The sequence below is a fragment of the Salinisphaera sp. C84B14 genome (genome assembly GCF_040361435.1).
Taxonomy (GTDB): Bacteria; Pseudomonadota; Gammaproteobacteria; order Nevskiales; family Salinisphaeraceae; genus Salinisphaera.
Genome location: NZ_APNL01000002.1, coordinates 113,675 through 170,857, shown reverse-complemented (window position 1 = coordinate 170,857; position 57,183 = coordinate 113,675). Strand labels below are relative to the sequence as shown.

Here is a 57,183-nt window from a genome sequence, read left to right as displayed (position 1 = left end):
GGCGTATCCACGTGATGAATGAGGGTGACCGGCACTTCGGCCCCGTCGGCCGCGGTGGCGTGCAGTCGCCGCACGATATAGTCCTGCGGGTTGAACCCGCTGGGCACCGCGCGCCGCTTGCGTAACCGACGCTCGTGCGTGGCCATGTCGTAATCGTAGGTTTCGTCGGGCGTATTCGGCGCGCTGTAGATGAAGCGCAGGGTGGACGTGTCGTGTTCGTAGCCGGGTGCGATGCCCAGGCTGTAGGCCTCGGCATCGAAACGAATGGCATGGTCTGCGCCACTGGCCTTGTCGGTGATGACGATGCGCGGCAGGGCGTCGGCGCGTTCCATGCGTACGCGAAACCCGGCGAATTCGACATGATCGAGCAGCAGCCGGCCCGGCACGTGTTCGACAATCGTTTGCCAGTGCTCGCGTGCCGGGGTGGCGATGGGCGTGCGCACGATCTTGAAGTCTTCGGCGCCGTCGGCGTTGGTCATCAGCACGAAGTATTCGCCGTCGTCCTCGACGCTGTATTCCTGGCCCTCGACCCGTTCGGCGATCAGGCGCGGTGCGGCCCAAGGCGTGGCCGAGTCGATGACCCGCGTTTCGCTGGTGGCATGATCGTGGGCGTGGATCAGGATGAAGCGATCGCTCTGGGTGGTATCCACCGATACGAAAAAGCCCGGGTCCGCCTCGGCATAGACCAGCTCCGCGCTTTCCGGCGCATCGCCGAGCGCCAGCCGCCAGACCTTGCAGGGACGGTGGTTGTCGTCGAGCGTGGTGAAGAACAGCGTGGCGCTGTCGGCGGACCACATCAGGTTGCCGGTGGTGTTGGGAATCGGCGGCTGAACTTCACGCTGGGTTTCGATATCGCGTACGTGCAGCGTAAACGCTTCGGAGCCGCGTTCGTCCAGGGCAAAGGCCAGCAGGCGATGGTCGCGGCTGTGGTTGACCGCGCCGAGGCTGAAGTAGGCCCGGCCCCGCGCTTCGGCGTCGCCATCGAGCAGAATCTGTTCGTTGTTCAGGCCGTCTTCGGGCATGGGCGCATCGGCGGGCCGATCGTCGTTGCCGGCTCGCGGCGCCCGACAGAAAATCGGATGCTGGCCGGCCTCGCGAAAGCGCACGTAGTAGTACCAGTCGCCGTCCGGGGTGGGCACGCTGGTATCGCGTTCGGCAATACGGGCGCGCAGCTCTGCCACCAGACGCTGGCGAAACGCCGACAGCGGCGCCATATGCGCGTCGGTATGGTCGTTTTCTGCCTGCAGATAGGCGGCAATATCGGCATGCAGCAACGACGGGTCATGCATGGCCTCGCGCCAGTTCTCGTCGCGCAGCCAGGCATAGTCGTCTACCAGCATGACGCCGTGGCGTTGCTCGCTAACCGGGGCCCGTCGGGCGATCGGGGGCTGGCTGGGTTGGGGGCGATCGGTGCGTGCGTCGGTCATGCGGCTTCGTTCGGAAAAGGCCAACCCGATAACATCGGGCTCGAACGGCGCGTAATCAAGCCGGGTTCAGCCGAAGTCGCGTTTATCGATCAGGCGCACGGCCCGGCGGTAGGCCTGTTCGACCGCCCGGCGATCGAGTTCGCTGGTCATGGCGGCCACCGCCGCCTCGTGCAGGGCGTCCGCCTGGTTCTGCATGAGTCGGCGCTGATCGGAGCCCCTCAGGAACTCGCCGGCATCGCCGATGCGCATCAGCATGTGCACGGCGGCGTTGCGGTCGCTGGCGAAATAGGCGCGCAGCTGATCGAAGATGGCGCTCGCCAGAGCTTCGAAATCGAAGCCACGGGCCCACACGCGCAGTTTGTCGTCGCTGTCGAAGCCGTGCCGACTACAGATATCGTGGCGGGCCACGCGATGCAGTGCCCCGCTGAGCCAGTCGAGGCAGCCCATGGCGGTATAGGGGTCGTTGATGCCGGGCGAGAGCGCGCGGGCGGCGATTTCCACCAGTTCGTTGACCAGAAAGAATACGTCCTGGGATTCGGTACGCTGGCGCCCCCAGGCATAGGCGTTGACCAGCGTTTGCGCGATATCGTCATCCACGCGAGGGGCTGGCCACGTCCACAGCAGCGTCTGGCCGGCGGTCACGAAATCGCCCGGAGCGCGCTCGATGCGCAGCACCAGATCGTGGCTCGCTGCGGTGCTCACCAGCGAGCCGAACACGAGATTCTGGATATAGCCATCGCCGTTGGCGCGTACCGCAACGGCCTGTTCGTCGAAGTCGGCGGGCAGGTTCGCCGCGGGCTTCTCGCGGTCGGCCTCCACGCGGGCCTCGTAGCCGTCGATGGCCGCATCGAGATCACGGGCAACGTTGGCTACCACGTTGGAGACATGCAACGACTCGGTGATGTGGTGGATGAAATAGATCAGCACGGCGAGGCTGGCCACGGCCATGCCAACCGAGAAGGCCAGCGACAGATGCGGCACGAACGCAGCGTTGCTTTCATGGCCCGCCTGGACCACGCGCAGCAGCAACAGGCAGTAGACGAAGGTGGATACGAACGTGCCCAGCGTGATCTGGTTGCCGCGGTCGTTCATGAAGTTGGTCAGCAGCCGCGGGCCGAGCGTGGAAGTCGTATACGACAGCGCCGCGATCGTGATCGAGAAGGTCACGCCGGCCACCCCGATCATCGAGCCGGCCACGGTGGTGAGCAGCCCGCGCGCGCCGTCGGCCTGGATGCTGTAGATCCACGGGATCTGGGCGACCCACGCATCGCCGATACGCGAGTCGATCGCGGTCAGCACGAACGACAGGATCGCCGCGGCGATCGACATGACCGTGGGGATGAACCAGTAGCTGCCCTTGAGGGTGTTCCAGTATTTAATCAGTTGCGCCATTGGCTTGGCTCGAAGCGCCGGGCTCGGGATGATGGACGAACCATACCGGAATCCAGGAACGATCATGCAGCGAAAGATCCACGGCCTGACGATCGAATGCAGCAAGGGTGATATCACCCGACAGCCCGATATCGGCGTCATCGTCAACGCGGCCAACAAGCAGCTCAAGGGTGGCGGCGGCGTCGACGGGGCTATACACCGCGCGGCCGGGCCGAAACTGGTCGAGGCAAGTCGTGCCCTGGCGCCCATCGAAGCCGGCGAGGCGGTGATCACTCCGGCCTTCGACTTGCCCAACGACCACGTCGTGCATTGCGCCGGCCCGGTCTATAGCAAGAGCCAGCCGGTGGCCGCCCAGCTGGCCAGCTGTTATCGCACGGCCATGCAGCTCGCCGAGCAGGAAAACGCCGAGTCGATCGCATTTCCCGCCATCTCGGCCGGCATCTACGGCTATCCACTCGACGAAGCCGCGGATATCGCCGTGAGCACCGTGGTCGACTGCGCAGCGCGCGCGCAAAGCCTCAAGCGGGTGCGTTTCGTGCTCTTTTCCGACGATGCGCTGGCCGCGTTCGCGCAGGCGCTGGAACGGCGTTGAGCCCGTTGGACAAGGGGTTCCTGGTGGCGGTCACGAAACCGTCATGAAAACGCCCCGGTTCGTTCATCCGGATGTCACAGCCAGCCCCTAGCGTGCGGTGGCAAATGGCCTGTTGCCGTTCGGCATAGGTTTCCGCGAAGGACTGTTTTGGCCGCAACACGGTGTTGCGACGGCGCAGTCCTGTGCCCGCCCCAGGCGTTTCAACGCGGCAACCCTGCCAACGTCGATTGTGCCGGCGCAGCTGTCTGCGCATGCCAAAACAAGATTTACCACCACCACCGAGGGCGGACCATGAGCGAAGAAATCGAAGACCATCGGCTATTGAACGAAAGTGAGAACGAACCGTTCTCCTCCGTGCTGGAACGACGCGTCTCCCGTCGCAGCATCATGCGCGGCGGGCTGAACGTCGCGGCATTGAGCATGCTCGCCGGCTTCGGCCTGACCGCCTGCAGCGACGACGACAACGACAACCCGTCGGTCAGCGAAGACGATCGCGCCGCAGCCATGATGCTGGCCTTCGAAGCGGTCGCCGGCTCCAAGCAGGACGCCGTGGTCGTGCCGAGCGCGAATGCCTCGCAGGAAAATGCAGGCGCGGCGCTGACCGCGGGTACAGCCGCCGCCACGTCAACCAGCGGCTATACCGCCCAGGTGGTCATGCCCTGGGGCACGCCGATCAATAATCAGGGCACAAACTGGCGTCAGGATCTGGCTTTCACGCCGGAGATTCAGGCCAACAGCGTGGGCATGCACCACGACGGCATGTATCACTTCCCGATTTCCGACGACACGGCGTCGTCGAACTTCATCATGGCGCTCAACAACGAGTACATCGACCAGGGCGCGCTCTGGGCAGCACAGGGTGGCCCCTCGGCCAACCCGCGCCCGGCGGACGAATCACGCACCGAAATCAATGCCCACGGCGTGACCGTCGTCGAACTGCGCCGCGACGAAAACAGCGTCTGGGACGTGGTACGCAGCTCGCAGTACAACCGTCGTATCACCAGTGCCACCCCCTGCGATCTGGAGGGTCCGGTGGCGGGCAGCCAGTACGTCGTGACTGCCTACGACAACACGGGCAGGACCACCCGCGGCACCAACAACAACTGTGCCAACGGTTTTACCCCCTGGGGAACCTACCTGACCTGCGAAGAAAACTGGCCGGCCATCTTCCGCAAGGACGAAGGTCGTGAAGCCGACGACAACCGCCTGGGCATTGAACAGGGCGGCACCCGGTATGACTGGGAGACGTCGGCCGGCGATGCGACGGAAAGCAACGGCGAATTCGCCCGCTTCAACGCCACGCCTTCCGGTGAAACCGCAGCGGCCGACTACCGCAATGAGCCGCGTACCTTCGGCTATATCGTGGAAATCGATCCCTACGATGCGACCTCGCGGCCGGTCAAGCGCACCGCGCTGGGGCGTTTTCGCCACGAAGGCTGCTGGCCGGGCAAGCTCGTGGCCGGCGAGCCGGTGGTGTTCTACTCGGGCCACGATGCGCGCAACGAATATATCTACAAGTTCGTCTCCGACGCCAAGTGGGACCCGGCGGACGCCAACATGGCGGGTGCGACGACCAATCGCCTGGCGATTGGTGCCAAGTACATGAACGAAGGCACGCTTTATGCCGCCAAGTTCAACGCCGATGGCACGGGCGAATGGCTCGAACTCGAGCCTGACACCATCGTTCCGGCCTCGGCCGGTAGCCGCTATGCCGGCCAGACGCTGGCCAGCGCCCTGGGTCTTGAGGCGGGCGATCGCGCCGGCATCATCATCCACACCGCTGACGCAGCCGACTTGATGGGCGCCACCCCCATGGACCGCCCGGAATGGGGCACCGTGGATCCGGTGTCCGGCGACGTCTATATGACCCTGACCAACAACTCGGATCGCCTGCCCGAAGGTCAGCGTGCGACCTTCTCGAACGGCGATTCGATCGAGGCGCCGGGCGCTTCCTACGGAGAGGCACCGGTGAACGCCGCTAATCCCCGCGTTAACAACAACGACGGCCAGGTCATTCGCTGGGTCGAACCGTCTCCGGGCGAAACCACGTTTACCTGGGATATCTTCGTGTTTGGCGCGCTCGGGCTTGAGAGCGATCCCGAGGACTACAACCGCTCCAGTCTCACCGACCAGAACTACTTCTCCAGCTGCGACGGCCTCTGGTATGACGATCGCGGCGACGGCCAGGGTATTCTCTGGATCGAAACCGATACCGGCGGTACCAGCGTGACCAACGACCAGGTGCTTGCCGTCGTCCCACAGGGGCTGAGCAAAGGTAATAACGCCTCGGTCATCCACGAAGGCAACCAGGCCCAGCTCAAGCGCTTCGCGGTGGGACCGAATGGCTGCGAGGTCACCGGTATTTTCGCTACGCCCGACAAGACGGCGCTGTTCATCAACATCCAGCATCCCAGCAACTGGCCGATTGATGATAATGGCAGCAACACGCCGGATGCCACGATCGAACCCACGGGCAACGTACGCCCGCGTGCCTCGACGGTGGTGATCCAGAAGGCCGACGGCGGTCAGATCGGCGTCTGATCCGCGGTCTGAACGGCCCGATCAAGAGCCGCCTTCGGGCGGCTCTTTTTTTGCGCGTGCCACGTGAAACCCCTGCGAATAAAGGCGGGGCGCCGCGCCTCGCGCAGATTCAATATGATCCAGCGCTGTGTCTTTGGGCGTCGAACCCCCTGTGGTCCTGACCGTCGAACCGACGATTCGGGAGGCCGACAGCGGCGGCAAGGCGCTGGCGCTCAGTAGAGGTGACAGCGTGCCGTATGCCCGGCGCCGAAGTCGCGGGCCTCGGGGTTGTCCTGTTTACAGCGATCCATGACGTGGGGGCAGCGCGGATTGAAGCGACAGCCGGGCGGCGGGTTCGCGGGCGAGGGCAGGTCGCCGGCCAGATGGATACGCTCACCGCCGTGCTGGTCATCGATACGCGGCATCGCCGATAGAAGCGCCTGGGTGTAGGGGTGTTTCGGTGCGTTAAGCACCTCGGCTGCCGGGCCGCGTTCGACGACTTCGCCGAGGTACATCACCGCGATGTCATCGGCCAGATAGGACACCACCGCCATGTCGTGGGTGATGAACAGATAGGCCAGGTTGCGTTCGGCCTGCAGGCGCTTGAGCAGGTTGAGCACCTGCGCCTGTACCGAGACATCCAGCGCGCTGGTCGGCTCGTCGCAGATCAGCAGGTCCGGTTCGAGTGCGAGCGCCCGGGCGATACAAATGCGCTGGCGCTGCCCGCCGGAAAACTCATGCGGATAACGATCCAGCGCCGCCGCCGGCAGGCCGACATCGGCCAGCAGCTCGGTGGCGATACGGCGTCGCTCGGCGCTGTTGTGGCCGATCTTCTGGGCAACAAGCCCTTCGGCGATGATCTCGCCGACCAGCATGCGCGGGTTCATGGCCGAAAACGGATCCTGAAAGATCATCTGCAGATGCCGGCGCGCGGCGCGCAGCCGCCTGCCGGACAGTGCGGCCAGGTCGTCGCCGCCGAAGCGCAGGCTCCCGGCGGTCGGTTCGATCAGCCGGGCAAGCGCACGCCCGAGGGTGGTCTTGCCACAGCCGGATTCGCCCACCAGCGCCAGCGTGCGCCCGCGTTTTACGTCCAGCGATATGCCGTCGACCGCGCGCACGTGGCCGATGGTGCGCTTGAATACGCCTTTCGTGATCGGAAAATGCACCGACACGTCGCGGGCTTCGAGCAGGGTTTCGGCCGCGTCGTCGCGTTTGGCCTCGTCAGCGGGGGAATCGGCGGCTGCAAGGGCTTTCGGGAGTGGTTCCCCGCGGTAGTTCGAATCGTAGAGATGGCAGCGAACCCGCGCGCCGGCATCGTTCTGCCATGTGGGCGCGCTGGTGCGGCAGGCCGCCCAGGCATATTCGCAGCGATCGGCGAACCGACAGGCGGGCAGTTTGGCGGTCAGCGGTGGCACGGTGCCGGGAATCGCCGCCAGCTGCTGCCCGCGCTGGGTGGTGCCTGGCAGCGAGGCAAACAGCTTGCGGGTGTAGGGATGGCGTGGCGCGTTGAACAGTGTCTCGCGGTCGGCAAGTTCCACGATATGCCCGGCATACATCACCGCCACCCGGTCGGCGACTTCGTTGACCACGGCCAGATCATGGGTAATCAACAGCAGGGCCATGCCGCGTTCGCGTTGCAGCCGGTCCAGCAGTGCCAGAATCTGAGCCTGGATGGTCACATCCAGCGCGGTCGTCGGCTCGTCGGCGATGAGCACGTCCGGTTCACCTGCGAGTGCGATGGCGATCACCACGCGCTGCTTGAGCCCGCCCGAGAGCTCATGCGGATAGGCATCCCAGCGCGCTGCCGGGTCGGGCATGCCGACTTCCTCGAGCAGGGCCAGCCCGCGTTCGCGCCGGGCCTTGCCGCGCAAGCCCGCATGCGTCGCCAGGGCTTCACCGACCTGCTGGCCGACCGTCAACACCGGGTTGAGCGCGCTCATCGGCTCCTGAAACACCATGCCGATACGTGCGCCGCGGCGTTCACGCATGGCGGCCTCGGACAGGCCCAGCAGATCCTCGCCGCCCAGGCGTACAACGCCGTCAAGCACGCGGGTATTGGTTTTCGGTGTCAGCCCCATGAGCGACAACGCCGTCATCGACTTGCCGCAGCCGGATTCGCCCAGCAGGGCCAGCGTCTCCCCCGGGGCGATGGTAAAGCTCACGGCATCGACGGCGCGCAGCACGCCGTCCGGCGTATCCAGATGCGTGCGCAGCGCCTCGACTTCGAGCAGCGGGGGATTGGATGTCATGTGCTGAGTAAATCATCGGCCGCACAAAAACGAAACCGTCAGCAGGTGCCGACGTGTCCGGGCGGGCGGCGTGAGTTATGGCTTCGCATGATGCGCCGCAGTTGGTGCTTGAGCCGGCGCGCCTCGCGCGACCCTTTCAGCAAGCGGGTTGCGGGCACGATAGGGGCGCTTGGCCAACAACTGTGCGTAACCCGTCCATATCACGGGCGTTGTCGCCGTCACGCAATGTGAGAGGATCGCGTCGTTGTCGCTCATGGGTTTGCGCAGGCTCGTCGTCCGACGCGGAGGCAAAACCTCAGCCGACAGACGTCGCCTGAACGGGGACGGCGCTTATCGTCTCGCCGTCTCGTATATACAAATAAATTATTTGTATTTCGATTAATATTCTTTTTTGCGTTGCCCCAATAGGAATAGAGTTCGCCTCCTGGTCCTATTTCCGGCGCTCCTGGTGCAAAAACTTCTGCTATTCGGCATGGCTGGCTTCATCGCTCAACTCGTCGACGGGTCGCTCGGCATGGGCTATGGCCTGACCTCGTCTACGATGCTGATCGCGCTGGGCATCAGCCCGGCGGTCGCCTCGGCCTCGATTCATTTTGCCGAGATCGCGACCACGGCTGCCTCCGGCACGGCCCACTATCGTTTTGGCAATGTCGACGTCGCGCTGCTCAAGCGCATGGTCGTACCGGGCGCGATCGGTGCGTTCGTGGGCGCGCTGTTTCTGGGCTCGATCTCGGGCGATCTGATCAAGCCCTTCGTATCGGCGTTCCTGTTGTTGCTGGGCGTGTATGTCACCGCCTCGGTGCTGCTGGGCCTGCGCAAAACGCGCGAAAAGAAGCTGCTGTCGCACTGGAAGACCGTACCCCTGTCGATCGTAGCCGGCTTTTTCGACAGCGTGGGCGGCGGCGGCTGGGGGCCGATCGCCACGCCCACGCTCATGGCCCATGCCGGCATGGAGCCGCGCCGCGTGGTGGGCACGGTCGATGCCAGTGAGTTCGCCGTGACCCTGGCCGGATCGCTCGGTTTTCTGCTCGTGCTCGGCCTGCACGGCATCAACTGGTCGTGGGTGGCGATCTTTGCGGTAAGCGGGCTCATTGCCGCGCCGATCGCGGCCGCGCTCGTGCGCTATCTGCCCGCCCAGGTGCTGGCCGCGATCGTGGGTGGCGCCATCATTCTCACCAACGCCCGTACCGTGCTCGCCTCGCTCGGCGTCGATACGGCCGTGGTGAATTCGCTGTTGCTGGGCGGCCTCGTGCTGTGGGCTGCGCTGGTGGCCTATGTCGTACGCCGCTATCGCCGGGGCACGACTCTGGCCGAGGCCGCCGGCTGAGCGCCGGCAGCCGTCTATAGCCTGCAACGGCTAGCGGGCGCCGCCGGCCGGTTCGGCGGGTGCCTTGCGCTTGACGGCACGCCCGCCAGCGTCGCCGCGCAGGCGCGGGTCGAAGGCATCGCGCACCACGTCCGCAAACAGGTTGGCCGCCAGTACCAGCACCAGCATGAATATGAAGGCGCCGCCGAGGCGCCACCATACGATCGGGTCGCGCGCCATTTCCATGCGCGCGGCGTTGATCATGTTGCCCCAGCTGTTCATGGTCGGGTCTACGCCCACGCCGATATAGCTCAGCACCGCTTCGGCGAGCACGAGCGCAGAGAAATCCAGCACCACCTGGATGAGCACGATATGCATCACGTTGGGCAGCATGTGCCGGCCCAGAATACGCATCGGCGAAGTGCCCAGCCCGCGTGCTGCGCTCACATAATCCAGCTCCGAGAGCTTGCGCACTTCGGCACGCAGCAGTCGACATAGCCCGGTCCAGCTGGTGATGCCCAGAATCAGGCACAGAAACAGCAGCCGCAGGTCGGCCCGTGCCGTGGTCGAGCCGAAGGCCTCGGCATGGTTTTCCATATAGACCTGCATCATCAGCACCGCGGCGGCGATGAGCAGCACGCCCGGAATCGATGACAGCGTCGTATACAGATACTGGATGACATCATCCACCCAGCCGCGGAAATAGCCTGCCAGGGTGCCCAGAAGCAGGGCGAAGGGCAGCATCACCAGCGTGGTGAGCGTACCGATGGCAAGCCCGGTCCGAATACTCTTGATCGCCTGATAGAGCACATCCTGGCCCACCTTGTCGGTGCCCAGCACGTGGTATTGGCCCGCCAGTGAAGTAATCACGCCCACGAGCACGGCCAGTACGGCCATGGTGATCAACGCCGCCCGCCAGGCCAGCGGCGTGGTATCGGCTGCAATGTCGCGCGCCACCGTAGCCGGCGAGCGGCGTTCGTGGGCGGCGATCAGCCCGATCAACGGCACGCAGAGCGCCAGCCACACGGCCAGACCCCAGCCCGCGCCCCGGGCCGCGCGGCGGGCGATATCCTCACCGCGGGTCAGGCCGCTGTCGTTGAGCGACGCGCCAGCATGGGCCAGACGCGGGTAGACCTGGGCCTTGCTGCCATCGGCCGCGGTCACCACCTGTTGCACGTAGGAGTGCAGCGCGAACGGCGCCGAATAGGTGTATTCGGTGTGCTCGATCAACGGCGCGGCGATCGTATCGAGCAGGCTGACGACCTCGCCGGATACGCGCGTCTCGCCTGCCTCGTTGGTTACCGTCGGCCGATAGTGGACGCTGTCGAGCACGCCGATCGCCGTGTAGGCCAGCAGTATCACCAGCGTGATCATGCCCACGGGGCGGGCGAACACCCGCAGCCAGGGCACGCGCAACGGCTTGCTGCGCGCAGCACACACCACAAACACCGCGATCGCAATCAGCAGCAGGTAGATCAGCGCGTCGGTGTAGAGGAGGACGTACACGGTCTTCAGCTATGCCGGTAAAAAATAGCGGTGGGCGGGCGATCAGGCCGCATCGAACTCGATTTTCTCGACGGTATCCAGGTCGATCCTACGCCTCGCCTGCCAAAGCTCGTACTGATCCTGTAATGCCATCCAGCTTTCGGGCGAACGACCCAGCGCTTTCGATAGCCGCAGTGCCATTTCGGAGCTGATCCCGCTCGTTCCCCTGAGTACGCGATTGAGTGTAGACGGCGATACGCCGAGCTTGCTCGCCAGCGTCCGCCCTGTAATGCCGAATGGCTGCATGTAGACATCACGGATGAATTCGCCGGGGTGCGGAGGGTTGTGCATGGTCATCAGTGATAATCCTCGTAATTCAGTACGTGGGCGTGACCGTCACGAAATTCGAAAGTGAGGCGCCAGTTGCCGCTGACCCATACCGACCATCGATCAGCGCCCTTCCCCGTAAGCGAATGCAGCTTGAAACCAGGGATATCCATATCATCGATCGTCTGCGCGGTATTCAACGCGGCGAGTTGCATTCGTAAGCGCTTGGCATGATCCGGCTGTATGCCGGCTTTCGACCCGGTTTCGAAGTATCGCTTCAATCCTTTATGTCGAAAAGATTTGATCACGTCATCATTTTAGCGCGTTGCGCAACGCGCAACAATTAATATGCTGTCGTCTTGATCTCATAACCGAATCCGCGGATCGAACAGCGTATAGCTGATATCGGTGAGCAGCAGCCCGACGATATAGAGCACTGAGCCGAGGAACACCATGGCGCGCACGATGGCGAAGTCCTGGTTGTTGATGGCTTCGATGGTGTAGCTGCCCAGCCCCGGAATGCCGAAGAAGGACTCCATGATCAGACTGCCCATGAACAACAGCGGCAGCAGCACGACCACGCCGGTGAGAATCGGGATCATGCCGTTCTTGAGCACGTGCACGAACAGAATCCGCAGGTCCGACAGGCCCTTGGCGCGGGCGGTGCGGACATAGTCCTTGCCGTATTCCTCCAGGAATATCGTGCGATACCAGCGCGTGCCCGAACCAATACCGCCCACCACGCCGATAACCACCGGCAGCACCAGGAACTTGGCCATGTCCCAGCCGGCGTCGAAACCGGAAATGGGCACCAGATTCATCAGCTTGCCGGCCACGTACTGGCCCGCGATGATGTAGAACAGCGGCGAGATCGACATCAGCAGCACGCAGAGCACTACGCCGCCCCAGTCGATGGCGGTGGAGCGAAAGAACACCAGCAACAGCCCGAAGGTCACGTTCACCAGCATGCCGACGATGAGCGTGGGCACGGCCAGCGCCAGGCTCGGGCCCATGCGTTCGAGAATGTCCGACGAAATCGAGCGCCCTGCGTCCGAGCGGCCGAACTCGAAGGCGAGCACCTTCACCGATTTCTGAAAGAACAGCGTCTCGGTGATGCTGTCCAGGCCATCGGCCTGTTCGTTGTAGATATAGGGCAGGTCGTAGCCGTGGGTGGCTTTCCAGGTTTCGATGGCCTCGGGCGTGACGCGCTTGAAGCCCAGCTGCATACGGGCGATATCGTCGGGCGTATTGACCACGAAGAACAGCAGGAACGTAATCAGGTTCACGCCGATGAGCACCGGAATGGCGTAGAGCGCACGGCGGATGATGTAGGCCAGCATCAGCGCGGCCTCCGACGCAGGGCGCCATGCTCGCGGCGCCGGTAGATCCACACGCCCGGCAGCAGCAGCGCGATCAACAGCGCGAGGCCGGCAGCGAGCGGCCAGAGCACCGGGTTATTCCATTCGCGGCGTTTTTCGGCGCGCAGCGCGCCGTCCAGGCGCAGGTATTTGAGCGAACTCTGGATCATGCCGTTGGGTTTGGTGTTGTGCAGCCACTGGTGGTACAGCGCGTACTGGCGCGGGAAGTAGCCCCATTGCCAGGGCGCGTCGCGGCGCAGGATCGTCAGCATGCGCTCGATGATGGCCTGGCGTTCGGGGCCGTTCTCCATCACCCGCATCTGACGAAACAGGCGGTCGTATTCGTCGTTGGCATAGTTGGCGTAGTTCGAGCCGGCGTGCTCGGCGGTGCCGTTGGGCCCATAGAGCTGGGACAGAAAGTTTTCCGGGTCCGGATAATCGGCCATCCAGCCGCTGCCGAAATAGATCTGGACATTGCCCTCGGCGATCTTCTTCTGGAAGCGCGGCCAGGTGGTCGCGCGTACCACCAGCTGAAGACCGAGCTTGTCGAACTGCTGGCGCATCCAGTCCATCTGGGTCTTGAACTCGGGGCCGGTGGCGGGTGTGTCGATATTCACCAGCAGCGACTGGCCGGTGTTCGGGTCGATGCCGTTGGGGTAACCGGCTTCGGCGAGCAGCCGCCGGGCAGTATCGATAGGCTTGCGCACGGCCTCGCCATCCACCCAGTCATACACCACCGGGTTCATGCCGGCCTTGCCGTCCTGATAGCCGAACAGCCCGGGCGGGATCGGCCCCTGGGCGACGATCCCGCGGCCGTTGAGAAACAGCGGAATATAGCTTTCCATGTCGATGGCGATCGAGATCGCCTGGCGCAGCTTGCGCCCCGAGTCGTCCAGCCCGCCGACCACATCGTCGTTGAGGTTGAAGCCCAGATAAAAGATGCCCGGCAGCACCGTCGTGGCCAGCGACATGCCACGCTCTGCCATGGTGGCCGTGAGGTTTGGATTGCCCTCGGCGTCGATATTGATGGCCTGACCGAAAGCATCGTCGCTGATGCCGGAGACGTCGTAATAGCCCTGCAGGAACTTGTTCCAGTAGGGGATCGATTCCTGCTCGCGCGAGTACACCGCCCGCTTGATAAAGGGCAGTTCCTTGCCGGCATCGGCCAGCAGTCCGGCGGCACGGTCGCCGTCTTCGCCTTCGCTGGGATAGCGCTGGCCGTGAAAGTTGGGGTTGGCCTCGAGCACCATGCGCTGGTTCGGGTTGTTCTCGGTGAGCATGTAGGCGCCGGTGCCCACCGGGAACGTATCCAGGCTGATATTGCGTGATTTGAGCGCGGGCTGATCGTAGAAGCGGGTGACCTCGGGCGGCACGGGGGCAAAGAAGGCCAGCGCCAGCCAGTAGCGCAGCTGCGGATACACGCCCTGTACGCGGATTTCGTAGCGGTGATCGTCGATTACCCGGGCGCCGTCGAAATCGAATGCGGTGAGGTCGAGCGATTCGCCGGGTGCCAGCTTGGCGCGCGCGGTGTCCAGGCGTTCACGCAGTTCGGCCAGGCCCACGATATGCGCGCTCATCAGTCCGAAGATCGGTGAATTCACTTCGGGGCTCGCCAGGCGCTTGATTTCATGCACGTAGTCGCCGGCGCGCAGTTCGCGCGTGCCCTGGTGTTCGAAATCGGCCGGGCGGCTGATGCCCACCATGTCGGCTGCGCTCAGCTCGGCATAGCGCGGGCTGCCGTCAGGGTTTTTCGCGAACGCCGGATGCGGCTGGTAGCGAATGCCGGGCCGGATATCGATGGTGTAAACGCTGGTGGCCACCTCGGCGGCGGGCGTATCCGCGGGCAGCGGATTGTCCTCGGCGTCCAGATACTGCGGCTCGGGCACTGCGGTCGCGGTGGCCGGAATCAGCGTATAGGGCCGCTTTAGGTAGTGATACTGCAACGGCGGCTCGTAGATCGCGCCGGTGAAGCTGGCCTCGTCGGTGGCATAGGAGCGGGCCGGGTCCAGATGGCGCGGCGGCTCGCGAAACGAGCTGTAGTAGATATCGCTGTCGCGATCGGCATCCGGATAAGGATTGTTCCAGGGGCCGTTGCAGGCGCCGGTGGCGAGCACGACGAGTGCCGCGACAAGCAGCCGCAGGCCGTTCAGGCGGGACATTCGAGCAGGATTCGCGATAAGCGCATGCCGTCAATGTAGACGATCGTGAAACACGTCCCAAGCCGTTTCGTCGGCGTGCGCCCCACCTTCGTCGTATGGAGGCCGCGCCAGCCGCGCTGGCACATTGGATCGAATAACGAAACCCTATGCGATCGAGGAGTGTGGCATGACCTATCAGGCCGAATTCGAACAGGCCCTGCGCGACCCCGAAGGCTTCTGGCGCGAAGCCGCCGGCGCGATTCGCTGGACGCGCGCGCCGCGCCAGATCCTCGACGCCAGCCGTGCGCCGTTCTATCGCTGGTATGCCGACGGCGAACTCAATACGGCCGATAACTGCCTGGATCGCCACGTTGAAGCCGGGCGCGGCGACGTGACCGCCCTCATCCACGACAGCCCGGTCACCCAGTCGCAGCAGCGCTACAGCTACGAGCAGCTGCGCGATGCGGTAGCAAAGTTCGCCGGCGTGCTGCACGGCCAGGGCGTGGCCAAGGGCGACCGCGTGATCATCTATATGCCGATGATCCCCGAAGCGGTGATCGCCATGCTGGCCTGTGCGCGCATCGGCGCGGTGCATTCGGTGGTGTTTGGCGGCTTTGCCGGCGCGGAACTCGCCAAGCGCATCGACGACGCCAAGCCCAAGCTGGTGCTCTCGGCCTCCTGCGGTATCGAGCCCACGCGCGTGGTCGAATACAAGCCGTTGCTCGACCGCGGCCTGGAACTCGCCGAGCATGCCGTCGAACGCTGCGTGATCTTCCAGCGTGAAACCCGGCGCTGCGAACTCACGCCGGGCCGCGATCTCGACTGGGTCGACGCGCTCGCCGACGCCGAGCCGGTGGATTGCGTGCCGGTGGCCGCCACCGACCCGCTGTATATCCTCTATCCCTCCGGCACCACGGGTAAGCCCAAGGGCGTGGTGCGCGACAACGGCGGCCATGCCGTGGCCATGCACTATTCCATGCGTGCGGTATACGGGCTGAGCCAGGACGACGTGTTCTGGACCGCCTCCGACGTGGGCTGGGTGGTCGGCCATTCCTATATCGTCTATGCGCCGCTGCTGCTGGGCTGCACCTCGGTGATGTACGAAGGCAAGCCGGTGGGCACGCCCGATGCGGGCGCCTTCTTCCGGGTGATTGCCGAGCACAAGGTGGACGTATTCTTCACCGCGCCCACGGCCTTTCGGGCGATCAAGAAAGTCGACCCGAACGGCGAGCTGGCCCGGCAATACGACGTATCCAGCCTGCGCGCGCTGTTTCTGGCCGGCGAACATACCGATCCGGATACCGCGGCCTGGGCCGGCGAGAAGCTCGACGTGCCCGTAGTCGACCACTGGTGGCAGACCGAAACCGCCTGGCCGATGAGCGCCAACCCGTTGGGGCTCGAACAGCTCGACGTGCCGCCCGGCTCGGCGGGCCGACCCGTGCCCGGCTACGATATTCGCGTGCTCGGCGCCGAAGGCGAAGAAATGCCCAACGGTGAAATGGGCGATATCTGCGTGAAGCTGCCGCTGCCGCCGGGCTGTTTCCCCACGCTCTGGCAGAACGACGAACGCTACAAATCGTCGTATCTCGAGATGTTCGACGGCTATTACCGCTCCGGCGACGCCGGCTATTTCGACGCCGACGGCAACCTGTGGGTGATGAGCCGGGTGGACGACATCATCAACGTGGCCGGCCATCGTCTATCCACCGGCATGATCGAGGAAGTCATCGCCGCCCATGGCGACGTGGCCGAGGCCGCCGTGGTGGGTGCGGCCGATGCCGACAAGGGCCAGCTGCCGGTCGCCATGGTCGTGCTCAAATCTAGCGCCACGCGTGCAGCCGAGGAGATCGTCGCCGAACTGGTGGCGATCGTGCGGGATCAGATCGGCCCGGTGGCGGCATTCCGCCATGTGGCGATCGTGGATCGACTGCCCAAGACACGCTCCGGCAAGGTGGTACGGGCCACCCTGCGTGAAATCGCCGACGGCAAGGACTGGACGACCCCGGCCACGATCGACGACCCCGCGATTCTCACCGACATCGAAACCCAGCTCGGTCATATCGGCTACGCCAGGCGCCGCGCGGGCTGACCGCGCTGCCCTCGCCGGCGCCACGGGGCGCTGCGGGCCCGGGTGCTGCGCCGGGCTGCATGCGCTACCGTAGCGCGTGCTGGCAGCTGCCTTGCCGCGTTCGAAAGCGTCGAACGCCGTGGTCCCTGTAGTTATCGAGTCACGCTGCGATAGGCTGGTTGCGCCCGGCTGTTTTGCAGAAGCCGTGGGTTGCGGCCGATGACGATAAAAGGGCTCGCTCGCGCGCGCCGAGGCTGGCGTGGCCGATAAAGGTCGATAATGGCGGTTAACGATACGCAATCTATGAAATACACACGCAGCGCATGGCACGGTCGATTGGTACGGGCCGCGATACAGGCCGCGATCATGCTTGGGCTCGCGGCGAGCGCGCCGGCCTTCGGCGACGATTTCTCGGACGCCATCACGGCCTATCAGAAGGGCGACTACGATACGGCGCACGATCTGTGGGCGCCGTTGGCCGAAGCCGGCGATGCGCGTGCCCAGTTCAATCTGGCCCTGCTCTACGGCAACGGCCTTGGCCGTGCGCTCGATCGCGAAACGGCAAGACGCTGGTTTCAGGCCGCCGCCGAGCAGGGCAACGTGCAGGCGCAGTACAACTTGGCGCGAATGCTGCAATCCGGCGACGGCGTGGAGCGCGATATCGCGGCCGCGCGCGACTGGTATGAAAAGGCGGCCCGCCAGGATTTCGCGCCCGCACAGAACAATCTCGCTCTGATGTATCTCGAAGGCCAGGGCATGCCGCGCGATCGCGCGCGGGCCGTGCGCTGGTTCAGCCGTGCCGCGCAAAGCAATCCGGAAGCGCGCAACAACCTCAACGGGCTGGCCATGCGCCTGCCCCAGGCTCGGGTCATGGCCGGTCTGGTGAATCTGCGCGCTGGGCCGTCGATGCAATCCCAGATCATCGATCAGGTCAGCCGGGAAGATACCGGCGTATTGCTCGATCAGCGTGCTGGCTGGTCGCGGGTCTGGTTCGTGGACTACGACAGCATCGGCTGGATCGCGGATCGATTGATTGCGGTCGACCGGACCCGAAGCGAAGCGTCGGCCAACGTTGCCGAGGCCGAGCCGGAGGCGCCCGCCGATGCGCAGGCCGCCGCCGATACGGCCACGGCGTCGACGAATTCTGGCGGCCGCCCGTCTTCCACTGCAGGCCAGAACGAAACGTCGACCTCCGAAGGCGAACAGCGCGCGAACGCCGGCCAGTCGGCTGCGCCCCAGGGGCCGTGGTATACGGTGGCCAGCGGTTCGGCAGAGCTGCGCGACGAACCCAGCACCGACGCGTCGGTGCGCGATCGCCTGGCCTACGGCACCTCGGTGAAAGTGCTGGAGCAGCGCCCGGGATGGCGGCGTGTGGAACGCGCCAACGGCGAAGCAGCCGGTTGGGTGGGCGCCTTCGTGCTCGCCTCCGACGATGCCGCGAACGCGCGGGAAGCGGCCCAGGCCCAGGCTGAGGCCCAAAACCAGGCCCGCGCCGAGGCAGAAGCGCAAGTCCGGGCACAAAACAGCACCGTGCGCGAAGCGCCGGCCGACGTGGGCACCGGCGGCGGCTGAGTGTGGCCCGGGGCGCGTCTGGCCAGGGGCGTTCGCGCCTGCAGGCCCGCTATGCGCCGCCTAGCGCTAAGCGCATCACGTAGTCGTCCATCACGAAACCGTTGCCGATCGATTTGACGTCCTCGCGCTCGATTTCGAACCCGGCATGCTGGTACATGGCCACCGATGCCGCGTTATCGCGGTTCACCCGCAGGCACAGGGCACGGGCATCGAGCGCGCCGGCGACCTCTCGAGCCCAGCCGATAAGCTGCCCGCCGATGCCCTGGCCGCGGTTTTCGGCCAGGATGTAGAGCTTGTCGAGCCAGGCGATATCGGTGCTCTGTTCATCGGGCGACACCGCGGCAAATCCGACCGGCGTGTCTTCGACCCAGGCGAGCACGAAGCGCGTGCCCTGTGCCTGCTGGTCGGCGATTGCCGTGGCGCTGTATTGGCTGGCGAGCATATAGTCGATCTGCTCGCGGCTGATGATGCCGGGGTAATGCTCGTGCCAGATACGATGCGCGAGTTCGCCCAGCTGCTGGTGGTCGGCTGCGCCGGTCGCGGGTTTCAAAAGGCCGTGGGTCATGGTTGGCTATGGCTTTTCTGGGTCAAGCGCTCGCGCACCGCGCTGGCATAGTGCGGGTCGGCCAGCAGTGCCCGGCCGCGCCGGGTTTCGCGTAGCCGAGTTTCGAGCCAGCGCAGGCGCCGTTGCAAGCGTCGGGCGGGGTCGCCATCGGTCTGTGCGGTGCGCAGCAGGTCCTCGATATCGCGAATTTCGCGCCAAGCTTCGATTTCCGGCGGTACGTAGCCTGCGTTCTTGAGCAGCCGATAGCCGGCCCGCAGCTCGGGCGGCACGTCGCGTGCAGCGTCGCGTGGCAGCGGCTTGCCGGCGCCTTCGAGATTGTCGAACTCGCCGCGTTCGGCGGCGGCGTGAATATGCGCGTCGGCAAGGCGGTCGAGCAGGCTCATGGCGATCGGTTCAATGCGGTGGGTAGCGGGTGCCGGCGTTCAGTGTAGCGGCGCCTGGCGTGGCCTGCGATCCGCGGCGTATGTAACGCTGTCATGGCGAGTTTCGTAAAATGCATTTTTTTCGCCGCCTCGTGGTCGCTCGTGGCAAGCGACAGGGCGCGAAGACAGGGGTAGCCGATGACAGAGTTTCTCGCCCCGGCGCTGGACGGCGCCGACTACAGCGATCGCGTGGAGGCCAATGGCCTGGAGCTGGCCTACGAGCAGTTCGGCCGCGACGAGCACCCGGCGCTGCTGCTCATCATGGGCCTGGGTACCCAGCTGACCGGCTGGCCCGATGCCTTCTGTCGCGCGCTGGCCGATACGGGCCTGCGCGTGATCCGTTTCGACAACCGCGATATCGGCCTGTCGAGCCAGCTTGGCAGTCGCGGCCCACGCTACGACGGCGCCCGCAGTGCGTTCATCAAGTCGTTGTTCGGCCGGCGAATCCGCACCGCCTATACGCTCGACGACATGGCTGCCGATACGGTGGCGCTCATGGATGCGCTGGGTATCGAGCAGGCGCATCTGGTCGGCGCCTCCATGGGCGGCATGATCGCGCAGTTGGTCACCGCGTACCATCCCGACCGGGTACTCACTCTGACCTCGATCATGTCCACATCCGGGGCCCGGCGGCTGCCACGCGGGCGTCTGAAGGTGCTCATGCGGCTGGGCAAGGCGCCGCGCAACAACGATCCGGATACCGTCGCCCGGCATATGGCCAAGACCATGCGCATGATCGGCAGCCCCGACTACGGGCGTAGCCTGGAAGACTGGACCAGCGAGATCCGGCGCAACGTCAAGCGCAGCTATCGCCCGGCCGGCAGCCGGCGCCAGATGCTGGCGGTGATGGCCGCGCCGTCGCGGGTGGAAATGCTGGGCCAGATCACCCAGCCGGCGCTGGTCATTCATGGCAAGGCCGATCCGTTGTTGCCGGTCAAGCACGGCCGCGATACCGCAAAACATCTGCCCAACGTGCGCTACGAAGAGGTCGAGGGCATGGGCCACGACCTGCCGCCGCGGCTATTGCCGGCGTTTGTGGACTGGATCGCCGAGCTGGTGCACGGCGACAACGACGGGCGTCCGGCCTAGCCAGCGATCGCGCCGAGCGCGTCAGCCGAAATCGAAGACGGCCTGGTCGCCGGCGGCGGGCGGGCGCTCGAAAAGGCTGCTGTCGAGCGCGATACGTCGGCGGGCGCCGATGCCGGCCCGTCGGCAGGCCAGTTCGAAGCGTTTGGCCAATAGCTGGGCGTGTACGCCGGTGCCGCGCATGCGCGTCCCCCAGTTCGAATCGTAGTCGCGTCCGCCGTGCATCTGCTGAATCAGGCTCATGACATGGGCTGCGCGTTGCGGGTAGTGGGTTTCCAGCCATTGCCGGAACAGATCGGCCACGCCGTGGGGCAGGCGTAGCAGTACGTAGCCGGCGGTCTGGGCACCGGCCGCGGCGCCGTGCTCGATCAGCGCTTCGAGTTCGTGGTCGGTGATCGCCGGAATGACGGGCGCGACGAGCATGCCCACCGGCACACCGGCCTGGGCGAGCGCTCGAATCGAGCGTAGGCGCTGCTTCGGGCCGGCCGCCCGCGGTTCGAGACTGCGCTTGATGGCGGGATCGAGGCTGGTCAGGCTCATCATCACGCTCACCAGATTGCGCTCGGCCAGGCCAGCGAGCAGGTCCACATCGCGCTCGATCAGCTGGCCCTTGGTAATGATCGACAGCGGCTGGTTGTAGCGCAGCGCCACCTCCAGCAGCGCCCGGGTGATGCCCAGCTGTTTTTCGTCCGGCTGGTAGGGGTCGGTATTGGCGCCGAGGGTGATCGGCTCGCAGCGATAGTTTGGATCGCGCAGCTCGGCTTCGAAGCGTGCCGCGGCATCGGCCTTGTAGTAGATCTCGGTTTCGAATTCCAGCCCGGCAGAGTGGTCGAGATACTCGTGGGTGGGCCGCGCGAAGCAATAGATACAGCCGTGACTGCAGCCCTTGTACGGGTTGATGGAGGCATCGAAGGGCACGTCCGGCGAGCTGTTGCGACTGATCACCCGCCGTGCCGGGTCGGGGTGCAGATGCGTGGCCGGCCGCTCGATATCTTCCAGGTCCAGCGTGGCCCAGCCGTCGTCGAAGTCTTCGGCATGGGCGTTGGCAAAGCGCGAGACCGGGTTGGTCAACGCGCCCCGGCCTTTATGGTGGATCGGTCGATGCGGCATGCTGATAACTGTATGCATGAACAGTTTTGAGGGCAAGCACCCTCTGCCGGGCGGCTAGGGGGCAATCACCTTGCCGGCCCAGTCGAACAGCTGGCCGCTGTCCTCGGGCGTGAGCTTCGCGATTACCTCGAGCAGATGCTGGGCCGCGGTGTCCGGCGTTTGCAGCTGCTTTTCCGGCACGTTGCGCTGAAACGGTTCGGACAGGCCGGTGTCGACCGTGCCCGGATGCAGGCCCACGCACACCAGCTGCTTCGAGCGTCGGCGCAGCTCGATCGCGGCGGTACGGGTGAGCTGGTTCTGGGCGGCCTTGCTGGCGCGATAGGCATACCAGCCGCCGTAGCCGTTATCCGAGATCGAGCCCACCCGGGCCGACAGGCTGGCGATGACCGCGCGCTCGCCGTGGATGAGCAGGTCGTGAAAATGCTTGATCATCAGGATCGGCCCCGCGGCGTTCACCGCGAACGCGCGGGCCAGATTGTCCGGGTTAACATCGGCCAGCTTCTTCTCGGGCCACATATGCTTGCCTTCATGCAGGATCCCGCCGCACGTAATCAGCAGATCGAGCCGGCTCGTGAGCGTACCCACCTGTTCGCGAGCCGCAGCGATACTTGCACCGTCTGCAAGATCGAGCGCACAGGTCTGCAGGCGCTCGCCGTGCTGTTGGGCCAGTTCGGCGAGCGCGGAATGGCTCTTGGGATCGCGCGCGGTCGCGATCACTCGGCTCGACTCGTCGGCCGCCAGAAGCCGGCGTACCAGGGCGAGCCCGAGCCCGCGACCGCCGCCCTGAACAAGACAGATCTTTGACATGGCCATTCCAGTTTTCGATACGTTAGCCGCTAGTACTTCTCAAGCGTGTTGTGTCGATGCACGGCGCAGGCGCCGGCGAGCTGCGCGAGCGAAATAAATCTATAAGAAAAGACGTGCAGGTTGAGCATGACATCGCTTACCAACGAGTATTACAGCCTGAGTGCGACGGCAGCGGGGACCACCGCGGCGCTTAGCGACACGCCGCCCACGCGCCTGCTACAGCGCCAGATCGATCGCGGCTTCAGGCAGCTGCGATTCATGCCCGAGCTGGAGCCGGCCTTTCAGGCGTATCTGCGTGTATCCGGTCAGTTCAGCCGGGCAAGCCTGATCGTATTCGCGGTACTGGGCGTGTTGGTATCCGCGTTGATCGACGTGGCGTGGCTGAATCTGCCCCACGAGCTGTGGTTGCCGACCCGGCTTATTCAGTTCGGCGCCATGGTGCCGATGGGCCTTATCTGCATCTTCCTGTGTCTTCGTCATTCGGCGAGTCGGGCGATGGACGTGGGCACGCTGCTGTTGTTCGTGACCGTGTCCGCGGGGCTGCTGGCCCAGCGCGTGGTCGATTCCCAGCTTGGGTTCGAGCTGCCGCTGGAACTGGTCGGGGTGAGCGCGGTCGCCATGCTGTGCCTGTCGCGCGTGCCATTCTGGTCCCAGATGCCCACCCTGCTCGTCGTTGCCCTGATCACGGTCTGGGTCGAGTTGACGGCGGTCACGCGCTTGTCTTCGAGCCACTACGATCTGTTCGCGACCGGGTTATTGTTTCTGGCGGCTCTCGTGGCGGGCTATGCGTCGGAATACACCATCCGCTGGACCTGGTTGAATGCCACGCTGCTGCAATACCTGTCTCGGCTGGACCGGCTGACGGGGTTGCTCAACCGGCATGCGCTGGAGGATCAGCTCGAGGACGGGCAGGCGCATGCGCGCCGCGAGCAGCTCGACTATGCGCTTGTCATGGTCGATGTCGATGCATTCGGGGCCTACAACAATCATTACGGGCATCAATGCGGTGACCGGGCGCTGCAGCGGGTTGCAGACGTCTTGGCCGAGCATGCGCGCCGCCCCATGGACGTTTGCGGGCGCTACGGCGGTGAAGAGTTCGTGCTGATGTGGATGGATTGCGACGCCCGCAACGCACGGACGATGGCAACCGCGCTCTGCGAGGCGATCGAAAAGGAGCGTATCGAGCACCACTGCTCGCCCGCGGCCAAGCACGTTACCGCCAGCGTCGGCCTGTGTCATGTCAGCGCGGCGTATGCGCACACGTCGCTGGATTCGGTGTTGCGCGAGGCCGATCGTATGCTCTATGCCGCCAAGAGCGCGGGTCGCAACCGCATGTGTTATAGCTGCTATGACGACAACGCCCGGCCCTTTCAGTCGCCCTTGCGCGCCGCGCCTGTCAGTAGATAAGCCAGGTCAGCACCACGACCCCGAGTACCGCCCACACCACGGCTGCCACCACCCGCCGGCGAATCGCTGCACGTACCGACGAGGCGAGCATGGCCAGGCCGATCACCAGAATCAGAAGGCTCAAGATAGAGTCGTTGATGCCCAGCGCGCCGGTCAGCCCCTGGACGAAGCTGTCGATCGCGCCGTAAAGGTTGTCGAACAGCCAGCCCAGGGCATCGACGATGAACCGGATGACGGCGCCGAGCTTTTCGCCGATCCAGTGGAAAAGATTGTCGCTATCCATGCGTATGCAGGCCGGTGGCAGGAAATGAGGTCTATCCGCCCAGTGTACCGGTAACGTCGCGCTGGCAAGCGATCCGGGGGTTCGCCGCAAAGCCGGGCGTTTGGCCCCGACCCTGCGACAACCCTCTATTCAGGATCAGTCCGACGCTTTCTGAACTTCCTGGCCGGCTTTCTCGATATCTTGGCCGGCGCCTTTCATGGTGTTGCTGCAACCACTCATCAGGGCCAGGGAAAACACGGTCAGGGCCAGTACGGCCGCGATTTTGGAGCGATTCATGGGTAGCGTTCCTTGGATGCGAAATGGGCGGTAAGAAATACAGCTCGACGTTCGCTGAATATAGGCCATGGCAGGGCAGTGAAACCAGAGTTTCGTGTCTCGCAACGAGGAATCCGCCGCCTATCGCGGCGGCAGCACGCGGTCGTGCAGCACCCGCCGCAGTACGAAGCTCGAATGCACGCCGGATACCCCTTCGATACGGGTGATGTGTTCCAGCAGCAGGCGCTGGTAATCGTCCATATCGGTGACCGCGATACGCAGCTGGTAGTCGGCCTCCTGGCCGGTGATGAGCAGGCATTCCTGGACCTGCGGCAGGGCAGCGACGCGGGCCTCGAAATGCTCGAAGCGTTCCGGCGTGTGCTGGTCCATGGAAATGAGCAGCAGCGCGGTCAGGCCGTAGCCCAGGGCGCGATCGTTCACGCGGGCGTGATAGCCGGTGATGACGCCGGCCTCTTCGAGCGCGCGAACCCGGCGCAGGCAGGGCGAGGGCGACAGGTTGACCGCCTCGGCCAGCGCCTGGTTGCTGATCCGGCCATCGGCCTGAAGCAGTTCGACAATCTGGCGATCGAAGCGATCCAGTTCTACGTATTCGCTGCGGTTTTTCATGAAGCGCAATAAAGTGACCGTTGGTCTTCAATTAATAGCAGGAAATTGCGCATCGGGCGAGCTCGCGCGGATCTTTTGCAATCCTGTGCCGACCCACAGGCGTTAGACTATGGGTCAGGCAGTCGTGCAGGCACGGCTGCCCAGACCAAGCGATCAGCCGAGGACAGACCATGAGCCGTTTCGACCACCGCAAATATCGCGCAGCCCCCCGGGTGCCGGCCTTCAACCGCACCTGGCCGGATCGCGATCTGGAAAAAGCCCCCATCTGGGTAAGCGAAGACCTGCGCGACGGCAACCAGGCGCTGCTCGAGCCGATGACGGTCGAACAGAAACAGCGGCTCTGGAAGCTGCTGGTGGACGTCGGCATCAAGGAAATCATGGTGGGCTTTCCCTCGGCCAGCCAGCCGGACTACGACTTCGTGCGCTGGTTGATCGACGAGGATCAGATCCCCGAGGACGTGACCATCGCCGCGCTCACGCAGTCGCGCGATCACCTGATCGATCGCACCTTCGAATCGCTGGAAGGCGTGGACAAGGCCATTATCCATCTCTACAACTCCACCTCCACGGTGCAGCGCGAGCGCGTGTTCGAGATGGACGAGGACGGCATTATCGATATCGCCGTCAAGGGCACCCAGCGGGTCAAGGAAAACGCACAGAAGCGCCCCGGCGTGCACTGGCGGCTGGAATATTCGCCCGAGAGCTTTTCCTCCACCGAGGTCGAGTTCTCGGTACGCATTTGCGAAGCGGTCATGGACGTCTGGCAGCCCACGCCCGACGACAAGATCATCTTCAACCTGCCCAACACGGTGGAGCTGGCCGGCCCGCATCACCACGCCGACCAGATCGAATATTTCTGCCAGCACATCAAGAACCGTGACAGCGTGATCGTGTCGGTGCATACGCATAACGATCGCGGCGGCGCCGTGGCTGCGGCCGAGCTGGCCATGCTGGCCGGTGCCGAGCGCGTGGAAGGCACGCTGCTGGGCAACGGCGAGCGCACCGGCAATATGGATATCGTGATTCTGGCCATGAACCTCTACGGCCAGGGCATCGACCCCGAGCTGGATCTGAGCGATCCGGACGAGATCATCCGCGTGGTGCATGAATGCACGGGCATTCCCCTGCATCCGCGCCATCCCTGGGTAGGCGAGTTGGTGTATACGGCGTTTTCCGGCAGCCACCAAGACGCCATCCGCAAGTCGCTGCGCAAGCAGGGCGAGGACGAACACTGGCAGGTGGCCTATCTGCCCATCGACCCGCGCGATATCGGCCGCGATTATCAGGCCGTGATCCGGGTGAACAGCCAGTCCGGCAAGGGCGGCATGGCGTTTTTGCTGGAGCGCGATTTCGGCATCAGCCTGCCGCGCTGGATGATGCTTTCGCTCGCTCCGCATGTGCAGGCCGAAAGCGAGCGTGTAACCGGCGAACTCTCGAGCGGACGCATCCGCGAACTGCTGTTCGAGCATTTCTCCCGCCAGGAGCCCTTGACGCTGGTGGACTACGGCCTGCGTCGCGGCGAGGACGGCCAGACGCTGGACGTCACCCTCTCCGACGGGCGCCAGCGTATCGAGCTGCAGGGGCGTGGCAACGGCCCGCTTTCAGCCTTCATCGATGCCTGGCATCGCCATACCGGCGAAGAAATCGCGGTGGCGGATTATTCCGAGCATGCCCTGTCGGCCGGCAGCGATGCCGATGCGATTGCCTTCGTGCAGCTGCGCAAGGACACGCTGCGTATCCCCGCGGTTGCCGAGGACAGCGACACGGTGAGTGCTGCGCTCAAGGCGATTATTGCCGCGCTCAATCTCTCGCGCGAGGAAGACGAAACCGGCCAGCGTGGCGGGCTGACCGCACTGGCGAGCTAGGACTACGTCTTACGACCTCGCGCTAAAAAGCCGCCACGGGCCGATTGCCCGTGGCGGTTTTCTTGCGTCTACAGATAACGCATCCACGGCTGCGGCGAGCGCCGTTTGAGCCGCCCGAACCAGGCACAGGCCAGGCCCAGCGGTGGCGTGAGCAGGATCGCGATCAGCCATACATAGCCCATGGTCGGCACGCTGAACAGGCTGCCCTCATTCGCGCCTGCGTAGTACAGCGCACCGAGGTTGAGCAGGTGCAGTACGTACAGATGCAGCAGATAGAAGAACAGCGGCGCGCCGCCGAATACCGCCAGCATGCGCGCTGCGCCGGCCGGCACACGCTCGAGCGCGGCCAGTAGCAGCGTACCGATGCCCAGCGTGAAAAGGACGAAATCGGCCGACGGGGGATACTTGGTCAGATTGAAAAACGACATCGCCGTGCGCAGCCCGCTGTCGCCGGCCTGCCAGGGCACGGGTTCGCCGTAGCCGTTGATCACGCGCAGCACGACGAACGCCGCCAGCAGCGCAAGGCCCGTGCCCCATAGCAGGCCCGCCCGCACGTTCGGGTCGCGATCCTTGGCAAACCATGGCCCCACGCTATAACCGAGCGCGATGACGCCAATCCAGGGTAGCAGCGGATAGGAGGTCTGGGCGGCGATGCCCAGGGGCAGATCGATTACGCCGCGATCGTGCAGGATGGTCCAGAACACATAGCCGAAGTCGCCGGGCGCGAACGCGATCGGGTCGAGCAGGTTATGTCCCAGCACGATGATCGCACCCAGGGCTGCGAGCACGAGCCGGGGCAGGTGTACGAGGGCGGCCAGCGCAATCATGCTCAGGCCGATCACCCAGATCACCTGCAGATACAGTTTTTCCGGGGGCAGGGCGAAGGTCCAGGCGAAGTTCACCAGGGTAAGTTCCAGCACCACGAGGAACAGCCCGCGCTTGAACAAAAACGCGCTCACATCGGCGCGGCTGCGCTGGGCGCCATAGAGCCAGGCCGACAGCCCGGTCAGCGCCACGAACACCGGCGCACACAGATGCGCCGCCAGGCGCGAGAAATACAGCGCCGGCGTGACCTCGTTCACGTCCATCGGGTCGGACACCTGCGCATGCAGGAAGAAGAACTCGCGGGCGTGATCGACCAGCATCAGCAGCATCACCAGCCCGCGCAATGCGTCGATGGACTGGATACGCGTCCGGCTGGCGACCCGGGCGGGGGTGTCGAACCCTGTGGCGTCTGCGGCGCCAACCGTCTGATTCATGAGCGCTTCTCGTCGAAAATGCGCGATGTTATATCATCGCGAGCCGACATGCCCGGATTGACGCAAGCGACGACGCCTGCTGCGCTCAGCGTTCGAGATTGGTTGCCGTCACCGGGGCGGCATCGTTGCCCCAGCTGCCGCGAATATAGGTCATGACTGCGGCCAGATCCCGGCCGTCCAGATCGTAGAACGGCGGCATGCCGTGCGGGCGCGGATTGCCTTCGGTGGCGGCAGCAAAACCGCCTTGGCGGATCATGTTGGCTGCGTTGATCGGGTTGTCCATCGTGACCACGCGGTTGCCGGCCAGTGCCGGTGCGCCCTCACGACCCTTGCCGTTGTCGCCGTGACATTCCGCGCAGTTGTCGGCGTAAATCTGTCGGCCTTCGGCCATGGCTTCGCGCCGCCCGTTGTCGCTCATGCGGATCAGGCGCAGTGGCGAATCCACCGACACCGCCGGTATCGATCGCAGATAGGTCGCCATGGCGCGGGCGTCGTCGTCGTGCATGTATTGCAGGCTTTCGAAAACGACATCGGCCATCGGCCCCATCATGGCCGCATGTTCGCGCTTGCCGCTTTGCAGGAAGGCCGCGGCTTCCGCGAGTTCCATATGCTGGAGCCCGGCCTGCTCCGGATCGGCCAGCGGCGGCGCATACCAGCCGTGAATCATCGCACCCGGCGCGTCGTCGGCATCGTTGGTCGCGCCCAGGCGCGCCCGGGCGCGATGGCAGGCATCGCAATGGCCCAGGCCGGCCACGAGTTCGCGACCCCGGTTCCAGTCATCGCTTTGCTTCGTGTCGGTTTCGATTTCGCCGGCATCGAAATACAGCATCTGCCAGACGTTGAGCAGGCTGCGATAGCGATAGGGAAACCCCAGTTCGTGGTCGCCATGACGTTGTTCAACCGCTGGCACGCTTTGCAGATAGGCATAGATCGCGTCGATATCATCGCGCGGCACGTGGGTATAGTTCGGGTACGGGCAGGCCGGATACATCGGCGAGCCGTCGGCGCGTTCGCCGTTATGCAGCGCGTTGTAGAAATCGTCCGCGCTCCAGTTGCCGATGCCCGTGGTCGTATCGGGCGTGATATTGGGGGTGACGAACGTGCCGTAGTCGCTGGCCAGTGCCAGCCCGCCGGCATAGTCCGCGCCGCCCGGTGCGGTGTGACAGCCCGCACAGTTGCCCAGCCGGGCCAGATATTCGCCGCGTTCGAGCCTCGCCTGATCGGCCGCGCTGGCCGTGCAGGTCAGGAATGCCAGGGCCACGCTGGCCAGCACGAGAATACGATTGCGAAACACGATCTAAGACTCCGGCACGGGCACACTGCCGCATTCCAGCGGCGGATCGACCACGGCATTCGCCACCGGGCGCGTATCCTCGGGAATCGGCTGAGACGCCAGCCAGGCCGCCACCGCCTCGACATCGCGCCCGCTCAGGCGCTGGGTGATATCGGCCATGCAATCGGGCGCCGCGGCGTGGCGGGTACCTACCTGCCAGGCACCGAGCTGGGCCATGATGTACTGGCGCGGCAGCCCGATCAGCCCCGGGGTGTTGGGTTCTACGCCGGTCAGACGATCGCCGTGGCAGGCGGCACAGGCCGGTATGCCGGCCTGTTCGTCGCCGCGGTGTACCAGCTGTTCGCCGCGCTCGGCGAGCGCTGCCGTCGGCGCAGCGGCCGGTGGCGGGTAGGGCGCATGCTGGTCCGCGAAGTAATCCGCGATCTCATAGAGATAGTCGTGAGACAGATGCGCCACCATATGATTCATGCTGCGGTTGCGCCGACGGTAGTCCTGATAATTCACCAGCTGGTTATAGAGATAGCCGGCGGGCTTGCCGTGGATCCGCGGCACATAGCCGTCTTCGAGTTCGACGCCCTGGGGGCGGTGGCAGGCGGTACAGGCTTCCAGCCGCTCGGCCATGGGGTCGTTGTTCGCTGTGTCGTGAGCCGCGGCGCTCGTGGCCAGGCACGCCAGCCCGCCGAGCAGCGCGCCGATTAGAAGAACTCTTTTAGCGGGCACGGTCGCGGCATCCTTGAATCGAGAGGGCGGCATGGCATTGCTCGACTATTATCGGCCGATACGCCGCCGCGACCAAATCGGAGGCCGGTAACGGGCGACGTTCCGGTGGGCCGACGCGCACGTACGCAGCGATACGGATAGCGCGTAATCGGGGTGCCCCTTACGGTTCATCGCCGAGCGTGCTTCAACAATCACGCCGCGTGCCGATAGGAGTATGTATGGCCGATACCCGTGACGATGAACAGCAGCCGCCCCAGCGCGAGGTGATGCGCCTGTTCGAGCGACCGATTCAGATTCGTTCGTTCATCATGACCGCGATTCTCGTCATCCTGACGCTCTACACGCTCTACTTCGCGCGCTTCATCTTCATACCGGTCGCGCTCGCACTGATCTTCAACCTGCTGCTGGGCCCGCTGGTCACGCGTATGCAGCGGCTCTATATCCCGCGTTGGATCAGTGCGCTGTTGCTGATCGGCAGCTTTGCCGCCGTCGTGGTCTACGGCTGCTACATGCTCATGGGGCCCGCGCAGTACTGGATCAAGCACGCGCCCGAAGCGTTTACCTCGTTCGAGGAGAAAACGTCTCAGCTGCAGCAGCAGATCCAGGACATGAACGAAAGCACCGAGGAGATCAAGAAGGCCGCCACCAAGATGATCGGCAAGGCGGCCAACCAGGGCCAGACCATCAGCATCAACGACGAAAGCCTGCGCGATCAGATCGTGACCAACCTGCAATGGTCGGCCGGCATCCTGTTCATGACCCTGATCATGCTCTACTTCATGCTGTGCGGGCGCGGCTTCGTGTTTCGAAAGTTGCTCATCATGACGCGAACCGGGCGAAGTCGGCGCAATGCGGTTCGTATCGTGCGCCATCTGCAGAGCGATATCAGTCGCTACCTGCTCACCGTGACCGCGATCAATATCCTGCTCGGCACCAGCGTCGCGCTGGTTTTGTGGCTGATCGGCCTGTCCGACCCGATGCTCTGGGGCGTGCTCGTGGGCGTGCTCAACTTCGCCCCCTATGCCGGCGCGGCGATCTCGCTGGCCGCGATCACGCTGGCGTCGTTTGCCACCTTCGACACTCTCGGGCATGTGCTGGCCGCGCCTGCGGCCGTGTTCGCGCTCAACGTGCTCGAGGGCAATTTCGTCACGCCGGCCATCCACGGCCAGCGTTTCGAGATGAGCCCCTTGATGGTGTTCTTCGCGCTGTTCTTCTGGGGCTGGCTGTGGGGTGTGGCCGGCATGCTCATGGCCGTGCCGCTGCTGGTGGTGTGCAAGGTGACCTGCGATCACATCGAAGAGCTGCGCCCGCTGGGGCGCCTGCTGGGGCGTTAGACCGCGTTTTCGACCTGGTCGACCAGTCGCGCGAGGCGGGTACGGCTTTGTTGTAGCGCGTCGAGCTTCTGGTCGAGCGCGCTCAACTCGTGCGCCAGCGTGGCGCGCACGCGATCACAGGGGTCGAAATGCGGCGCGTCGTCGACCAGGCACGGCAACAGTAGCGCCACGCTGTCGAGTTTGAGGCCGGCCTCGTTGAGCTGCCGTACGAGCGTTGCCTGGCGCAGATCGGCCTCGCTGTATTGGCGGTAGCCGGCGGCACTGCGGCGGGGCGTGAGCACGCCGCGGTTTTCGTAATAACGCAGCATCCGCTCGCTGATACCGCTGCGCTTGGCGAACTCGCCGATATGCATGGCACTCAATAGGTATTGACCTTGACAGTACTGTCAGGGCGCAGGATCGGTTCGTCAATCACACGATGGATCGTCGTCATGTCTTGTTCGTTCAAATGCCTGTGCATGCTGTTATTGGGCGTCTGTGCGCGCGTGGTGGTGGCGGCGCCCGCCGCTAGCGAGCGACCGGCACAGCCGCTGGTTATCATCATCCACGGCTATGCGGCCACACCGGCCGATCACTGGTTTGGCTGGCTCGAAAACGCGCTGACCGAGCGCGGGATCGAAGCTCGTCGTATTGCGCTGCCCGACCCCACGGCCCCCAAGCCCCGTGCCTGGGCCGAACGGCTCGATCTGTTGACCCGCAATACGCAACGGCCGGTTTATTTCGTGGCCCATAGCCTGGGTGGTATCGCCCTGCTGGCGTCGTTACAGCGGCGTATCGATGCCGACCCGGCAGGCGCGCACTGGGCCGGTCTGGTACTGGTATCGGCGTTTGCCGACCCGTTGCCTGCCTTGCCGCAACTCGACGCCTTCGTCGCGGCGCGACTCGATTTCGACGCGATCCACGCGCATGTCGATCGGCAGCTTGTGATAACCGCTCGTGATGACCCGATCGTGCCATTCAATTTGAGTATGGCATTGGCCGAGCGGTTGCACTCACCGTTGCTGCTCGCGCCCGACGGTGGCCATTTTCTCGGCCGCGACGGCTATACGCGGTTGCCCGCGGTGCTGAGCGCTCTGCGCGATATGATCGGTGCGGGCAACGATCGGTTCGGGTGTAACGCCAGCCTTTAGCCAGGCCCACATCGGCCGGCGCATTGCGTTGCGGCGCAGCGCGGTTTTAGAGAACCTTGCCGGGGTTGAGCAGCCCGGCCGGATCGAGCGCCTGTTTCATCCGTTGCATGAGCGCGATCTCGCCGGCGCTGCGGGAATAATCCAGAAACGGTTTCTTGAGCAGGCCGATGCCGTGCTCGGCAGAAATGGAGCCGCCGTATTCGCGCACCAGCGCATAGATGGTGCGCTCGACGGCTTCAAGTGGTTGTGGCTGCTGGTCGATACTGACCGACAGATGCACGTTGCTGTCGGCGATATGGCCCCAGCCGAGCACGCGCGCGCTGGGCCATTGCCCTATCAGCCCTGCGTGCGCCCGCTCGATGAAGACACCGATATCGCCGATCGGCACGCTGATATCGAAATCGATACGCGGCGAGAACACGCGGCTGAACTCGCCGGCCAGGCCGCGCAGTGTCCACAGCCGCTCGCTGTCTGCCAGCGAGTGGGCCAGCACCGCGTCCACGACCAGGCCCTCGGAGAGGGCGCTGGCGATGGTGTCTTCAAAGCGGGCCTGATCGGCCTCGGGATCCGTGCCGAGCGTATCGAGCAGAATATAGGCCGTGTGGTGCTCGTCCAGCGGCGGACGCATATCGTTCGCCTCAAGCGCGAGACGATAGAAGTCCGGCCACATCACTTCAAACGCCGATAGCGTGGGCCCGAGGCGCGCTTTCGCATGGGCCAGAAAAGCGAGTACCGAATCGTAGTCCGAGACTGCACACAACGCGGTGCATTCACTCGTTGTGGCCGGGAACAGGCGGAGTACCACGCGCGTGATGATGCCCAGGGTGCCCTCGCTGCCGATGAACAGATGCTTGATGTCGTAGCCGGCGTTGTTCTTCTGCATCTTGTTGAGCGACGTCACCACGCTGCCGTCTGCCAGCACCACTTCCAGGCCCAGCACCAGATCGCGTGCCATGCCGTAGCGCAATACACGGTTGCCGCCGGCGTTGGTGGCGATATTGCCGCCGATCTGACAGGAGCCGCGTGCGCCCAGATCCAGGGGAAAGAAAAAGCCGGCCTCGGCGGCGGCCTGTTGCACCCGTTCCAGCGGCACGCCGGCCTCGACCGTCATGGTGGAAGCCGCTGCATCGATTTCCTCGATCGCGCGCATGCGTTCGAGGCTGACGATCACACAGCCGTCGACCGGTGTCGCCGCACCGGTCAGGCCCGTGAGCCCGCCCTGGGCGACGACCGCGCAGTCGTAGCCAGCGCAGATCTCGAGCGCGCGAGAGACGTCGGCGGCGTTGTAGGCATAAACGAGCGCGGCCGGCTGTTCATGGTCTGCGAGGGCCACGCCCCAATCGCTGCGGTGGCGGCTGGGGATGTGCTCGGGCGCAACCACGCGGCCCGGGTCGAAGGCGGCTTGCAGGTCGGCGAGTAGGGCCATGGGGCGTTTCCTCTGCTGGCGCTTGTAAGCGGTCGAGCGCCGGGGCTGTGGTCAGCCCGGCGGTGAACAGGTTCTCGTGTGCCTAGCTCAAAAAGCGCACGTACAGGTAACACAGCGACAACACCGCGAGCGTGATGATCGCAAGCGCACTCCAGGCGTTGAGCCATGCCGAGGGCCGATCCTCGGGCGCGACCGAAGCGCCGTTGATCGTGAAATGATTCAGCGCCGCCAGCAGCGGGCTGATCACCGCCGACGTAATCATGGCGAAGTTGATGAACAGCCAGAAGTTGCTCATCAGAAAATACAGAATGAGTACCGCCAGTACCGAGAGCGCCGCCATGGCCATATAGAGCTCGCCCTGGCGCTGCCCGACCCGAGCCTGCTCGGACTGCTGCCCGGATCGGTCGCGGGCCAGGCTTTCGAACACGGCGACCACCACGCGCGGAAAGCCGTCGAGCACGGTCAGCAGCGTGGTCAGTAGCACCGTGAAGATGGAAATGCCGACCACGAAACCGCTCCACGGCCCCAGCGTGGCGACATAAAGATCCACCACCTGGTTGGCAAACCCGACCGAACCGGTGGCCAGATTGATGTTCTGGCTGTGCAGTACCCCGGCGCCCATGATCACGAAGCAGGCGGCAATGAGGGCCGAGCCGATATAGCCGATATCGAAATCGGTTTTTTCCTGTCGGCTGTCGGCGCGGGCGCCGTTGGTGTCGTTACGCGCGAGCGACCACAGCGAGTTGACGATGGACAGCGACAGACCGGACGGCATGAAACCGAGTACAGCCACGAGCGTTACGAACGTGGTGTGGCTCAACAGCGGCGAAACGGCCGTGCTGGGGTAGAAGCTCCAGTCCACGTTCGGCAGTGCCAGCGCGGTGGCAATGATCGTGGTCACGCTGAGAATGGCGATGAAGAGCTTGTTGACGGCATCGACAATCGCATAGCCGCCGACGTAGATGATCACGCAGCAGGCCGCAATGAGCACCGTGGCAAACGTCGGCGCGCTGAGCGGAATACCGAGCAGATTGCCGCCCACGCCGGCCGTGGTGATCGCAATCGCGGCCACGATGATCGCGAACACCGGGATCTGGACGAGGCCGAACAGAGCCACCACGGCTTTGCCGAACGTCTGTCGGTAGCCTTCGACAAGCGAATTGCCGGTCTTGCTCGCATAGAGCGGGCCGAAATAAAAGCAGGGATACTTGATCAGGATGGCGAGCAGGATGAAGGCCAGCAGGCCGGTGCCGTAATCAGCGCCCGCCCGTGTGGCCTGGACGACATGGGAGGTGCCGATCGCCGCGCCTGCGAACAGAAAACCCGGGCCGATGGCGGCCAGATACCGGGATCGCCGCGCAGCCGGCGGCGCCGCGTCCGATGACGTATACGGCTTACTGTGATGGTCACTCACTTCATATCTCCTCGAACGCACCGCTTCGCACCGGCCTCGACTGGCTTGAGCAGCTGATATTTTATTGTATTTTCGAGATTTTTCGCGATTTTGGGTTATAGCGGGCCCGCTTCAGAACATGGGCGATCCCGGTATGTCAGCGATCGGTATGTCAGCGATGCGGCGCCTCCGATACGAATCGCGCGTGCTTGTACGGTTCGCCAGAAAAGCGAGGGCCGCGCGCACGTACTGCTGTGGCCGCCAGCGGGGCCGCGCACAACGGGCGCCGAGCGGCGTTGGGTCCGGGCTGGCTCATGGATGACATCTCCTGGGCACGCTGAAACGAAAACGAATCCGCCCATCACGCTGTCACGTGTTCTGGCGGTATGTTGTCGAATCGGGCTGTTTTTGTTTTGTCGCCTGCTTCAATAGTATGCGTCGATGCGTGCGGGAATGGCGCATAACCAGGACAAATTCGCGCAATGGCGCGTCGTCAGTGCATAAAAAATAGAATAGGCGCGTCGCTCATGCAGTTGGATAAATTCGACCGAAAGATCCTCGCTCATCTCCAGCGCGACGGCCGCCTGACGAGCAACGAACTGGCCACGCTCGTCTCGCTGTCGCCGTCGCAGTGTTCGCGGCGCCGGGCACGGCTTGAAAAAGAGAGGTTCATCCAGGGTTATCGCGCCGAACTGAGCTTCGACAAGCTCGGCTACGACATGCTGGTGATGATCTGGGTAACGCTGGCGACCCATAACCGCGACAACGCCACGCATTTTGCCGAGTTCCTGGCCGGCCTGCCGGAAGTGCTGGAGGCCCATGCCCTGACGGGCGATATGGACTATTTGCTGAAAGTGGCGACCACCGACCTGCAAGCGCTCTCGCGGCTGGTCAACGACCAGCTACTCGCGCACGAAACGGTAAACCACGTGAAAACGGCGATCGTGCTGCAGACGCTAAAAGACTATCAGGGCCTGCCGCTTACCTAAGGTCGCAGGAATACGAAATAGCCCAGAAAGATTACCGCCAGTGCGAGCATTAGTGGATGAATCTCGCGGTGGCGGCGGGCGGCGGCCATGGTGATCGGGTAGACGATAAAGCCGAGTGCGATGCCGGTGGCGATCGAATAGGTCAACGGCATCAACAGCACGGTGAGAAAGGCCGGCACGGCGGTTTCGAAGCGATCCCAGGCGATATGGCGCAGCGAGGCGGCCATGAGCACGCCCACCACGATCAGCGCCGGCGCGGTCACCGCTTGTGTGACCACCGCCAGCAGGGGCGAGAAGAACAGCGCCAGCAAAAACAGCAGGCCCACCACCACGGCCGTAAAGCCGCTGCGCCCGCCGGCCGCCACGCCCGAGGCGGATTCGATATAGGCGGTGGTCGAGGAGGTACCGATCAGGCCGCTCGCCGTGGTGGCCAGGGCATCGGCAAACAGGGCACGGCCGGCCCGTGGCAGCTTGTTTTCGCGGATCAGCCCGGCCTGACGGGCCACGCCCATGAGCGTGCCGGCCGAGTCGAAGAAATCCACGAACAGCATGGTGCCGATGACCACCGCCATCTGCGGGGTGAACAGATCGGGCAGGCGCGCAATGGCCGCCCCGGCGACCGGGCTGATATCCGGCACCGGGCTGACGATATGGTCGGGCAGGTCGATCAGCCCGGTGAGCATGCCCACGACAGCGGTGAGCGCCATGCCCAGAAAAATCGCGCTGGTCAGGCGCAGCGTCATCAACACGACGGTGGCCAGCAGGCCGAAGATCGCCAGCAGGGTCTGTGGGTCGGTCAGCGGGGCCAGGCCCACGAGCAGGGCATCGTCGTTGACGATGATGCCGGCATTGGTCAGGCCGATGAAGGCGATGAACAGGCCGATGCCGGCGGCCACGGCATGCTTGAGCTCGTCGGGAATGGCGTTGATCACCCGCTCGCGCAGCCGCGATACGGTCAGGGCCATGAAGATCAGGCCGGAGACGAACGTACCGGCGAGCGCGGTCTGCCATTCGATGCCCATGCCGAGCACCACCGAGAAGGCAAAGAAGGCGTTCAGGCCCATGCCCGGCGCCTGGGCGATCGGATAGCGCGCCAGCAAACCCATTACCAGCGAGCCGAACGCCGCCGCCACGGCGGTGGCGGTGAACACCGCATCGCGCGGCATGCCCAGGCCGGCCGCGTCGGGCACCGAGGCCAGCGACAGCACCGCCGGGTTCACGAACAGGATATAGGCCATCGACAGAAACGTCGTCAGCCCGGCGATGCTCTCGGTGCGCCAATTCGTGCCGAGGTTATCGAAATCGAAATAGCGGGCAATCGCGTTCACGGCGGATCCTGCGCTGGGGCCTGGGGGGCGGTAGACGTTTTGATAGGGCGCGCATGATACAAAAAACATGCCGGCCAGGCCCCGGGCTCTATCCCCGAGTGGTGGATGGATGCGCTTCGCCCGCGATCCCGGTCAGGGCGACCCGTCTTCGGCGCGTGGTCGACGGCGCTCCATCTGGCGGGCCAGACGGCTGCTGCGCGCCACGTCCGAGAGTGTGAGCACGCCCTCGACCTCGCGCGGGTGGCTCATCTTGCCGTCCGGCGTGACCAGCGCCACTTCGCACTTCGCCGCGCGCAGCCGGCCGACGATATCGAAGACCATGTCGTCGGCGGCGACGACGATATAGTCGGTTTCCATATGCTCGTCGGCCCAGCTGCGGATCTTCGCGCGTCGGGTGAGCCGATAATGGCGGCGGGTGGAAAAGATCGCCTGAATTTTCTGCTCGGCGTCGAGTACCAGCACGTTCGGGGCCTGGCGCCCGAAGCGTTTGAAGCGACGGCGGATTTCCGCCAGCCCGCGGTTGTTGCCCACGCGGATCACGCGCGGGTCGGCGAACTCCGAGGCCTTCTGCAGCATGAACAGATTGGTTTCCAGCGAGGCCGGCACCGGGTGGTTGCGCCGCGAGAGCTTGAAGGTATAGATCGTGTCCGCCATGAGGAACTGGCGAACGTAGTAGGCAATCGACACCACGATGATCATGGGAATGATCACGTGATAGTCGCGCGTCATTTCGAAGATGATCACGATCGCGGTCAGCGCTGCCCCGGTAGAGCTGGCTACTACCGCGGCCATGCCCAGTACCGCCATGGTGGCCACGTCGAGTTCGAACCAGGGCGCGAAATGCTGCATGGCCACGGCAAACGCGCCGCCGAGCGTCGCGCCCAGATACAGCGCCGGCGAAAACACGCCGCCGGAGGCGCCCGAGCCCAGGGTCAGCGAGGTGGCCAGCAGCTTGCCGACGAACAGCAGCAGCAACAGCCAGGGCGAGGTGAGCGCGTTTTCCAGAATATCCTGGATCGTGGCATAGCCCACGCCCTCGACGTAGTACTCGCCGGTGAGCGTCATGAAGGCATACATCATCACGCCCACCAGCCCCATGCCGATCAGGTGGCGCGAATAGTCGTTGCCGGGCATGCGCTCGAACAGCCCCTCGAATACATAGATGCTGCGCGTGAACACCAGTGCCGCCAGTCCCATGAGAATGCCGAACACCACATACACGCCGAACAGTTCCGGCGAGTTCAGGTCGAGTGCCTGATTGGCCAGCGCCGGAATATCGAAGGACGGGGTATTGCCGAACAGCGCCCGGCCGACGAACGAGGCCGCGCCCGTGGCCAGGGCCACCGGAATGAGCGTACGCCCCGAGGTTTCCGGCAGGATGATTTCGATCGCGAACAGCAGCCCGCCGAGCGGGGCGTTGAAGGTAGCGGCAATGCCGGCCGCGGCACCGGCCGCGATCAGGGTATTGCGTTGCCATTCGCGTAGCAGCGTGACCTGGCCGATACTCGACCCCAGCGCCGAGCCGATCTGGATGATCGGGCCTTCCCGCCCCACCGCGCCGCCGGTGGCAATGGAGATCGAGGAGGCCAGCGCCTTCACCCCGGCCACGCTCGGGCGAATCACCCCGCCCTTGTAGTAGATGGCATCGATGACTTCCGGCACGCCGTGGCCCTTGGCCTCCGGGGCGAAGTTCTGCACCAGAAAGGTCACCGCCACCGAGCCGAGCATGGGCACGATGATGATCCAGGCGCCGAACGGACTGGCCGCGGTATGTTCGTTGGCGTCGTATAGGCGCGACAGCTCGCCGAAGAAGGCAAGGTTGTGGAATACGGCGATCAGGTCGCGGAATATCGATGCGCCGTAGCCGGCCGCCACGCCCACGCACACGGCCAGCAGGCTGAGTACGAGGCTGGAACGTTCGATAGTGCGCGACCGGGCCAATGCAATCCCTGATTTGCTGGGTGTCGAGTCGGCCGCCGCGGCGACGGGTGTCGCGCGTGAAGCAGGTCTGGGTGGCCCGCTTCGCTGGGCATGCCGTTTGGCGGCCGTCCTGAGGTGTGTGGAGTATACAGCAACCCTGCCTCCAGACGAAGCCTCACGGGGCTGGTGTCGGGCTTGTGCAGGGGCTCGGCGGCGTCCCTGTCGGGCGCCGCCGAGCCTGTTCGAGGCGCGTCTCTACTTATCGAACATATGCGTGGCATGGGTGATCGCGCCGCCGGCGCGGATGGCCGCTGCCACCACCGCCGTTTCGCTGAGTTCGGCGTCACTGGCGCCGGCGTCGCGTGCTGCCTGGGTATGCAGTTCCAGGCAATAGGGGCACTGGGTGGTCATGGCCACGGCGAGCGCAATGAGTTGCTTGGTCTTGGCGTCGATCGCGCCTTCGGCGAACGCGGCCTTGTCGAATGCCCAGAATGCGTCCATGCCCTGGGGCGCGCCGCGGTCGAGCTGGCCGAGGCGTTCCAGATTCTTGCGGTCGTACATCTGCTCCTCCGATAGTGATTATGGGCGGTGCCGATGTTCTGGTTTGGTTATGGCGCCGCTGCAATCGACCCTGCGCGCACCGCGACGAAGCTGTCAACGCAACCAAGGTCGCGTTCGCGGGGAAACCTTGGCGCCGCCGGGGTGTCGGTGATAAAGCATTATTTCGAATGGAAAACGTCGCCATGCCATACCACGGCAAGATCAACCGCCCTGCCATCCGGATCGCCGTGCTCGTGCTGCTGATGCTGGCGTGCACGGCCGGTGTGGTGCTGGCCGCGGCCCAGGGCCAGTCCGGCCCGGCGGCCGAGCGGGCCGCCCCGCCCGAAAACTTCGCCCACTATCGCGATACCGGCGCGGGCTATGCGTTCGATTATCCGCGCGCTCTGCTGCCCGCCGAAGCACAGGGCAACAGCGACACCCGGGTGTTGCAGGGGCAAGGGCTAAGCCTGCGTGTATCCACCACGGCGCTGGGCGGGCGTTCGCTACGGGCGCTGGCCATGAATGCGCTGGACGATCCAAGCGCGGCCAGCGAAACCCGCAACACCGACGGCAGCGTGGTGCTGGTGCAGGACGAGCCGGGGGCCGAACGCGCGGTCAAGGCGATCGCTCTGGCTGATGAGCGCGTGGCCGTGATGGTGGTTGACGGCGCCTCCGAGGCGGTCAGCGATACCATTCTGACGAGCTTCGTGCCCGTATCGGCCGCAGCGGCCGACCCCGAAAAAACCGATGCCGAAGCCCGCTATCGCAATCCCGAGCTGGGTTTTTCCATCGAACGGCCCAAGGGGGCGCAGGTATCGCGCGACGGCGACGACAGCGTGTCGTTCAAGGTGTTGGGCCCGGGCAATGCAGCCGCCAGCGAGATCAGCGACGGGTTCGTGCTCACCGTCATGCGTGACCACCGGGCCGGTATCGCGACCCTGGCCGAATACGCCGAAGCGGTGCGTGCCGACGGCGCCCCCAGCGCCGACACGCGCCGGGTGGGCGATTACGAGGCGCTGCACTACAGCACGCAGAGCGAAATGGGCGATACGGTTTCGCACTGGCTGTATCGCGTCGGCGAACAGCGCCAGTACCAGGTCACCGCAACGGTCAGCGGCGATCCGGGCCGTTATCGCCGCCAGATCCAGACGATGCTCGAGAGTCTGCGCTTCGACTAGCCGGCGGGCGGCGCTGCGGCGTGGGGCGCGTGGCCAGGAATGTGGCCACGCAGGCCAGGCCCAGGGTCACGCCGATCGCAAGCGGCCGATAGTCGATATGCCACCAGACGATAGCCGCGCTGGCGGCGATCATCGCCAGCGCGGTGATCTTGGCACGTAGCGTAAGCGCGCCTTCGCGTTCCCAGTTGACGATGGCCGGGCCGGCATAGCGGTTGGCGCGTATCCAGGCCGCGAAGCGCGGCGAGCCGCGCGAGGCCAGCGCCACGGCCGCGAGCATGAACGGCGTGGTGGGCAGCAGCGGTAGAAACACCCCGAGCACGCCGAGCGCGAACAGCAGCGCGGCCGCGGCGACCAGCAGATACTGCTTGAGCGTCATGCGCTCACGCATCGTGACCACGTCAGCGTTGGGTTAGAGTAGCGGCTGGGGCGAGGCATGGCGCGATGCTACGCCGCGTGTATCGGCGCTGTCATGCCGACGCAGGGCCGGTCCGGGTCGCGTCGTTCGTGTTTGGCAGGTATCGAGGTCAGGGAGAACATGGTGCACCGTCATAATGCCGAGCAGCTTTCGTCGAACGAGCAGCCGCCCGCCGACGGCCGTGGCCGGCGCGCGTCCACGCCCGTGGCTATTCCCTTCAAGGGCTGGCGCGATGTCGCGATGCGCGTCTATCACGCCTTCAACGACAACAACCTGTCGATCATCGCCGCCGGGGTATCGTTTTACGGACTGCTGGCCATCTTTCCGGGCATTGCCGCGTTCGTGGCCATTTACGGGCTGTTTCTGGATCCGGCCGGCGTGGTCGATCAGCTCAACCAGCTCGACGACGTGGTGCCGCCGGACGTGATTTCCACCGTCACCGGCCAGATGACCCAGATCGCCGCCAAGCCGCAGGCCTCGCTCGGGCTGGCGGCGTTCTTCACCCTGGGCCTGGCGCTGTGGAGCGCGCGCAAGGGCACCACCGCGCTGATGATCGCGCTGAACGTGGTCTACGCCGAGCGCGAAACCCGCAATTTCTTCGTCAAGATCGCGGTATCGCTGGCGTTGACCTTTGCCATCGTGCTCGGCCTGAGCGTGGTGGCGGTCATGGCGGCCGGCGTACCGCTGCTGTTCGCGGCCCTGGGTTTTGGCGACTGGATGGTGGCCGTCGGCCGGGGGCTGGGCCTGGGCGGCGCCGCGCTGGTGCTCATGACCGGCATCGCCGGGCTGTATCGCTATGCGCCCAGTCGTCGCCCGCCCAAATGGCGCTGGGTGTTCGTGGGCGCGGCCATCGTGACCGTGTTCTGGATACTCGGCTCGCTCGCGTTTTCGGTGTACGTGGCCTTTTCCAACACCTATTCGGCCACCTATGGCTCGCTCGGGGCCGTGGTGGTGGTGCTCACCTGGATGTATATCACCGTGCTGATCATGCTCATGGGCGGCGAGCTCAACGCCCAGCTGGAGTTCCAGACCGCGCACGACACCACCACCTCCGGCGGCAAACCGATGGGCGAACGCGGCGCCTTCGTGGCCGACAACATCGCCAAGCGCGCCGACGATATCGACTTTGAAGACAAGAAACCGGGGCCGGGCTGATGGCACACTGCGAAGATCTGTTCATTGCCAGTTCCGAAGCGCCGGACGAGCGTATCCACCTGCGCGAAAAGCGTTCGGACGCGCCCGTTGCCGATGCCCCGGCCAAGGCCGTGCTGTTCGTGCACGGCGCGACCTATCCCGGCGTGATGTTCGACGTGCCCACCAGCAGCTGGCTCGACCATGCGGTGGCCGACGGCTATAGCGCCTATGCGCTGGACGTGCGCGGCTACGGCGCCTCCACGCGCAGCCCGGTGCTCGACCAACCCGCAAAAGACAACCCGCCCTTTGCCCGCGCGGAAAGCGCGGTGGCCGATATCGCCGACGCCATCGCCACCATTCGCGAACGGACCGGCGTGGACACCGTGGACCTGGTGGGCTGGTCCTGGGGCACGATGACCACCGGCATGTATGCCGCCAGCGGTCCGGGTACGATCAACCGGCTGGTGTTGTTCGCCCCGGTCTACAGCTGTGAGCGGCTCGACCGCATCAACGCCCTGGAAGACCGCGACAACCCGCACCGCCTGCGCCCCCTGGGCGCCTATCGCACCGAAACCGCCGCGCAGGCCCGCGAACGCTGGGATGCAGAAATCATCGCCGACGATCCGGACAGCTGGCGCGACCCGGCGGTCCTCGATCGCTGGTACGAGCAGATGCTGCGCGACGAACCCGCCGATTATGTGCGTGCCCCCAACGGCGTGCTCGTGGACCTATGGGAAGCCTTCAACGGCCGCGCCCGCTACGAAGCCGGCGATATCGAGGTGCCCACGCTCGTGATTCGGGCCACCCAGGACGCCACCGCGATCCGCGACGACGCGCTGGGGCTCTTCGATCGGCTGGGCAGCGCCTATAAGCAGTACGACGAAATCGGCCGTGGCACCCACTTTTTGCTGCTGGAACGCCGTGCACCACAGCTTTTCGATCGTGTGAGCGCATTTCTGGTCAGCCCGCTGTCCACGGACTGACCCGGGCCGACCGCTAGTGCCCGTTTAGTGCCCGAAGCTGGGACGGCCGTTTAGCCGAACACGGCACGCAGGATGAAGTAGAACACCGCGGTGAACAGCGCCGCGCCGGGCAGGGTGAGCAACCAGCCAAGAAACACGCGGCCGAGCACGCTCAGGTCCAGCGCGCGAATGCCGCGGGCCAGGCCCACGCCGAGCACGCCGCCCACCAGCGTCTGGGTGGTGGACACCGGAATACCGAACCAGGTCGCCAGCACCACGGTGGTGGCCGCGGCCAGCTCCGCCGAAAAGCCGCGGGTGGGGGTGAGCGAGGTGATCTTGGCGCCGATGGTGCGAATCACCCGATGGCCGTAGGTGGCCAGCCCGAACACGATACCCACGCCGCCGAGCACCAGAACCCAGGCGGCCAGCTCCGATTCGCCGCCGATCTGGCCCGGGTTGTTCAGCACGTTGATGATGGCCGCGACCGGGCCGACGGCGTTGGCCACGTCGTTGGAGCCGTGCGCGAACGCCATGGTGGCCGCGGTAAATACCTGGGCGAAGCCGAACACGCGCTCCACGTTGCGATAACGATCGGAGCGCTGATGGGTATCGAGAAGCTGTACCCGGTTGAGCAACAGCCGGCTGATCACTGCCGCGACAATGCCCAGTATGACCGCGCCGAGAATGCTCATCGGCGTCGACAGTTCCAGGCCCACATGGCTCAAGCCCTTCACCAGCGTGACCAGACAGATCACGAACCCGGCCAGAAACACGTAGAACGGAATATAGCGGCGGGCGCCCTCGGCCGGATTGTCGTGGTTGAGCACCAGCCGGCGTATCGACTCGAACAGCAGAAAGGCGAGCGTGCCGGCAATGATTGGCGAGGCGATCCAGCTGGCCACGATCTTGCCGATCTCGGCCCAGTTGATCGGCTCCGTGCCCACCGAGACCAGGGCGAAGCCGAGAATGCCGCCCACGATCGACTGGCCGGTGGATACCGGCATGCCCAGGGTCGAGGTCAGCAACAGGAAACAGCCGGCGCCGAGCAGCGCCGCGAGCATGCCGTAGACCAGTAGTTGCGGCGTATCGGCAAATACTTCCGGCCGGATCAGTCCGCCGCTGATGGTCTGGGTGACTTCGCCGCCGGCCAGCCAGGCGCCGAGAAACTCGAAAATGCCGGCGATGATCACCGCCTGGGTGATGGTGATCGCCCCGGATCCGACCGACGTGCCCATGGCATTGGCCACATCGTTCGCACCGATGCCCCACGCCATGAAGAAACCGAAAACGCACGCCAGAATGAGGAACAACTCGGCGTGCTGGGCGATGATCGACATCGGGCGATCCTTGTAACGAGGGCGCGGGCCCGAAAGTGTTTAGCGGGTGGCGAGAATCTGCAGGCGCGAGCCGGCGCGCTCGGCGCGATCCGCCACCGAGCCGATCGCATCGATCACACGGTAGATGAACATCATCTCCAGCGGCGGCAGTTCGCTTTCCAGCGGCAGAAGCTGGCGACGTATGGCCACCTGCTGCTGGTCCGAGGTGTTTTCCAGCCGCCCGAGCTCGGCGACCATGTCGGCGATGAGTTCGCCCACGCTGCGCCCGAAGCCGGAGTCCAGCAGCTCGCCGAGCTCCTCGAGCACCTTGCGTGCCTGCGCCACGCTGGCATGCGTGGTTTCCAGATAGGCACGAATCGGCGCCTGCAGCGCGTCCGGGAACTGCATACGCCGGCCCGTCATCAGCCCGGATATGTCTTTGATCTTGTTAACGATCTTGTCCTGAGCCTCGACCAGTACCAGCAGGTCGGCACGCGAGATCGGCAAGAACAGCGTGCTGGGCAGGTTGAGCCGGATACGATCCTTGAGATCGTCGGCCGCATGCTCGCAATCGTTGATCTGCTGATGCAGCGCCTCGGCTGCGTCCCAGTCGCCGGCCTGGCTGTGCGCGATGAATTCCAGCAGCAGCGACGCGCCTTGTTCCACCTGGCGCATATGGTCGGTCAGGGCGCCGAAGGGCGACTTGCCGAACAGGCTTGGAAAGGGGCTGTTCTTGGTAGGATCCATGAAGGCTCCGGGTGAGTCGGCGGTTCATGCTCGGCGCACAGTATGTCAGTCGTATGACCGGCGCTGGTGACCTGCCGCATCATAGCGGTGGGTGCCCACCCCGCGACGAACGTGCCTTGGCACGCGCTTTCGGCCTATGTCGCTGGTTTATAACGTCGTGGCAGGGAACGTTTGCGCTGAAATGTGTCCGATATGCTTCAGCGTACCTATCAGACGAATTTCTAACCCAATGCTCAACCCCGTACCGTCCGGCGTCGGTCGCGGCGCGCTATTGCGCTGGCTCGGCTGGCTTGTGATTGCCTACACCCTCGTGCTTTCGCTGGTGGCCCTGCGCTACCTCGACGTCGGGGATCTGGCCACCGGCGGCGCGGCCCGCAGCTTTGGCGTGGCGATGTTCTTTGCCCATTTTCTGTCGGTGGCACTCATCGGGCTGTTGCCGGTCATGCTGCTCGCCCTGCTGGTACCGTACCGGCACGTTATCGTGCCGCTGGCCTGGGCAATCGGCGTGGCGCTGACCGGCCTGCTGCTGGTGGATACGCAGGTATTTCAGCAATACCGTTTTCATCTCAACGGCGCCCTGGTGTCTTTATTCTTCTCGGGCGCCTCGGAAGAGACTTTCGAGTTTTCGCTGGCGATGAAGATTCAGGTGGCCCTCATTTGCCTGGGCGTGGCCGTCGCGCTCTGGGGCGTGGGCTGGGCCGTTTGGCGGCTGGTCGCGGCCACACGCCAGCGCCGCTTCGGCTACGGCATGGCGGCTGCCTGCGTGGCGCTGCTGCTGGGCACCAATCTGTTTCATGCCTATGCCGACGCCATGGGCGACGGCAACGTCACCCGCCAGACCCGTCTGCTGCCCGGCTACGAGCCGCTCACCGCGAAGGATTTCCTCGAAGAGCGCGGCTTCGACGTGGCCGAGGCCAGCTGGGGCGGCGATACCGCTCTGGACGGCTCCATCGACTATCCACGGGTGCCGCTGCAAACCGACGCCCCGGCCCAGCCGAAGAATATCGTGTTCATCGTCATCGATTCCTGGCGGTTCGATGCCATGAATGAACAGGTGTCGCCGCATATGGCGCGCTTCGCGGCCAATAACCAGCGCTTCATGAACCACTACAGCGGCGGCAACGCCACGCGTATCGGCATGTTCACGCTGTTCTACGGCATTCCCGGCACCTACTGGCACAGCATGTTGCAAACCAATACCCGGCCCGTGCTGGTCAGTCGCATGCTGGACCTGGGCTACGACTTCGGCATCTTTCGCAGCGCGCCGCTGTCCTCGCCCGAATTCCATCGCACCATCTTCTCCGGCATGAAAGAGCTGCGCATGGAATCCGAAGGCAACGATTCGCCCACGCGGGATATCGATGCCAACCGCGATTTCATCGACTATCTCGAACAACGCGATCCCGACGCCGAAAAACCCTTCTTCGGCATGGTTTTCTACGACTCGCCGCACGCCTACGACCTGCCGGACGATGCGCCGCGTCCGTTCCAGCCCAGCTGGGACAGCGTCAACTACCTATCCCTGGATGAAGACACCGACGCCACCGGCCTGCACAACCTCTATCGCAACTCGGTGCATTTCGTGGACGGCCTCGTCGGCAAAACGCTGGACACGCTTGAAGCCAAGGGCCTGATGGACGACACCATCGTCGTCGTCACCGGCGATCACGGCCAGGAGTTCAACGACCTGGGCCTGAACTACTGGGGCCATAACGGCGACTACAGTCGCTACCAGACCCAGGTGCCCATGATCGTGCACTGGCCCGGCCGCACCGAGCCCGGCACCCAGACCGACTACATGACCAGCAGCCTCGATGTCGCGCCCACGCTGCTCAACCACGCGCTGGGCGTGAACAATGCGTTTGACGCCACCAGCGTCGGCCACGACCTGTTCCAGCCGGCTGACCGTCTGCCGATGATCATGGCCCAGTACCGCGGCCATGCCGCGATGACCGAAAACGGCTTCATCGACTTCCCCGCTATCGGCCGCCCCGAAGCGCTGGACCGCGACTACCGCCCGCGCGAAGACAGTCCTTCACCGGCCGCTATTCAGGCCACGCTGGAACAGATGACGCGCTTTCGGGATACCGATTAGCCGTCGTGCCGGTCGCCGCGCCGTCTCAAACGAACGGCGACCAAACATGCGGCAGAAAGCGATAGCCCGCGCCATCGGCCACCATATGGCCGATGCCGGGGAAGTCGATATGGTGGCCGGCGATCAGCGCGCCGGTCGTGGCCACCTCGGCGAACAGCGCCTGGCGCGAACGCACCGCCTGTTCGGGGTCGATATCGAACATCACCTGCGCATCCGGGCGCGGAAACTGAATCTGCGGCAGGTGCACGATATCGGCCGCGATGAGCAGACTCTCGCCGTTGGATTCGATGCGATAACCGCTGTGATCCGGCGTGTGGCCAGGTAGCGGATAACGCGTGATGCCGGGCCGGATGGCGTCGCTTTCGATGGCGCGCAGGTTCGACGCGCAGGCATCGAACACGCGCTGTGCATTGGCGAACTGATTACGCAGCATCTCGCCGGCATCCTCCGGCACCGCGCCGCGCCAGAAATCCAGCTCGCCCGCCGGCACAAAAATCTCGGCCTGGCCAAAGGCCGGGTTGTCGTCGCTATCGATCAGCCCGCCCAGATGATCGGGATGTGCGTGCGTGAGAATCACGCGGTCGATATCCGCAGACGTCAGCCCCATTTCGCCGAGCCCCGCGCCCAGTCGCGCACCTTCATCGCCCACCAGACCGCCCAGCCCGGTATCGATGAGAATGCGCTCATCACCCGTATCCACCAGATAACAGTTCAGCGTGATCTTCGGCGGCGTCGGCCGCCGGCTCGCCGTGTGCAAGTCCTGCACCGTCGCCTCGTCCAGATTCGAGATCAGCCCGAACCCGCCCTGCAGATAGGCATCCTGAATCGTGGTGACGACGAAATCGCCCACGCGCAGATGGTGGATATTGGTGGATTGGGTTTGGGGTTGTTCTTGCGGCATGTCGTGTCGCTATGGGCGGCCAATACGAACAGACTTGGTGATAATCGTGACGCTTTAAAGAATGGCCGGCCGTCGATCAGGCCGCTTCCCAAGGGTTGATCAACGCAACGCCCAGCGAACGAAAGTCCTCCGTATTACGGGTTGCCAGCGTCGCGTCGTGCTGCGCACATATCGCCGCGATCTGGGCGTCGGCCATCGCGCCGGGCTGGCCCGCCGTCTCACTAGCGGCGACCCGTTCGGCATAAAGCACGGCAGCTTCGGCATCGAATGCCAGGATCGCATCGGCGAAATCTTCCTCGAACATCGCAGCCGCGATCTCGGCGAACTGCTGCTTGCGGCGGTCGTCGGGTAGCCGTTCGATGCCGTAAAGAATTTCGGCGACGGTAATCGCCGTGGTCGCCACGTCTTCGCGACGGCTGGCGGCATCGAGCCAATCGATAACCCCTTCTTCAGGTGCTGGGCGCATCAGTTCCGACAACACGTTGGTGTCGAGAACGATCATCAGTCGAAGTCTGCGGCGCGCGGTGTTTCGTTGCGGGCGGGCAGATCGAGTTCGGCCCCGCCCACGTCGCTGAATCGTGCCCGCACTCGGCTGCCGAGGCCGCCTTTCGTCGCGCCAGCGAGCGAACGACGCAGGATCACGCGGACTTCTTCTTCCATCGAATGACCGTGCTCGGCCGCCGCCAGCCGTAGCGCCTGTTTCAGATCGTCGTCCAGGTTGCGGATCGTGATTGAAGCCATCGGATTGATTGCATTGATATCACTGCAATCAATTTAGCATAGCTTAAGAAGGTTTAAATGCGTGGGGACTTAATAAGCGAAAACCGCTTTTCGTTTATTAACGGCGATGTTTAGCTAATCGCGTGCGCGATAATTGTGCGGTTGCCGCAATCCGATTCGTAGTGTTCGAGTTTGCGATGATTCAACTTATTGATATGCCGGTTGTTGGCCCCGCCAATAAGTTATGCCTATTGCGCGGCCGATAATGCGAACCTATTATTCGTTATCAAATGGATCGGGGGTGCCCGGTCGGCGTCTATGCCTCGGTGGGTTCACCGGGGCTTTTCGCTTTCTGGAGCCGCGACTCAGTTCGGCCGCTCGTCCGGCAGTCGTTTCAGACCCACGCCTTCATATCCTTCGCCAACGTGTTGTCGGCCGCCTTCGCAGTAGAACTTGCGGGTGAGTACGTCGAATGCTCGGTTTCGTTGCTCGGGCCGCAGCACGCGCAGGCCGATCGGCCGAGCAACAAGATCCGATAGTTGCAAGCCTGAGGAATTGACCTGCTTGCTCGCGAACTTGACCACGAAGGGCAGCTCGCGATTCAAGCCGTTGGCACCGTCACAGATACGCCGGAATTCCAATTCCAGATCGCGATCTTCTTTTTTGCCGCGGCATTCGACCACGACGTGCGTGTCCCGATCTGACTGGCCCTTCTCATCAATGAACCTGGCTAGCTGTTCCAAGCCGTATCGCAAGGCGTAGTGATAGGGATTGTCCACGGCTACGTCGCCACGCGTCTTGAATGCGGTTTTGTCGATCACGCAGGCAATAAGAATGAAGTTGCTTTCATCGATCAGCGTTGTGAGCTCGTCCATGAAGGAATGGCGCTCGGCTACGCCGCGGAAGATATTGAAGTCGCCTTTTTCCTTGCGAATATCGCGCTCGTGTAGAACGACGATGTCGTGGCCGAAATGCCGAAACTTGAACTTCTGTAGCGCGGGAACAACGACTTCGCTGTAGTAACGCTTGTGGAAAATGCAAAACGCGAGCACGAATAGAGGGTAGTTTGGATCGATCGCCGTCAGGCTGTGATCGCCGCTTTCGTCGACATAAACGATGTAATCGCCGAATTTCGGTGAATTGCCCCAGTCCATCATCGAGCCCTAGCCGCGGTACAGATGATCCTGAATACCAAAGAACGCACCGCGAATCTCGGGTATTGAACCAAGCTGGCGTTTCGCATCACCCGTGCCGCCGTAGCGAATCCGCAGAAAATGCGGAATGCGGTCGGCGGCCAGCTCGCTCACCCCGTGGGTTTCATAGGCGTTGAGGATGTAGTCGAGAAATTCGCGCATCTCCGGCTCGTAGCCCGCCAGGCCGGTTTCGCGGGCGCGCTCGGCACGTTCGCGCCGGGCCAGTGGGGCGAGCGTGAAGCGGATATAGGCCAGCACATCGAAGATATCGCTATCCGGCGCGTCGATCAGGCGGCGCATGTCGTCGAGGCGCTCGCCGTCGTAGTCCATTTCCGCGAGGCGTTCGATAAAGGCGCTGCGTTGTTCCGGATCGCGCCAGATCGCGCGTAACTGTTCTTCGGATTCCACCAGCCCCGACAAATCGCCGAAAAGCTGTTCCATGAACTGTTGGGCGGTAATCGGCGTGCCGTCGTGCGACCAGTAGCTGGTGGTGGCGAGATAGCGAATGCGTCTTGCCTTGCCATCGGCCAGCTTCACCAGGATCTTTTCCGGCGGTTCGCCTTCGCCGCCGCCATAGGGCTCGCCCTCTTCGCCCGCGCCGCCGGGCGGCGTGGGTTCGGGCGGTTCCGGGTACGGTGTCGGCTGCGGGTCGGGCAGTTCCGGCGGCTCGGGCTCGCCGTCCCATTCCGGGTCCTTGAAGTGTTCGTGCGCCTTCACGAAGTCGTAGACGGTAAAGAAATACTTGCCGTCGAATACGCGCGTGCCGCGGCCGATGATCTGCTTGAACTCGATCATCGAGCGGATCGGCCGCATGAGCACGATATTGCGTACGTTCAGCGCGTCCACGCCGGTGGAGAGTTTCTGCGACGTGGTGAGAATCGTCGGCAGTGTCTTTTCGTTGTCCTGGAACCAGCCCAGCGCCGTTTCGCCGGCCTTGCCGTCGTCCGCGGTCACGCGCACGCAGTAGTCCGTGGCTGGGTTGGTCTTGATCTGGTTGATGTAGTCGCGCACCCGTGCGGCATGGGCCTGGGTGGCACAGAACACCAGCGTCTTCTGGCGTTGATCGATCTCGGCCATGAACTGGGCGACGCGGCTCTTCTCGCGTTCGTCGATTACGATCTTCGTATTGAAGTCGGCCTCGGTATAGAGCCGGTCGTAGTCGATCTCGCCGGCCAGCACTTCGTCTTCGCCCGAGTAGGAATAGGTATCGAGCGTGCTCGCCATCTGGCGCACCTTGAACGGCGTGAGGTAGCCGTCGTTGATGCCTTCCTTGAGCGCATAGCTGTATAGCGGCTCGCCGAAATAGGCGTAGGTATCCACGTTCGCATCGCGCTTGGGCGTGGCCGTCAGGCCGAGCTGCACGGCGGGCGAGAAGTGTTCCAGGATCGCGCGCCAGGTGCTTTCGTCCCGCGCGCCGCCCCGGTGGCATTCGTCGATGATGATGAAATCGAAGAAATCCGGCGGATAGCCCTCGAAGGTGAACTCCCGCTCGCCGTGCGTTTTGCCTTCGGTCATGAAGGTCTGGAATATGGTGAAGAACACGCTCGCGTTCTTCGGCAGCCTGCCTTGTTTGCGAATCTCGTCCGGGCTGATGCGGCACAACGCGTCCGGCGGAAAGCCGGAAAACTCGTTGATCGCCTGATTCGCCAGAATATTGCGATCAGCCAGAAACAGAATCCGCGGCCGCCGCGTGGGCTCGCCGGAGAGATTCCAGCTCGCCTGAAACAGCGTCCAGGCAATCTGAAACGCAATGCCCGTCTTGCCCGTGCCGGTGGCCAGCGTCAGCAGCATGCGCGTGCGGCCCTGGGCGATGGCCTCCAGCACGGCGGTAATCGCGTTGTGCTGGTAATAACGCGGCTGCCACTTGCCGCCGCTGGTATAGAACGGCACGTGGCCGAAGCGCTCGCGCCAATCGTTGTGCTCTGGAAAACAAAGGTCCCATAGCGCCTGCGGCGAGGGGAAGGGCAGGTCGAGATCGCCTTCCGCGCCCGTTTGCATATCCACGCCGTACCAGCGCCGCCCATTGGTGGCATAGGCAAAGCGCGTCTTGAGGCGCTTTGCGTAGGCCTTGGCCTGGGCCAGCCCTTCCGTATAACCGAGCTCGGCCCGCTTGGCCTCGATCACCGCCAACTTGCGCCCGTTCAGGCTCAGCACGTAATCCGCTTTCAGCGGATTGATCCGCCCGGCCGTCGTGATACGGCCCTTGGCGATTTCCTCACGTGCAACGCGGCTACCGTCGGCGACACCCCAGCCCGCGTCCCGGAGGACCGGGTCGATACGATTGGCGCGGGTGTCAGCTTCGGTTTCTTGCACGGTGTCAGACTAGGTTGCCGGCAAAAGCCTTTTGTAAAAGCGATCGTCGGAGTTCGCTCGTCATTTCGAGCTTGTCGGCAATAAGCGCGTTTAATTTGCCGCTTTGGGCACGGATCCGGTGCGCACGTTCGATGATCTCTTGCTGCTCTTCGATAGGAGGGACCGGAAATGGAAACTTAGGGAAGTCGCGAAGGTGGATTCGGTCTACCGTAGCTCCTTCCACGATCTTGGACTTAAGAAATTCCTGGTAAGCGGGCGATATGTAAGCAATCACAAAGTACTCAGGGAGAACCTTTTTCTTATCAAGCCGGACCAAGCCCATGCGCCTCCCCAGACAACATCTCATTCCTTCTGGTATGAGAGCAATCTGTCCGAGTCGGGTCTCATAGGCGAACACCACGTCTCCGGGTTCAGGAGTCACCCTCTTTGTCCACTTCTGGAAATCGGATTCTGTTACATGGCGGGTTTTGCCGAGCTCGATTCGTCCATCTACGAGTGAAGATATGCCTAAGAAAAGTGGTCCGCTATCGACTGTCTTTGGAGTGGCGTGAGGGCCATCGAATACCTCCGCGAATTCTTTTATCACAGGGTTGGCCCATTGATTCGCTGACAAAAAAAGCCGATCCAGTGCAGTGTGATAAAGCTGTTTGCCATCATTCAGGCTCTTCTCGGCACGAGCACGAGCGCGGTCGAGAGCGGCGAAGGCCTGATCGAGCACCGCAACGATTCGCTTCTGCTCTTCTAGCGTAGATGGCATCAATATTTCGAGTGCGTACACGTCGTTTCGGTTGATGCCGGGTTTCACCCCACGTGCGAGCGACGGTAAATCGAGCATCGAAAGCGCGTAGGCGAGATAATCAAAGTCGATCCGGTTTTGGTCGTGCGACGTGAAGTAGGTGACGTCGAGCGGCCAAAAATCGCCGTCTACTCGCGTTATTTGTCCGGCAGAACCTTTTCTCCCTATGATTAACGTCGGCCCGTTGCTTAGCGCCTGATCGGCGTAATCCTTTATTCCGTTGGCTCCGTAGACTGGAATTTGTCCAGATGGATTGCGCCTGGCTTTAGGAAGCGCTTTGCCGTAGTTCAGCGTTAGAACTTCGCGAAGTTCGATCTTCTCCCAATCACTGGCCGAAGCCTGGGTTGCGAGCTCGCTCACAGCATCCCCCGAATCTCTTCCAGAATCCGCGCCGTCTCGGCATCCCGCGCCAGCATGTCGTCGATGATTTCTTCCGGCCTGCGCAGCGGCGCTTCTTCGGGCGCGTTCGGATTCTTGACCGACAGATCCCAGGTCGCCGGGTCGATATCGTCGATGGCGACGGTCCAGCCCTTGGCGCTGTCGGCCTTGTTAGGCTGCAGCTCGACGAACTCGGCCAGGTCGTCGTCGTTCAGCGGGTTGGTCTTGCCGAGGCTGCGGCCGGGATCGAGCTGGTAGTACCAGACGTGTTTCGTCGGCGCGCCCTTGTCGAAGAAGAGCACGACGGTTTTTACGCCCGCGCCCTGGAAGGTGCCGCTGGGGCAGTCGAGCACGGTGTGCAGGTTGCAGGTGGTGAGCAGTTCCTTGCGCAGATCGACGCTGGCGTTGTCGGTATTCGACAGGAAGGTGTTCTTGATGACCACGGCACCCCGCCCGCCAGCGCGCAGCTTGCGGATGAAGTGCTGCAGGAACAGATAGGCCGTCTCGCCCGTCTTGATGGGGAAGTTGTGCTGCACTTCCTTGCGTTCGCCGCCGCCGAAGGGCGGATTGGCCAGCACGATGTCGTGCCGATCCGCCTCGCGGATTTCCGTGACCTTCTGGTTGAGCGTGTTGGCGTGGGTGATGGCCGGCGTTTCGATGCCGTGCAGGATCATGTTCATGATGCCGATCACATAGGCCAGCGATTTCTTTTCCTGCCCGTAGAAGGTCTGGCGCTGGAGCGTGTCCCATTCGTTGGTCGAGAGGCTATCGCTCTTGAGGTATTCATAGGCTTCGCACAAGAAGCCCGCCGAACCACAGGCACCGTCGTAGATCGTTTCGCCTAGTTTTGGATCGACCACGCGGATCATGGCGCGAATGAGCGGGCGCGGGGTGTAGTACTCGCCGCCGTTGCGCCCGGCGTTGCCCATGCGGCGGATACGGGTTTCGTACAGGTCCGACAGTTCGTGTTTGGCCTGCTGGCTGTTGAAGGTGAGCGTATCGACGATCTCGATGGCATCGCGCAGCGCATAGCCCGAGCGGAACTTGCAGATGATCTCCGAAAATATCTCGCCGATCTTGTATTCCAGCGTGTCCACGCTGGGTGCGCTCTGGCGAAAGGTCTGTAAATAAGGAAACAGCTCGCGGTTTACGAAATCGATGAGATCGGTGCCGGTCTTCGCCGTGTTGTGATCGAACTCGCCGTTTTCATCCTTCGGCGCGGCCCAGGCTTGCCAGCGGTAGGCGCCGTCCAGAATCGGCCGGTATTCGCGGCCTTCCAGCTCGGCGTTATCGGCGCGCTCGGCTTCGCGATCGTCCAGATATTTCAGGAATAACAGCCACGAAGTCTGCTCGGCATAGTCCAGCTCCGTAGCCATGCCCTCGTCGTTTCGCAGGGCCTTGTCGATGTTGTTGAACGCGTTTTCGAACATGCGGTATGAATCTTTTGAGCTGGGCTGGCGTCGGGCGCTTTACGGCGTTGGCTATCGATTGTCGAACGGTAATTTTCGTCGACGAGAACAGCGGCGATCATGAATGCTACAACGGATACCAATAAATCGTTGCCTGAAATATTGCTGCACGAGATCGCTAATACTCTGGCTGCCAGGGTCAGGTGATGCGATCGACGCGAGGCGGGCTGTGGAGATCAAGCGATGAGAGTGTTCACTTATTCCGAAGCACGGCAAAACCTCGTCAAGCTGCTTACGCTCCCCCAGAGCGAACCAGTGCGGATCCGTCGTCGCGATGGGTCGATGTTTACGTTGGATGCCGTGCCTACACAAAAAAGCATCACCGTTCGACGTATCCGGCGTGAAAACCAAAGTCTCGACGGCCGATATTTTCCCGGCGGTGAGCGAGTCGCGCGCTTTGATACGCAGTCGCGCTAGGGTAGGCGTCGCCTCTCACATCGATACCAGGACGCCATGACCCAGCCGCGCCCAACCTCCATTCGCATCTTCCTGGCCGACGGCACGCCGGACGGGCTGCGGGTGGTGGAGAAATCCAACTGGACCGGTCGGGCGGTGGTGGTGAGCCGGTCGGAGATCGGCCGTGCGCTTGCGCGTGATGAGCTGCGTCAGCCGGGTGTTTATGTGCTTAACGGCCCGGCCGAAGACGGGGCGCCGCGTTTGTATGTGGGCGAGGCGGATGTGCTGGGCGAGCGGCTCAAGCAGCATGTAGCGGGCAAGGAGTTCTGGACCCGCGCGGTGGCGTTCACCAGCACCAACGAGGGCTTGAACAAGGCGCATGTACGCTATCTGGAATCCCGCCTGATCGAGCTGGCCAAGCGTGCCAATCAATGGGCGGTGGAAAATGGAACGACGCCGGGCGTGCCGCCGCTGTCGGAAGCCGATCGGGCCGATGCGGAATGGTTTCTGGACGAGATGCTGGTGATTTTTCCTGTTCTGGGTATCGATGCGTTTGAGTCCGCTGCGGGCCAGGCACGAGTTGAATCTGCGCCCAGTCAGTCCACGCCGATCGAACTGCACTTGAACGAGCGCGGCGCTCGGGGACGAGGCCGCGAAGTAGCCGACGGGTTTGTCGTGCTGGAAGACTCGATGGCACGTCTGGACGAAACCGTCTCGATTCACGAGCACATGCGGGATATGCGCCAGCAGTTGCAGGATCGTGGGGTGTTGGTGCGTGACGGCCAGGGGCTTCGATTCACCCAGGATTTTCGCTTCAATTCGCCGTCTTCGGCGGCCGGTGTGCTGGTCGGCGGCAGTGCGAATGGCCGGATCTGCTGGAAAGATGAAGGCGGGCGCACGCTAAAGGCGTTGCAAGAGGCGCGCGCAGACGCCGCGATATGAATAGCTGGATGCGCGTGTCGAACTCTCGGCGATA

At 63.9% G+C, this 57,183-nt stretch carries 50 protein-coding genes (1 of these 50 running past the window's edge); 16 read left to right on the top strand and 34 right to left on the bottom strand.

Going from position 1 to position 57,183, the window contains the following annotated elements:
* On the bottom strand, positions 1–1,427 hold the 5' portion of the coding sequence (locus C84B14_RS02250) for a S9 family peptidase (RefSeq protein ID WP_353221672.1). It extends 784 nt beyond the left edge of the window; 1,427 of the gene's 2,211 nt are visible here — the first part of the coding sequence; its start codon is at positions 1,425–1,427; its stop codon lies off the left edge, out of view.
* A 66-nt stretch (positions 1,428–1,493) separates the two neighbouring features.
* Positions 1,494–2,819 (bottom strand): DUF2254 domain-containing protein, encoded by a 1,326-nt coding sequence (locus C84B14_RS02245; RefSeq protein ID WP_353221671.1) that lies wholly within the window; start codon positions 2,817–2,819, stop codon positions 1,494–1,496.
* Positions 2,820–2,883: 64 nt separating this feature from the next.
* Between C84B14_RS02245 and C84B14_RS02240 the strand changes: the two genes are divergently transcribed.
* Complete coding sequence (locus C84B14_RS02240; protein ID WP_353221670.1) at positions 2,884–3,411, top strand: O-acetyl-ADP-ribose deacetylase; 528 nt, start codon at positions 2,884–2,886, stop codon at positions 3,409–3,411.
* 291 nt (positions 3,412–3,702) lie between these two features.
* Positions 3,703–5,952 carry a PhoX family protein gene (locus C84B14_RS02235; protein WP_353221669.1) on the top strand — a complete coding sequence of 750 codons (2,250 nt, stop codon included), beginning with the start codon at positions 3,703–3,705 and terminating at the stop codon, positions 5,950–5,952.
* A gap of 212 nt (positions 5,953–6,164) precedes the next feature.
* On the opposite strand, the gene C84B14_RS02230 is transcribed toward C84B14_RS02235, so the two are convergent.
* Positions 6,165–8,180, bottom strand: coding sequence for an ABC transporter ATP-binding protein (locus tag C84B14_RS02230; protein WP_353221668.1), 2,016 nt, complete (start codon positions 8,178–8,180; stop codon positions 6,165–6,167).
* Between the two features lie 448 nt (positions 8,181–8,628).
* Here C84B14_RS02230 and C84B14_RS02225 point away from each other — a divergent pair, with 448 nt between their 5' ends.
* The gene (locus C84B14_RS02225) at positions 8,629–9,507 is read left to right on the top strand and encodes a sulfite exporter TauE/SafE family protein (RefSeq protein WP_353221667.1); all 879 of its coding nucleotides are present in this window, start codon (positions 8,629–8,631) and stop codon (positions 9,505–9,507) included.
* 30 nt (positions 9,508–9,537) lie between these two features.
* Here the strand turns inward: C84B14_RS02225 and C84B14_RS02220 are convergent, their stop codons facing one another.
* From C84B14_RS02220 to C84B14_RS02200, 5 genes are read right to left on the bottom strand one after another with little or no spacing between them, the layout of a single operon-like run.
* On the bottom strand, positions 9,538–10,992 hold the full coding sequence (locus C84B14_RS02220; RefSeq protein ID WP_502949882.1) for an ABC transporter permease: 1,455 nt from the start codon (positions 10,990–10,992) through the stop codon (positions 9,538–9,540).
* 42 nt (positions 10,993–11,034) lie between these two features.
* Positions 11,035–11,328 carry a HigA family addiction module antitoxin gene (locus C84B14_RS02215; protein ID WP_293624899.1) on the bottom strand — a complete coding sequence of 98 codons (294 nt, stop codon included), beginning with the start codon at positions 11,326–11,328 and terminating at the stop codon, positions 11,035–11,037.
* Positions 11,328–11,606 (bottom strand): type II toxin-antitoxin system RelE/ParE family toxin, encoded by a 279-nt coding sequence (locus tag C84B14_RS02210; protein WP_348766399.1) that lies wholly within the window; start codon positions 11,604–11,606, stop codon positions 11,328–11,330. The genes C84B14_RS02215 and C84B14_RS02210 overlap by 1 nt, the downstream gene beginning before the upstream one ends.
* Before the next feature lie 57 nt (positions 11,607–11,663).
* Positions 11,664–12,638, bottom strand: coding sequence for an ABC transporter permease (locus C84B14_RS02205; protein ID WP_353221666.1), 975 nt, complete (start codon positions 12,636–12,638; stop codon positions 11,664–11,666).
* Positions 12,638–14,815, bottom strand: coding sequence for an ABC transporter substrate-binding protein (locus C84B14_RS02200; RefSeq protein ID WP_353221665.1), 2,178 nt, complete (start codon positions 14,813–14,815; stop codon positions 12,638–12,640). Before C84B14_RS02200 ends, C84B14_RS02205 begins: the two co-directional genes overlap by 1 nt.
* A gap of 166 nt (positions 14,816–14,981) precedes the next feature.
* Here C84B14_RS02200 and C84B14_RS02195 point away from each other — a divergent pair, with 166 nt between their 5' ends.
* Together C84B14_RS02195 and C84B14_RS02190 are read left to right on the top strand one after the other, a co-directional pair.
* Positions 14,982–16,883 carry an AMP-binding protein gene (locus tag C84B14_RS02195; RefSeq protein ID WP_353221664.1) on the top strand — a complete coding sequence of 634 codons (1,902 nt, stop codon included), beginning with the start codon at positions 14,982–14,984 and terminating at the stop codon, positions 16,881–16,883.
* A gap of 282 nt (positions 16,884–17,165) precedes the next feature.
* Positions 17,166–18,434, top strand: coding sequence for an SH3 domain-containing protein (locus C84B14_RS02190; protein WP_353221663.1), 1,269 nt, complete (start codon positions 17,166–17,168; stop codon positions 18,432–18,434).
* 49 nt (positions 18,435–18,483) lie between these two features.
* On the opposite strand, the gene C84B14_RS02185 is transcribed toward C84B14_RS02190, so the two are convergent.
* Positions 18,484–18,999, bottom strand: a complete 516-nt coding sequence (locus tag C84B14_RS02185; protein WP_353221662.1) for a GNAT family N-acetyltransferase — start codon at positions 18,997–18,999, stop codon at positions 18,484–18,486.
* Positions 18,996–19,382 (bottom strand): DnaJ family domain-containing protein, encoded by a 387-nt coding sequence (locus C84B14_RS02180; protein WP_353221661.1) that lies wholly within the window; start codon positions 19,380–19,382, stop codon positions 18,996–18,998. Before C84B14_RS02180 ends, C84B14_RS02185 begins: the two co-directional genes overlap by 4 nt.
* 177 nt (positions 19,383–19,559) lie before the next feature.
* On the opposite strand from C84B14_RS02180, the gene C84B14_RS02175 reads away from it, so the two are divergent.
* A complete protein-coding gene (locus tag C84B14_RS02175; protein ID WP_353221660.1) occupies positions 19,560–20,510 on the top strand; it encodes an alpha/beta fold hydrolase in 951 nt (316 codons plus the stop codon).
* Positions 20,511–20,531: 21 nt separating this feature from the next.
* Here C84B14_RS02175 and C84B14_RS02170 read toward each other — a convergent pair whose 3' ends face one another.
* Together C84B14_RS02170 and C84B14_RS02165 are read right to left on the bottom strand one after the other, a co-directional pair.
* Complete coding sequence (locus C84B14_RS02170; protein WP_353221659.1) at positions 20,532–21,635, bottom strand: PA0069 family radical SAM protein; 1,104 nt, start codon at positions 21,633–21,635, stop codon at positions 20,532–20,534.
* 36 nt (positions 21,636–21,671) lie between these two features.
* Positions 21,672–22,424 carry an SDR family oxidoreductase gene (locus C84B14_RS02165; protein WP_353221658.1) on the bottom strand — a complete coding sequence of 251 codons (753 nt, stop codon included), beginning with the start codon at positions 22,422–22,424 and terminating at the stop codon, positions 21,672–21,674.
* A gap of 126 nt (positions 22,425–22,550) precedes the next feature.
* Here C84B14_RS02165 and C84B14_RS02160 point away from each other — a divergent pair, with 126 nt between their 5' ends.
* A complete protein-coding gene (locus C84B14_RS02160; RefSeq protein ID WP_353221657.1) occupies positions 22,551–23,831 on the top strand; it encodes a GGDEF domain-containing protein in 1,281 nt (426 codons plus the stop codon).
* Here the strand turns inward: C84B14_RS02160 and C84B14_RS02155 are convergent.
* The 3 genes from C84B14_RS02155 to C84B14_RS02145 all read right to left on the bottom strand — a co-directional run bounded on the left by C84B14_RS02155 (position 23,821) and on the right by C84B14_RS02145 (position 24,996).
* A complete protein-coding gene (locus C84B14_RS02155; RefSeq protein ID WP_348766388.1) occupies positions 23,821–24,114 on the bottom strand; it encodes a hypothetical protein in 294 nt (97 codons plus the stop codon). The genes C84B14_RS02160 and C84B14_RS02155 overlap by 11 nt on opposite strands.
* Positions 24,115–24,249: 135 nt before the next feature.
* Positions 24,250–24,390, bottom strand: coding sequence for an entericidin A/B family lipoprotein (locus tag C84B14_RS02150; RefSeq protein WP_348766387.1), 141 nt, complete (start codon positions 24,388–24,390; stop codon positions 24,250–24,252).
* Positions 24,391–24,510: 120 nt separating this feature from the next.
* Positions 24,511–24,996: an Lrp/AsnC family transcriptional regulator gene (locus tag C84B14_RS02145; protein ID WP_353221656.1), complete on the bottom strand. Its 486-nt coding sequence runs from the start codon at positions 24,994–24,996 to the stop codon at positions 24,511–24,513.
* 170 nt (positions 24,997–25,166) lie between these two features.
* Here C84B14_RS02145 and C84B14_RS02140 point away from each other — a divergent pair, with 170 nt between their 5' ends.
* Positions 25,167–26,861, top strand: a complete 1,695-nt coding sequence (locus tag C84B14_RS02140; protein WP_353221655.1) for a 2-isopropylmalate synthase — start codon at positions 25,167–25,169, stop codon at positions 26,859–26,861.
* 68 nt (positions 26,862–26,929) lie between these two features.
* Here the strand turns inward: C84B14_RS02140 and C84B14_RS02135 are convergent, their stop codons facing one another.
* From C84B14_RS02135 to C84B14_RS02125, 3 genes are all read right to left on the bottom strand, one after another.
* Positions 26,930–28,120 carry an acetyltransferase domain-containing protein gene (locus C84B14_RS02135; protein ID WP_353221654.1) on the bottom strand — a complete coding sequence of 397 codons (1,191 nt, stop codon included), beginning with the start codon at positions 28,118–28,120 and terminating at the stop codon, positions 26,930–26,932.
* A gap of 85 nt (positions 28,121–28,205) precedes the next feature.
* A complete protein-coding gene (locus tag C84B14_RS02130; RefSeq protein WP_353221653.1) occupies positions 28,206–29,414 on the bottom strand; it encodes a c-type cytochrome in 1,209 nt (402 codons plus the stop codon).
* Between the two features lie 3 nt (positions 29,415–29,417).
* On the bottom strand, positions 29,418–30,167 hold the full coding sequence (locus tag C84B14_RS02125; RefSeq protein WP_353221652.1) for a c-type cytochrome: 750 nt from the start codon (positions 30,165–30,167) through the stop codon (positions 29,418–29,420).
* Positions 30,168–30,352: 185 nt separating this feature from the next.
* On the opposite strand from C84B14_RS02125, the gene C84B14_RS02120 reads away from it, so the two are divergent.
* Complete coding sequence (locus C84B14_RS02120; RefSeq protein ID WP_348765600.1) at positions 30,353–31,468, top strand: AI-2E family transporter; 1,116 nt, start codon at positions 30,353–30,355, stop codon at positions 31,466–31,468.
* Here C84B14_RS02120 and C84B14_RS02115 read toward each other — a convergent pair.
* Complete coding sequence (locus C84B14_RS02115) at positions 31,465–31,821, bottom strand: MerR family transcriptional regulator (protein ID WP_353221780.1); 357 nt, start codon at positions 31,819–31,821, stop codon at positions 31,465–31,467. The genes C84B14_RS02120 and C84B14_RS02115 overlap by 4 nt on opposite strands.
* Positions 31,822–31,899: 78 nt before the next feature.
* Between C84B14_RS02115 and C84B14_RS02110 the strand changes: the two genes are divergently transcribed.
* The gene (locus C84B14_RS02110) at positions 31,900–32,598 is read left to right on the top strand and encodes an RBBP9/YdeN family alpha/beta hydrolase (protein WP_353221651.1); all 699 of its coding nucleotides are present in this window, start codon (positions 31,900–31,902) and stop codon (positions 32,596–32,598) included.
* Between the two features lie 46 nt (positions 32,599–32,644).
* Here C84B14_RS02110 and C84B14_RS02105 read toward each other — a convergent pair whose 3' ends face one another.
* On the bottom strand, positions 32,645–34,024 hold the full coding sequence (locus C84B14_RS02105) for an FAD-binding oxidoreductase (RefSeq protein ID WP_353221650.1): 1,380 nt from the start codon (positions 34,022–34,024) through the stop codon (positions 32,645–32,647).
* An 82-nt stretch (positions 34,025–34,106) separates the two neighbouring features.
* The gene (locus C84B14_RS02100) at positions 34,107–35,438 is read right to left on the bottom strand and encodes an NRAMP family divalent metal transporter (RefSeq protein WP_353221649.1); all 1,332 of its coding nucleotides are present in this window, start codon (positions 35,436–35,438) and stop codon (positions 34,107–34,109) included.
* Between the two features lie 506 nt (positions 35,439–35,944).
* Between C84B14_RS02100 and C84B14_RS02095 the strand changes: the two genes are divergently transcribed.
* A complete protein-coding gene (locus C84B14_RS02095) occupies positions 35,945–36,406 on the top strand; it encodes an Lrp/AsnC family transcriptional regulator (RefSeq protein WP_353221648.1) in 462 nt (153 codons plus the stop codon).
* Here the strand turns inward: C84B14_RS02095 and C84B14_RS02090 are convergent.
* The 3 genes from C84B14_RS02090 to C84B14_RS02080 form a co-directional block, all read right to left on the bottom strand.
* Positions 36,403–37,725: an NCS2 family permease gene (locus C84B14_RS02090; RefSeq protein WP_353221779.1), complete on the bottom strand. Its 1,323-nt coding sequence runs from the start codon at positions 37,723–37,725 to the stop codon at positions 36,403–36,405. The two genes, C84B14_RS02095 and C84B14_RS02090, sit on opposite strands and share 4 nt — an antisense overlap.
* Before the next feature lie 141 nt (positions 37,726–37,866).
* Positions 37,867–39,675, bottom strand: coding sequence for a chloride channel protein (locus tag C84B14_RS02085; RefSeq protein ID WP_353221647.1), 1,809 nt, complete (start codon positions 39,673–39,675; stop codon positions 37,867–37,869).
* A gap of 234 nt (positions 39,676–39,909) precedes the next feature.
* Complete coding sequence (locus tag C84B14_RS02080; RefSeq protein WP_348765593.1) at positions 39,910–40,215, bottom strand: carboxymuconolactone decarboxylase family protein; 306 nt, start codon at positions 40,213–40,215, stop codon at positions 39,910–39,912.
* 167 nt (positions 40,216–40,382) lie between these two features.
* Between C84B14_RS02080 and C84B14_RS02075 the strand changes: the two genes are divergently transcribed.
* Positions 40,383–41,372: a hypothetical protein gene (locus C84B14_RS02075; RefSeq protein ID WP_353221646.1), complete on the top strand. Its 990-nt coding sequence runs from the start codon at positions 40,383–40,385 to the stop codon at positions 41,370–41,372.
* Here C84B14_RS02075 and C84B14_RS02070 read toward each other — a convergent pair.
* Positions 41,305–41,760, bottom strand: a complete 456-nt coding sequence (locus tag C84B14_RS02070; RefSeq protein WP_348765604.1) for a YbaN family protein — start codon at positions 41,758–41,760, stop codon at positions 41,305–41,307. The two genes, C84B14_RS02075 and C84B14_RS02070, sit on opposite strands and share 68 nt — an antisense overlap.
* Before the next feature lie 150 nt (positions 41,761–41,910).
* Between C84B14_RS02070 and C84B14_RS02065 the strand changes: the two genes are divergently transcribed.
* Positions 41,911–42,942, top strand: a complete 1,032-nt coding sequence (locus C84B14_RS02065; protein ID WP_353221645.1) for a YihY/virulence factor BrkB family protein — start codon at positions 41,911–41,913, stop codon at positions 42,940–42,942.
* The gene (locus C84B14_RS02060) at positions 42,942–43,904 is read left to right on the top strand and encodes an alpha/beta fold hydrolase (RefSeq protein ID WP_353221644.1); all 963 of its coding nucleotides are present in this window, start codon (positions 42,942–42,944) and stop codon (positions 43,902–43,904) included. Before C84B14_RS02065 ends, C84B14_RS02060 begins: the two co-directional genes overlap by 1 nt.
* Positions 43,905–43,954: 50 nt before the next feature.
* Here the strand turns inward: C84B14_RS02060 and C84B14_RS02055 are convergent, their stop codons facing one another.
* Positions 43,955–45,220, bottom strand: coding sequence for an inorganic phosphate transporter (locus C84B14_RS02055; RefSeq protein WP_353221643.1), 1,266 nt, complete (start codon positions 45,218–45,220; stop codon positions 43,955–43,957).
* A 39-nt stretch (positions 45,221–45,259) separates the two neighbouring features.
* Positions 45,260–45,946 (bottom strand): TIGR00153 family protein, encoded by a 687-nt coding sequence (locus tag C84B14_RS02050; RefSeq protein WP_348765588.1) that lies wholly within the window; start codon positions 45,944–45,946, stop codon positions 45,260–45,262.
* Between the two features lie 229 nt (positions 45,947–46,175).
* Between C84B14_RS02050 and C84B14_RS02045 the strand changes: the two genes are divergently transcribed.
* Positions 46,176–48,041, top strand: a complete 1,866-nt coding sequence (locus C84B14_RS02045; protein ID WP_353221642.1) for a DUF3413 domain-containing protein — start codon at positions 46,176–46,178, stop codon at positions 48,039–48,041.
* Between the two features lie 25 nt (positions 48,042–48,066).
* On the opposite strand, the gene C84B14_RS02040 is transcribed toward C84B14_RS02045, so the two are convergent.
* The 7 genes from C84B14_RS02040 to C84B14_RS02010 form a co-directional block, all read right to left on the bottom strand.
* Complete coding sequence (locus tag C84B14_RS02040) at positions 48,067–48,942, bottom strand: MBL fold metallo-hydrolase (RefSeq protein WP_353221641.1); 876 nt, start codon at positions 48,940–48,942, stop codon at positions 48,067–48,069.
* A 76-nt stretch (positions 48,943–49,018) separates the two neighbouring features.
* Positions 49,019–49,444, bottom strand: coding sequence for a type II toxin-antitoxin system VapC family toxin (locus C84B14_RS02035; RefSeq protein ID WP_353221640.1), 426 nt, complete (start codon positions 49,442–49,444; stop codon positions 49,019–49,021).
* The gene (locus C84B14_RS02030; protein WP_353221639.1) at positions 49,444–49,683 is read right to left on the bottom strand and encodes a FitA-like ribbon-helix-helix domain-containing protein; all 240 of its coding nucleotides are present in this window, start codon (positions 49,681–49,683) and stop codon (positions 49,444–49,446) included. Before C84B14_RS02030 ends, C84B14_RS02035 begins: the two co-directional genes overlap by 1 nt.
* Before the next feature lie 344 nt (positions 49,684–50,027).
* Positions 50,028–50,816: a DUF3800 domain-containing protein gene (locus C84B14_RS02025; RefSeq protein ID WP_353221638.1), complete on the bottom strand. Its 789-nt coding sequence runs from the start codon at positions 50,814–50,816 to the stop codon at positions 50,028–50,030.
* Positions 50,817–50,825: 9 nt separating this feature from the next.
* A complete protein-coding gene (gene hsdR, locus C84B14_RS02020) occupies positions 50,826–53,168 on the bottom strand; it encodes an EcoAI/FtnUII family type I restriction enzme subunit R (RefSeq protein ID WP_353221637.1) in 2,343 nt (780 codons plus the stop codon).
* A gap of 4 nt (positions 53,169–53,172) precedes the next feature.
* Positions 53,173–54,324: a restriction endonuclease subunit S gene (locus C84B14_RS02015; RefSeq protein ID WP_353221636.1), complete on the bottom strand. Its 1,152-nt coding sequence runs from the start codon at positions 54,322–54,324 to the stop codon at positions 53,173–53,175.
* A complete protein-coding gene (locus C84B14_RS02010) occupies positions 54,321–55,772 on the bottom strand; it encodes a class I SAM-dependent DNA methyltransferase (protein WP_353221635.1) in 1,452 nt (483 codons plus the stop codon). Before C84B14_RS02010 ends, C84B14_RS02015 begins: the two co-directional genes overlap by 4 nt.
* A 492-nt stretch (positions 55,773–56,264) precedes the next feature.
* Here C84B14_RS02010 and C84B14_RS02005 point away from each other — a divergent pair, with 492 nt between their 5' ends.
* Positions 56,265–57,149: a GIY-YIG nuclease family protein gene (locus tag C84B14_RS02005; protein WP_353221634.1), complete on the top strand. Its 885-nt coding sequence runs from the start codon at positions 56,265–56,267 to the stop codon at positions 57,147–57,149.
* Positions 57,150–57,183: the final 34 nt, after the last annotated feature.

Excerpts from the sequence above, each read along its gene's own strand:
- C84B14_RS02245 (WP_353221671.1), bottom strand. The coding sequence starts at position 2,819 with ATGGCGCAACTGATTAAATACTGGAACACCCTCAAGGGCAGCTACTGG.
- C84B14_RS02240 (WP_353221670.1), top strand. The coding sequence starts at position 2,884 with ATGCAGCGAAAGATCCACGGCCTGACGATCGAATGCAGCAAGGGTGAT.
- C84B14_RS02235 (WP_353221669.1), top strand. The coding sequence starts at position 3,703 with ATGAGCGAAGAAATCGAAGACCATCGGCTATTGAACGAAAGTGAGAAC.
- C84B14_RS02230 (WP_353221668.1), bottom strand. The coding sequence starts at position 8,180 with ATGACATCCAATCCCCCGCTGCTCGAAGTCGAGGCGCTGCGCACGCAT.
- C84B14_RS02215 (WP_293624899.1), bottom strand. The coding sequence starts at position 11,328 with ATGACCATGCACAACCCTCCGCACCCCGGCGAATTCATCCGTGATGTC.
- C84B14_RS02205 (WP_353221666.1), bottom strand. The coding sequence starts at position 12,638 with ATGCTGGCCTACATCATCCGCCGTGCGCTCTACGCCATTCCGGTGCTC.
- C84B14_RS02200 (WP_353221665.1), bottom strand. The coding sequence starts at position 14,815 with ATGTCCCGCCTGAACGGCCTGCGGCTGCTTGTCGCGGCACTCGTCGTG.
- C84B14_RS02195 (WP_353221664.1), top strand. The coding sequence starts at position 14,982 with ATGACCTATCAGGCCGAATTCGAACAGGCCCTGCGCGACCCCGAAGGC.
- C84B14_RS02190 (WP_353221663.1), top strand. The coding sequence starts at position 17,166 with ATGAAATACACACGCAGCGCATGGCACGGTCGATTGGTACGGGCCGCG.
- C84B14_RS02185 (WP_353221662.1), bottom strand. The coding sequence starts at position 18,999 with ATGACCCACGGCCTTTTGAAACCCGCGACCGGCGCAGCCGACCACCAG.
- C84B14_RS02180 (WP_353221661.1), bottom strand. The coding sequence starts at position 19,382 with ATGAGCCTGCTCGACCGCCTTGCCGACGCGCATATTCACGCCGCCGCC.
- C84B14_RS02175 (WP_353221660.1), top strand. The coding sequence starts at position 19,560 with ATGACAGAGTTTCTCGCCCCGGCGCTGGACGGCGCCGACTACAGCGAT.
- C84B14_RS02170 (WP_353221659.1), bottom strand. The coding sequence starts at position 21,635 with ATGCATACAGTTATCAGCATGCCGCATCGACCGATCCACCATAAAGGC.
- C84B14_RS02165 (WP_353221658.1), bottom strand. The coding sequence starts at position 22,424 with ATGTCAAAGATCTGTCTTGTTCAGGGCGGCGGTCGCGGGCTCGGGCTC.
- C84B14_RS02160 (WP_353221657.1), top strand. The coding sequence starts at position 22,551 with ATGACATCGCTTACCAACGAGTATTACAGCCTGAGTGCGACGGCAGCG.
- C84B14_RS02155 (WP_348766388.1), bottom strand. The coding sequence starts at position 24,114 with ATGGATAGCGACAATCTTTTCCACTGGATCGGCGAAAAGCTCGGCGCC.
- C84B14_RS02150 (WP_348766387.1), bottom strand. The coding sequence starts at position 24,390 with ATGAATCGCTCCAAAATCGCGGCCGTACTGGCCCTGACCGTGTTTTCC.
- C84B14_RS02145 (WP_353221656.1), bottom strand. The coding sequence starts at position 24,996 with ATGAAAAACCGCAGCGAATACGTAGAACTGGATCGCTTCGATCGCCAG.
- C84B14_RS02140 (WP_353221655.1), top strand. The coding sequence starts at position 25,167 with ATGAGCCGTTTCGACCACCGCAAATATCGCGCAGCCCCCCGGGTGCCG.
- C84B14_RS02135 (WP_353221654.1), bottom strand. The coding sequence starts at position 28,120 with ATGAATCAGACGGTTGGCGCCGCAGACGCCACAGGGTTCGACACCCCC.
- C84B14_RS02125 (WP_353221652.1), bottom strand. The coding sequence starts at position 30,167 with ATGCCGCCCTCTCGATTCAAGGATGCCGCGACCGTGCCCGCTAAAAGA.
- C84B14_RS02120 (WP_348765600.1), top strand. The coding sequence starts at position 30,353 with ATGGCCGATACCCGTGACGATGAACAGCAGCCGCCCCAGCGCGAGGTG.
- C84B14_RS02115 (WP_353221780.1), bottom strand. The coding sequence starts at position 31,821 with ATGCATATCGGCGAGTTCGCCAAGCGCAGCGGTATCAGCGAGCGGATG.
- C84B14_RS02110 (WP_353221651.1), top strand. The coding sequence starts at position 31,900 with ATGTCTTGTTCGTTCAAATGCCTGTGCATGCTGTTATTGGGCGTCTGT.
- C84B14_RS02105 (WP_353221650.1), bottom strand. The coding sequence starts at position 34,024 with ATGGCCCTACTCGCCGACCTGCAAGCCGCCTTCGACCCGGGCCGCGTG.
- C84B14_RS02095 (WP_353221648.1), top strand. The coding sequence starts at position 35,945 with ATGCAGTTGGATAAATTCGACCGAAAGATCCTCGCTCATCTCCAGCGC.
- C84B14_RS02080 (WP_348765593.1), bottom strand. The coding sequence starts at position 40,215 with ATGTACGACCGCAAGAATCTGGAACGCCTCGGCCAGCTCGACCGCGGC.
- C84B14_RS02075 (WP_353221646.1), top strand. The coding sequence starts at position 40,383 with ATGGAAAACGTCGCCATGCCATACCACGGCAAGATCAACCGCCCTGCC.
- C84B14_RS02070 (WP_348765604.1), bottom strand. The coding sequence starts at position 41,760 with ATGCGTGAGCGCATGACGCTCAAGCAGTATCTGCTGGTCGCCGCGGCC.
- C84B14_RS02060 (WP_353221644.1), top strand. The coding sequence starts at position 42,942 with ATGGCACACTGCGAAGATCTGTTCATTGCCAGTTCCGAAGCGCCGGAC.
- C84B14_RS02055 (WP_353221643.1), bottom strand. The coding sequence starts at position 45,220 with ATGTCGATCATCGCCCAGCACGCCGAGTTGTTCCTCATTCTGGCGTGC.
- C84B14_RS02050 (WP_348765588.1), bottom strand. The coding sequence starts at position 45,946 with ATGGATCCTACCAAGAACAGCCCCTTTCCAAGCCTGTTCGGCAAGTCG.
- C84B14_RS02045 (WP_353221642.1), top strand. The coding sequence starts at position 46,176 with ATGCTCAACCCCGTACCGTCCGGCGTCGGTCGCGGCGCGCTATTGCGC.
- C84B14_RS02040 (WP_353221641.1), bottom strand. The coding sequence starts at position 48,942 with ATGCCGCAAGAACAACCCCAAACCCAATCCACCAATATCCACCATCTG.
- C84B14_RS02035 (WP_353221640.1), bottom strand. The coding sequence starts at position 49,444 with ATGATCGTTCTCGACACCAACGTGTTGTCGGAACTGATGCGCCCAGCA.
- C84B14_RS02030 (WP_353221639.1), bottom strand. The coding sequence starts at position 49,683 with ATGGCTTCAATCACGATCCGCAACCTGGACGACGATCTGAAACAGGCG.
- C84B14_RS02025 (WP_353221638.1), bottom strand. The coding sequence starts at position 50,816 with ATGGACTGGGGCAATTCACCGAAATTCGGCGATTACATCGTTTATGTC.
- C84B14_RS02010 (WP_353221635.1), bottom strand. The coding sequence starts at position 55,772 with ATGTTCGAAAACGCGTTCAACAACATCGACAAGGCCCTGCGAAACGAC.
- C84B14_RS02005 (WP_353221634.1), top strand. The coding sequence starts at position 56,265 with ATGACCCAGCCGCGCCCAACCTCCATTCGCATCTTCCTGGCCGACGGC.